Here is a 57,671-nt window from a genome sequence, read left to right as displayed (position 1 = left end):
TCGCCACATGGGCGACCTCCTCGTCCAGGATCGTCCGCAGAATGTCGGCCGAGACGGTATCGCCGGCCTGCTCCAGACGGTCGATCATGCCGGGCGTGACGTCCAGGCCGCGCGCCTCCAGCACCCGGGGCACCAGCGCCATGCGCACCATGACGTCGTGGGCGGTCTTCTCCGCCATCTCCCAGAGGCCGTTGTGTGCGGGGAAATCGCCGTAGCCGTAGCCCAGATCGCCGAGGCGGTTCGCGACCATCCGGAAGTGCCGTGCCTCATCCGCGGCGACACGCAGCCAGTCGCCGTAGTAATCCGCCGGCATGCCCCGGAAACGGTAGGCGGCATCCAGGGCCAGGTTGATGGCGTTGAATTCGATGTGTGCCACCGCATGAAGCAATGCCGCGCGGCCGGCGGCACTGCCCAGCCGCCGTCTCGGCACGTCGGCCGGCGAAACCAGCTGCGGGCGTGGCGGCCTTCCCGGCGCGGCGATGGGCCCCGGCGTGCTGTCATCCGGCGGCGCCAGCCGCCCACCTTCCCAGTCGGCGTGAAGCACCTTCGCCGCCTCGGCCTTCATTCCGGGATCAGACTCATCGAGGCACGCCCGCAGCCGGCGGGCCGTATCCGCAGACCGCGCCGTCATTCCGCCTCGCGCAACCCGATCACCAGGTCCATGACGTTCGTGCCCGTCGGCCCGGTCTCGATGAGATCACCGCTGCAGGAGAGAAAGCCGCCCGCGTCCGCCCGCCTCAGCGCCGTCTCGGCATCGGCCCCGTAAGCCGCACCCCGCCTGAGCGTGCCCCCGTCGACCAGGGCGCCGGCCGCCTCCGACGCGCCGTCCGCGCCGTCCGTGCCGCCGGCTAGCAGGCCTGTCCCGGCACTGCCGGCCAGCTCACAGGCCGCCGCTAGCGCGAGCGCCTGCATACGCCCGCCCCGGCCGGGATTCTCAGGCAATACCACGGTGGGCTCACCACCGCGCAGATGGACGCCGGGCGGCGCATCGCGCAGGCCCGCACCGATACGGTGACCGAGCGCGACCGCATCCCCTTCGAGGGGGTCGTCGGCATGATCGTGCACCGCGTAGCCGAGCCGGCGCGCCTCGGCGGCCGCCGCCTCCACCGCGTGGCGATTGGTCGCGACCAGATGGGTGTCGAGCCCGCCGAGTCCGGGGTCATCCGGCGTCGGCGACGGGTCAGCCACCGGCATGAGCTCGTCGTAGCCCTCGGGCAGCGCGCCGGCGTCGGACGCCGGCGCCGCGACGAAAGGACCGGAGCCGATCACCGCCGGGTCGTCCCCGGGGACATCGGAGATGATCAGCTGGCAGGCCGTTCGCCCGGCGAGTCGGACACCGAGCCGCCCCCCTTTTACCGTGGAGAAGCGCCGGCGGATCCGGTTCATGTCGCCGATGGCGAGCCCGCCCGCCAGCATGCGGCGGTTGAGGGCCGCAAGCTCCGCCTCGCCGGCGCCGCCGGGCAGGCGCTCCATCAGTGCCGAGGCACCGCCCGAGATCAGCACGAGGAAGCGGGCGTCCGCCGGCGCCTCCTCCAGCAGCGTCACCGCGGCGTCACCGGCGGCGAGGCTACGCGCATCCGGCACGGGATGGGCGGAACTGATCATGCGCAGCCCCGGCACACCGTCCAGCGCCGGATCTTCATAGCCTTCCCGGGTGATGACCAGCCCGCCGAGCAGGCGCTCACCGAGAACGTCCCTTGCACCCAGGGTCATGGCGGCGGCGGCCTTGCCGACCGCGATGAGGTGCCACTGGCCGGACAGCGGGTGGGCCCGCAGCCATTCGCGCACGGCGGGCCGGCCGGCGACGGCCCTGATACCGGCACGGTACATCGCCTCCAGGTCCCCGCATGCACTCATGTCCGCCCCCCGGCGGAGAGCCCGCGATCCAGGTCCGCCCTGATGTCGTCAACGTCCTCCAGGCCCACCGACATCCGCAGCAGGCCGTCGCCGATGCCCGCGACGTCCCGCTGGGCCTGGGTATTTCGGCCATGGGTGGTGGTCGCCGGGTGGGTGATGGTCGAGCGGGTATCGCCCAGGTTGGCGGTAATGGAAAGCAGCCGCGTGGCATCGACCACTCGCCACGCCGCCTCGCGTCCACCGACCACGTCGAACGAGACAATTCCGCCGAAACCCCGCTGTTGACGGGCGGCAAGCGCATGCTGGGAATGCCCGGGAAGCCCCGGATAGTACACGTGTGCCACCGCCGGGTGCGCGTCCAGCCACTCTGCAACCGCCTGGGCGGCCTCGCAGTGCGCGCGCATGCGGACCGCCAGTGTTTCCAGGCCCTTCAGGAAGACCCAGGCGTTGAACGGGCTCATCGACGGCCCGGCAGTGCGCAGGAACCCGTGCACCTTGCGGCCGACCCGTTCGGAATCGCCGACGACCGCGCCGCCCACACAGCGGCCCTGGCCATCGAGATACTTGGTCGCCGAGTGCACGACGATGTCCGCCCCCAGGTCGAGCGGTCGCTGGAGCGCCGGTGTACAGAAGCAGTTGTCCACCACCAGAACGGCGTGATTGGCGTGGGCGATCTCCGCCACGGCGGGGATGTCGGCAAGCTCCGTGAGCGGGTTGGAGGGCGTCTCCAGGAAGAACATCCGCGTGTTGGACTGGACCGCGGCGGCCCAGGCCTCAGTATCCGCGAGGGGGACGAAGGTGGTCTCGATGCCGAACCGCGCCAGGTGGTTGGTAAGCAGCGAGACGGTGGAGCCGAACAGGCTGTCCGAGGCGACGATGTGATCCCCGCTGTCCAGCAGCGACATGACCGTGGACAGGATGGCCGCCATGCCGGAGGCCGTGCCACGCGCGCACTCGCCGCCCTCCATCGCCGCGAGGCGGCGCTCGAAGGTTCGGACGGTGGGGTTGGTGAAGCGCGAATAGATATTGCCGGGCTCACGCTCGGCGAACTTCTCGGCGGCCTCCGCCGCGCTGGAGAACACGAAACTCGAGGTCGGGAAAATCGCCTCGGCGTGCTCCTGCTCGGGAGTCCGGTCGTGACCGGCGCGAACGCCCAGGGTGGCAAGCCCCCAGGCGTCGGTGTCGCTGTCGCTCATAGCGCCCTCTTCAACTGGATTTCGACGGGGCGGGCGGAGGGAGACGAGCGAACCAGGCCGCTGCTCCACGCTTTAGCCGTATTTGCTGACCGGTCTCCGAAGAAGGCCGGCACGCGGCGCCCGCAAGCTGGGGATCAAATCGGCGCCCCAATCCGCGGCCACAGTGGCGGCGGATTGACGTGACGTTATGTCCCGGCCCCGGGCATGTCAATCCGCGTTGCCGAGGACCCGGTCCAGGTTGGCGGCCGCGCCCTGGCCCTCGGTGGCCGCCTTGGCCTCGTCCGAGCGCGCGTTCTCGAGGTCCTGGAGATAGCCCTCGGTGACGTCACCCGTGACGTAGCGGCCGTCGAAGCAGGAGCAGTCGAAGCCCGTAAGCGCGGGATTGCCCTCGCGCACGGCGGTCGCGAGGTCTTCCAGATCCTGGTAGATCACCCCGTCCGCCCCGATCACCCGCGCGATCTCGTCCTCGTCGCGGTTATGGGCAAGGAGCTCGTGGGCGGCCGGCATATCGATGCCATAGACGTTCGGGTAGCGCACCGGCGGCGCCGCGGAGGCAAAATAGACCTTGTTCGCGCCGACCTCGCGGGTCATCTGGATGATCTGCTGGCTGGTCGTGCCGCGCACCACCGAGTCGTCCACGAGCAGGACGTTCTTGCCGTGAAACTCCAGTTCGATGGGGTTCAGCTTCTGGCGCACGGACTTCTGGCGCACCGCCTGGCCCGGCATGATGAACGTCCGGCCGATGTAACGGTTCTTGATGAAGCCCTCGCGGTAGGTCAGGCCGAGCTCATTGGCCATATCCAGCGCTGCCGTGCGGCTGGTGTCCGGCACCGGGATGACCACGTCGATGTCATGATCGGGCCACTCGCGCATGATCTTGTGGGCAAGCATCCGCCCCATGCGCAGACGCGACTTGTACACCGAGACGTCGTCGATGATCGAATCCGGGCGCGCCAGGTAGACGTACTCGAAGATGCACGGGTTGAGCTGCGGGTTCTCCGCGCACTGCCGACTGTGGAGCTGCCCTTCGAGGTCGATGAACACCGCCTCGCCGGGGGCGACGTCACGTACCCGCTCGAAGCCCAGCACGCTCAGGGCGACGCTCTCGGAGGCGATCATGTACTCCGTGCCCGCCTCCGTCTCCCGGCGACCGAAGCACAACGGCCGGATGCCGTAGGGATCGCGGAACCCGAGCACGCCGTAGCCATTGATCATCGCCACTGCGGCGAAGCCGCCGCGGCAACGGCGCTGGATGCCCGCGACGGCGTCGAAGATCTCGTCCGGCCCGATGCGCAGCTTGCGCATCTCGCCGAGCTCGTGGGCGAAGACGTTGAGCAGGATCTCCGAGTCGGAGTTGGTGTTGATGTGGCGCAGATCCTGGAGATAGAGATCGCGCTTGATCTCCTCGGCGTTGGTGAGGTTGCCGTTATGGGCAAGGCTGATCCCGTAGGGGGAATTCACGTAGAACGGCTGCGCCTCCGCCGAGCTCGAACACCCCGCGGTGGGATAGCGCACGTGCCCGATGCCCACGTTGCCCTGGAGCTGGAGCATGTGCCGGGTCCGGAAGACGTCGCGCACCAGGCCATTGCTCTTGCGCAGGAACAGACGTCCCTGGTCATAGGTCATGATGCCCGCGGCGTCCTGGCCCCGGTGCTGGAGCACGGTCAGGCCGTCGTAGAGCGCCTGGTTGACCGGGCCGCAGCCGACCATGCCGATCACACCGCACATTGTTTCCTACCTCCGATTACTCGATGACACCGCCGTCCGCACCGGCCGCCAGCCCCTCCGTGGAGCGGCGGACCAGCGTTGGACGCCGGCAGAACTCGTCCCAGTAGCGCGACAGCCGCTCGCCCCGCTCGCCGGCGCCGGTCCCGGGGACCCGCAGCCGGAAGTCCTCCAGCCAGCCCTCGACGCCGAGCGAACACACCCGCGGCGTCATCCAGGCCGCAATCACGGAGCGCTGCCACCAGCCCTCCCGTGGCAGTGTCGTCAGTCCGGCAGCGAGGATGAGCGCAGCGATGATCACCGCCCCGCGGGCGGCGCCGAAGACCGCCCCCAGGGTGCGGTCCGTGCCGCTCAGACCGGTGCGCCCGACAAGCTGGCGGGCAAGGTGGTTGAGGAGCCCGCCGGCGAGCAGGACCGCCACGAACAGCGCGCCGAAGGCCACGGCCATGCGCACCGTCGGCGAGGCGATCAGTCCATCCAGCCATACCGCCACCGGCGCGGTGAACCGCACCGCCGCCCAGATTGCCGCAATCCAGGTGACGATGGAGAGACACTCGCGCACGAACCCGCGCACGAGGCTGATGATCACCGATATGGCGATCACCGACAGGAAAACAATATCGAGCCAGCTCAAGTTGACGGCACCGGATCAGCGACGGTGAGTCGGGCGCGCACAGGCTAGCGGGAGACCACGAGCACGGGCAAACCCTCCTTCCCGGAGAGTTCCTTCGCGAGGCTGTCGGCACGTTCCCGGGACGCCACGGGGCCGACACGCACCCGGAATATCGCATTACCGTCGGCCTCCGCCTCGGCGACGTAGACATCGTAACCCTTACTGCGCAGGCGGTCGCGTACCGCGACCGCGTTGGCGCGCTCGCTGAACCCACCCACCTGCACGGCCCAGCCCCCCTCCTGCGGGGCCGCGGACTCGGCCGGGGCCCCGTCGGCGGCAGGCTCCGGGCTGGACGGAGTCTGATCCGCCGCCGTAGCGGACGCCGACGGCTGCGTCTCCGCGGAGCCGGTGGCACCGGTATCCGTCTCCCCGGCGCCGGCTCCGTCGTTCGCCGGCATCTCCGGCTCCGGCACGGCCTCCTGGTCCGCACCGGGATCCGGCGCGTCTGCGACGCCCTTGTCCGGCAAGCCCGCGTCCGGCGCTTCCTCGCCGGCCGGCGGCACGTCCATGGGCACGTCGATCCGCCGCTCCTTCACGGGCCCTTCCAGCAGCATGGGCAGGAAGATCACCACGAGGGCGACGATGATGGTGGCTCCGGCCAGACGGTGCTTGAGTCGCGTATCCACGCCATCCCCCAAGATCAAGATGCAGTCCCAGGCATCACCGCGGTGCGGGCCGGCACCGCTTGCTCCGCCCTATGGTAGCAGCCTCCGGTGCGCACGGAGCACGTCCTCCGCCACACGGAACGAGCCGAAGGCGATGACCCGGTCGCCGGGCCCCAGGCTGCCGTCGAGCTCCCGCATCAGCGTATCCACCGGCGCACAGCGTCCGACGCGGCCACCGGCCTCGCGGATCAGGGCGATGAGGTCCTCACTGCGCCGCGCCGACGGATCGTCCAGTGCGAGCACGTGCCAGACGTCGACCGCGTCGTGTAGCGCCGCGACGACACCCCCCGCATCCTTGCGGGACATGATCGCGAACACGGCATGGGTACGGCCCGGGCCGGCTCCCGCGCGCAACCGCTCGCCCAGAGCACGGGCGCCGTCGTGATTATGGGCAACATCCACGTACCACGGCACCGCCCGCTCCAGGCGCTGGAACCGGGCCGGCGCCGTGGCGGCGCCGAGCACGGCCGCCGCGGTGGCGGTATCCGGCAGCCAGCCGTCACCGAGCCGGCGCAGCGCAGCGACGGCCGCCGCCGGGTTCGCGAGCAGCGCCGCCGGCATGCAGTCCGGCCGCGGGATGGCGTCAAGCGCGCCGGAGGCGTCCTCGTAACGCCAGTGGTCGGCGCCCGGAGTGGCCGTCACGGCACGGAAGGTCTCTCCGATGCGCTCCACCGGGCAGTCCTGCGCCGCGGCGGCGGCCAGCACGCTCGTCGGCGGGTCCGGGTCGGCGAGCACGAGCGGCGTGCCCGGTCGGAGGATGCCCGCCTTCTCGGTGCCGATCGCCTCGCGGTCTTCGCCGAGCCACTCCGTGTGATCTAGGCCCACGCTGGTGATCACCGCTACCGTCGGGGCCAGGACGTTGGTCGCATCCAGGCGCCCGCCGAGGCCGACTTCGAGGACCCACAGGTCACAGCCCGCCTCGCGGAAGCACCATAGCGCCGCCAGGGTCGCGAACTCGAAGTAGCTCAGGGTGACCTCGCCGCGTGCGCGGTCTATCGCATCAAAGGCGGCCAGCAGGCGGTCATCCGATACCGGCTCGCCGTCGATGGCGATACGCTCGTTGAACGCCAGCAGGTGGGGCGAGGTATACGCCCCCGTGCTGTGCCCCGCCGCGCCGGCCAGCGCCGTGACGGCCGCCACGGTGCTGCCCTTGCCGTTGGTCCCGGCGACGGTGACCACGGGCACCGGCGGCCGGTTGAGGCCCATGCGTGCCGCCACCTCGCCGATACGCTCGAGTCCCGGATCGATCGCCCGGGGATGCAGTGTCTCCAGCCATGCAAGCCAGTCGTCGACCCGTTGGAAGCGCAACGTCAGCTCAGCCCTCGATCGCGGCCTGGGGCTGGACCGCCGGTGCCGCCCGTCCGTTGAGCATGGCGATGATACGGGCCAGGCGCTCGCGCATATCACGGCGGTCGATGATGGCATCCACCACGCCGTGCTCCAGCAGGAACTCGGAGCGCTGGAAGCCCTCCGGCAGGGTCTCACGCACCGTCTGCTCGATGACCCGCGGCCCCGCAAAGCCGATGAGGGCCTTGGGCTCGGCGACGTTGACGTCTCCCAGCATGGCAAAGCTCGCGGACACCCCACCGGTGGTCGGGTCGGTGAGCACGGAGATGAACGGCACCCCGGCCTCGCGCAGGCGCGCCAGCACGGCACTGGTCTTGGCCATCTGCATTAGCGAGAACAGCGCCTCCTGCATCCGCGCGCCGCCACTGGCGGTAAAGCACACCAGCGCACTGCGCGACTCGAGCGCAGCGTTGGCGGCGCGCACGAACCGCTCGCCCACCACGGAGCCCATGGAGCCGCCCATGAACGAGAACTCGAAGGCCGCGGCCACCACCGGCACCTCGTGAACGGTGCCGGACATGGCGATCAGCGCATCCTTCTCGCCGGTGTTCTTCTGTGCCTGGACCAGGCGGTCCTTGTACTTCTTGCTGTCGCGAAAACGCAGGATGTCCACCGGCGTCACGTCCGTGCCGATCTCGCTGCCGGAGTCCTCGTCGAGGAACCACTCCAGCCGCCGGCGGGCGCCGATGCGCATATGGTGGCCGCACTTCGGGCAGACCTCGAGGTGGCGCTCGAGCTCCGGGCGGTACAGCACCGCGGTACACTCCTCGCACTTCGTCCACAGCCCCTCGGGAATGCTGCGCGTGCGGCTCCCCCCCGCTTCGGTACGGATACGCGAAGGCATCAGTTTCTCGAACCAGCTCATCGAAATCTCCTCAAGCCGTCGCCTGGCTCCGGACGTCCATGGCCTCGCGCATGCCCCGCACGAGGTCTGCCACCGCCTTGCGACCGGCGGCCGGATCGTCGGCATGCTCGCCGACCAGGCGGACGATGGCACTGCCGACCACGACCGCATCCGAGACGGCAGCGACCCGCGCCGCGGTCGCGGCGTCGCGGATGCCGAAACCGACACCCACCGGCAGTGCGGTGAGGCCCCGGATCGTGTCCACGTGTTCGGCGACATCGTCCACGTCCAGGGTGTCGGCCCCGGTCACGCCCTTGAGCGAGACGTAGTAGACGTAGCCCCGCGCCACGTCGCAGATCGCGGTGATCCGCTCCCGGCGGGTAGTCGGCGCGATCAGCCAGATCGGGGCCAGGCCGGCCTTGCCGAGCACGTCAACGAGGTCGTGACTCTCCTCCGGCGGCAGGTCGACGCAGAGCACACCATCCACACCCGCGTCCCGCGCCTCCGCGGCAAAGGTCTCGTAACCGAGCTGCTCGATGGGATTGAGATACCCCATAAGCACCACCGGGGTGTGCGCGTCCCGTTCCCGGAACCGGCGCACGGCGGCCAGTACGTCGCGCACCGTCGTACCGTGTGCCAGCGCCCGCTCACAGGCAGCCTGGATCACGGGGCCATCCGCCATCGGGTCGGAGAACGGCATCCCAACCTCGATGAGATCCGCGCCGGCATCCACCAGCGTGTGCATCAGCGCAGCGGTCTCCGCCGGCGCCGGATCGCCGCCGGTGATGTAGGGAATCAGGAGCTTGCGCCCGGCCTCCCGCGCGCTCGTGAAACACTGCTCGATACGGCTCATAGCTCCATCCCCTGCAGCGCCGCCACGGTGTTGATGTCCTTGTCGCCGCGGCCGGAGAGGTTCACCACGATGTGCCGGTCGCGCTCCATGCCGGCGGCGAGCTCGCGGGCATACGCGAGTGCGTGGGCCGTCTCCAGCGCCGGCATGATGCCCTCGGTGCGGGTCACCTCGTGGAAGGCATCGATCGCCTGCCCGTCCGTGGCGGAGACGTACTCGGCGCGGCCGGTATCCCGCAGCCACGAATGCTCCGGCCCGACACCCGGGTAGTCCAGGCCGGCGGAGACGGAGTGAGTGCCGAGGATCTGGCCGTCCTCGGTCTCCATGAGATACGTGCGGTTGCCGTGGAGCACGCCCGGCCGGCCGGCCGACAGCGGCGCCGCATGGCGACCCGTGTCGACGCCCTCGCCGCCGGCCTCGACGCCGACGATGCGCACATCGGAATCGCCCAGGAACGGATGAAACAGCCCGATGGCGTTGGACCCACCGCCAACGCAGGCCACCAGTGCGTCCGGCAGCCGGCCCACACGCTCGAGCATCTGCTCCCGGGTCTCGCGCCCGATCACCGACTGGAAATCCCGCACCATGAGCGGATACGGATGCGGCCCGGCCACGGTGCCGATGATGTAGAACGTATCGTCGACGTTCGCGGCCCAGTCCCTGAACGCCTCGTTGAGCGCGTCCTTGAGCGTACGCGAACCGGATTCCACCGGTACCACGCGCGCGCCCAGCAAACGCATTCGGTAAACGTTCACGGACTGGCGGCGCACGTCCTCGGCCCCCATGTAGACGACGCACTCCAGCCCCAGGCGGGCGGCCACCGTCGCCGACGCAACGCCGTGCTGGCCCGCGCCCGTCTCCGCAACGATCCGGCGCTTGCCCATACGCGCGGCGAGCAGCGCCTGGCCCATGGTGTTGTTGATCTTGTGAGCACCCGTGTGATTGAGGTCCTCGCGCTTGAACCAGATCCGCGCGCCGCCGATCCGGTCACTCCACCGCTCGGCCAGGTACAGCGGCGACGGGCGCCCCACGTAGTCACGCAGGTCGCGGTGGAGCTCCTCCTGGAAGGAGGGGTCCTCGCGGTAACGCAGATAGGCCTCGGTGAGCTCCTCGAGCGGGGCCATGAGCAGTTCCGGCACGAAACGGCCGCCGAAACGGCCGAAGTGCCCGGTGCTGTCCGGGAATCCCGCGTAATCAGCGGCGCGCTCACCCGCCTTATTGGTATCGGACACGTTCAACCTCTCTGACGAATGCCTCGATGCGGGCGTGATCCTTGATGCCGGGCGCGCTCTCCACGCCGCTGCTGACGTCCACCGCCCACGGCTGCGTGCGCTCGATGGCCTCGGCGACATTACCGGGGTGCAGGCCACCGGCGAGCACCAGCGGCCTGCCGATGTCACCGGGATAAAGCCCCCAGTCGAACGCGGTACCGGTCCCGCCGGCACCGCCCAGGGCGTGACTGTCCAGGAGAAAGCCGCTGGCGGCGGGATGCCGCGCGGCCTGCGACACGGGATCGGGCTCGCCTTCGGCCATCGCCAGCGCCTTGATGTAGCGCCGCCCGTATCCCTCGCAGTCCACCGCCGGCTCCCGGCCGTGAAACTGGAGCATATCCACCGGCACCGTCTCCAGCACCCGCTCGATATCCGCCCTGGCTGCGTCCAGGAAGAGCGCGACGACGGTGACGAACGGCGGGAGCACCCGGCAGATCGCCGCAGCCGTCTCCGCGCCCACTGCACGCGGGCTGGGCGGATAGAACACCAGACCGATCGCGTCGGCGCCGCTCGCGGCGGCTGCCGCCGCGTCCTCCGCACGGGTGATGCCACAAACCTTGACGCGTGTACGCACTATCCGGCCGCCGTGACGGGACCCGCCCGACATCAGTATGGGAAAGCCTTGAATGTTAACCCGCGGCGAACGGATCACGCAAAAGCGGGCAGCACCCCCAGCGGTGGCAGCGCGTACACCTGCGGATAGCGGACCCCCACCAGGTAAAGCCCGCCCGCCGGCGCTGTCATACCCCCGCAGCGCCGGTCCCGCGCGGCCAGCACCTCCGCCGCCCAGTCTGGCGGACGATCGCCGCTGCCGACCGCCATGAGCACGCCGGCGATATTGCGGACCATGTGGTGAAGAAACGCATTCGCCTCGATGTCCACGTAGACGAAGCCATCCCCGCCGGAGACCGTCAGCTCATGGATCCGGCGCACCGGGTGCTTCGCCTGGCAGGCGACGGCACGAAACGAGGTGAAATCGTGCTCGCCCACCAGGTGCGCCGCGGCCAAGCGCATCGGTTCGATAGACAGCGCCCGCCAGGTCCAGGAGACACGATCGCGGAGCAGCACCGGGCGCAGCGGGTCCGTGCGAATGACGTAGCGGTAACGCCTGGCCCGCGCCGAGAAACGCGCGTGGAAATCCTGCGCGACCGGGCGCATCCAGCGCACCCCGATCGCGGCGGGCAGGTTGGACGTCACCCCGCGGACCCAGGCGCGTTCCGGGCGTGGCACCGGCGGGTCGAGGTGAACCACCTGGTGGGTGGCATGTACCCCGGCATCCGTCCGCCCGGCACAGGTCACGGTAACCGGCGCGTCCGCGACCCGCGCCAGCGCCGCCTCCAGATCCGCCTGAACCGAGGGTGCGTGGTCTTGCCGCTGCCAACCGCTGTACGCGCTACCGTCGTATTCGATCCCCAGTGCGATCCGCAATGCCATCCTCCGCCTGATTGCCGCCGCCATCGGGGTGCGCGACGCCACACCGCCCGCCGCCCCGGCTCACCCCAGCCACAGCGCCGCGGCGACCGCGCATGCTACCAGCCAGTCCCGTGCGGGTGGCGGTGACATCGACGGCAGCGTCAGCTCCGGCAGCGGCTCGTTCTCTGCGCGCTTCAGGGCGTAATCAAGCGGGCCGGCAACCGCCGCGGCAATACGCCGCCAGCGCGAGCCGCCGCCGCGGGGCGGGCGCCATGCGCCGAGCACGGCGAGACGGTCGAACACCAGGACCAGCCGCACGGCGAAGCGCTGCACGGGCAGCCCGATCCGTGCCAGTGGTGCCACGAGCCAGAGCAGGGCCGCCGCGGTCCGCTCGCGTGCGAGCCCGCCCAGGAGCCTGCGCGCCCCCAGCGCCATGACCAGAAGGATCGCCGCCCGCCGCGCCCCCTCCGAGAGGGCTGCCGCATCCGGCAGCCAGTGGAATGTCGCAGTCGAGAACCAGCCGTAGAAAACGGCAATGGAGAGGAGCAGCCAGCGCAATCGCCGCGCCGAATGAAGGACGCCGGCAAGCGGCCCGGCCGGATCCGAGCCGGCCATGAACACGACAACCAGGCCGACCACGACGGCCGCCCAGTCACCGGCCGTCATGCCCGCCGCCAGCGCGACGAGCACGACGATTCGTACCGACGGATGCAGGTTCAACCCGCGCCGTCAGCCACCGGAGGCGCGCAGGGAGCGGGCCTGCTCGCGCTGCGCGTCGTCGCCCTCCGCCATGACCTCATCGAGCAGGGCCTCCGCGCCTTCGGCGTCCCCCATCTCGATGTAGGCGCGGGCCAGGTCCAGTTTGGTCGCGACCTCGTCCTCCGGCTCCGCGTCCCAATCGTCGTTGTCGCCGAAATCGAATCCACCGCCGATATCGCCGTCATCCACGGACGCCGTATCGGCCCCGGTCGCGGGGGCGTCGTCACCGGCCTGATAACCTTCGTCGCCGCCGAAGTCGAGATCCCCGAGCTCCAGGTCCTCGGCCTCGAAACCGGGGGAGTCCGGCTCGCCCGGCCCCCGCTCTGCCGACGCCGCGGGCGTCCCTTCCTCCGCGGGTCCGTCCGGCGGTGTCGGGAGCTCGAACTCCAGGCCCGGGTCATCGTCAGATGGGGCGGGCACCTCGCTGTCCGACGCCTCGTCCCCGTTCCCGGACGGGGCCAACGAGCCGTCGAACTCCAGCGGTTCCAGGCTGTCCTCCACCGGATACTGACCTTCCCGGGTCGGGTCGGTGCTCGTGAAGGCGTCATCGCCGGCCTGAGTACCGCCCTCCCCCGGATCGAGATCGAATTCCAGCTCCGTACCACCCGCCGGCTCCGGTGCGGCCTGCCCGTCGTCGGCCACCGTCACGCCGGAATCCCCGCCCCCCGTCGAGGCTTCTTCCACACCAGCGGCGGTGCCCGCCGCGTGCGCATACGCCTGCCTCAACGCCTCGCTGGCGCTCTGCTCGCGATCACCGTTACCGGCCACCGGCCCGTCCTCAGCCGCCGACGTGGCCGGAGCCTGTGCCGCGGCCCCCTGCTCGCTTCCGGCAAACAGCGGATTGTCCGGCGCCACGTCCGCGGCCAGCGCGCAGACACGCCGCCATTCGGCGGAGTCCGTATCCTGTATCCGTGCCCGGAGCGCATGGGCCTCGGACTCGAAAGCGGGGCGGTCATCACGGCGCGCCAGCACCTCGAGCAGCTTGACGCGAAGCTGGGTGTTGTCCGGGTCGTCGTCCAGCGCCTTGTCCAGGACCTCCTGGGCGCTGTCGTAGCGGCCGTAGGCGATGAAGAAGTCGGCCTGCTCAGCCGGATCGCCCTCCTCCTCGATGATCTCCGGACCCTCGTTCCTGATGGTGGCGCGCTGGCTGCGGCGGCGCTCCGCCGCCGCCTGCGCCAGGCTGCGCTCGGTCTCGCCCTCGCTGCGGCGGCGACGCATTACCAGCAGCAGCAGCACGAGCAGGAGGACCAGTCCGCCCGCCCCCGCCAGCAGGAGACGGTTCGCAAGCAGCGTATCCAGCGTCCGCTCCACCAGCCCGGTGACACTCGCCGTCTGTGCCGGTACCTCGTTGCCGTCCTGCGCGCCGGCACCCTTGTCGTTGCCGGCCACGCCGCCCCCGGTGTCCGCCTTGTCCCCGGCGTTTCCAGTGTTTCCGGTGTCACCGCCGGCCGCCTCCCGGGCGGCGGAATCCGCCGCCGTCTCGACGGCCGCCTGCCCGGAGGCGTCCCCGTTACCGGCGGGCACGGCACCATCGGCCTCGACGTTGATCGCGCTCTCGAGCCGCGCAAGACGCTGATTCAGCGAATCCAGCTCCTCGGATAGATCCTCGTTCTCCGCGCGGAGGCTAGCCCGGCTTTCCCGGGCGGCCGCCAGCTCGTTCTGCAGGCGCCGGATGTTCTCGGGGCTTGCCGCGAGATCCGCGCTGGCGAGATCCGCCGTGGCCACGCCGGTACCCGTCGGGGCGACCACGCGGAGCTCGCCGCCGGCGCTACCCGGCGACGCCTTCCCGGACTGCCCCTCGGTGGCTGCCTTGTCCCCGGACTCCGGCGCCTTCCCGGACTGAGCGTCATCCTCGCCCGCAGAGGCGGCGGAATCCGGCGCGGATGCCGTCTCCCCGGACGTCGTCTTCGCCGCGTTGCCGTTCCGCCAGGCTGCCATCTGGCGATTGAACTCCCGGCGCGCCTCGGCACGCGAGAGCGCGGTGATGGCCCCCGTCTCCGGAACCTCGAGCACCGCACCGCGGCGCAGACTGTTGATGTTGCCGTTGACGAAGGCCTGCGGGTTCGCCTCGCGCAGAGCGATCATGGTCTGATAGACCCCCGCGCCCTCGGGACGCACGGACTGCGCGACGCTCCAGAGCGTATCGCCGGCACCGACCGGCCCATAGGAGCCCGGTGCCGTGCCGGATGCGGGCGCCACCGCTGAAGACGGTGCGGGCTCCGCCTCCGTTTCCGCCGCGCCGCCGGGCTGCGTCGTCGCCGGTTCGGCGCTCGTCCCCCCGGAGCTGGCGTAGACGGGCGGATCCAGCAACACGGTAAACTCGCGCACCAGACTGCCCCGCGGCCACTCGACGGTGACCACGAAATCGAGGAACGGCTCCTGGATCGGCCGCTGGCTGGTGACGGCGATATAAGGCTGACCGTCGTCGCCGTCGCGGACCTCGAAATTCAGACGGGTGAGATAGAAGGGCCTGGGGACCCCGGCACGTTCGAACTGCTTCTGGCTGGCGAGCCGGACCTCGACCTGATCCGCGTTCGCGGTATCCATGGAAAGCAGCGGAATCCGGGCATTGAATCGCTCGTTGAGGGCCGACCCCGCCTCGATGCGGCCCAGCCCGATCGCCGAGATATTCGCGGAGACCCCCGTCAGCGCAACGAACGTCGCGATCGCGATTCTACGTCGCATAATGTCCCTTGTTGTTGTCACAGCACCCCGGCTCTCCCGCCGGCCCCCGAACGCTGCCCGCTGACCCGGGCCCCCGTCGTGCGCGGCAGCCCCCTCGGTGGGCGCGCATCGGGTGATGCGAATGCACACGGACGTTGGTCCCGGTTTTATCGACTGACCGCGATGGCGTCAACCGCAGACGTCACATCACGAGCCCTCCGCACCGCAGCCTGCACGGCACGGAGGGGCCCGGCTAGCCTTCCAGCACGATACGGAGCATCCGCCGCAGCGGCTCCGCCGCGCCCCACAGGAGCTGGTCACCGACCGTGAACGCGGACAGGTACTCGCCGCCCATCGCGAGCTTGCGCAGCCGCCCGACCGGCGTGCGCAACGTCCCGGAGACCGCCGCCGGCGTCAGCCCGTGCTTGCTCGCCTCCGGCTCGTTGGGCACGACGCTGGCCCACTCGTTGTCCTCCGCGATCATGGACTCGATCTCGTCCAGCGGGGCGTCACGCGTGAGCTTCACCGTCAGTGCCTGGGCGTGGGAGCGCATCGCACCGATGCGCACGCAGATCCCGTCGATCGGAATGGGATTGTCGCTGCGACCGAGGATCTTGTTGGTCTCGACCTGCGCCTTCCACTCCTCCTTGCTCTGACCGGAGGGCATCGGCTTGTCGATCCAGGGGATCAGGCTGCCCGCCAGCGGCACGCCGAAGTGCTCCGCCGGGTAGCCGTCGCCGGCCAGCGCATCGTTGACGCGCCGGTCAATGTCCAGGATCGCGCTCGCGGGATCCGCCAGCGCCTCGCCGGCGGCGTCGCGGAGGTAACCCATCTGGGTGACCAGCTCGCGCATGTTCTGGGCACCGGCACCGGAGGCGGCCTGGTAGGTCATGGGGCTGATCCACTCCACCAGGCCGCTGCGGAACAGCCCGGCCATACCCATGAGCATGAGGCTGACCGTGCAGTTGCCGCCGACGAAGGTGCGTGTCCCCTCGTCCAGCCCCTTCCGGATGACGTCGAGGTTCACTGGGTCCAGGACGATGATGCTGTCGTCGGCCATGCGCAGTGTCGACGCCGCGTCGATCCAGTAGCCCTGCCAGCCGGCGTTACGGAGCTTCTCGTAGACCTCGCCGGTGTAGTCGCCGCCCTGGGTGGTCACGATGGCGTCCATCGCCTTCAGCGCGTCGATATCCCGCGCATCGCCCAGCGGCGCCGACCCCTTGCCTACGTCCGGGCCCGGCTGGCCCGCCTGGGAGGTGGAGAAGAACACCGGCTCTGGGATGTCGGCGAAGTCGCCCTCGGCGCGCATGCGCTCCATGAGTACGGAGCCGACCATGCCCCGCCAGCCGACGAAACCGATTCGTTTCATGTCTACCTCTTCTGAATGGCTTGTCACTGGGGCGGCGCGGGCCCGAAGGCGCGCCGCCGGACGCCCCCATGATACACGTCTGCCCCGGGGCGTCGCCGCCGGGCCGGCTCAGGCCCCGGCGCGCAGGGCCGCAACCACGGCATCGCCCATGGCGGCGGTGCCCACGGCCCGGCCGCCGTCGGTGTGGATGTCCGGGGTGCGCAGCCCCTGATCGAGCACCTGCCCGACCGCGGTCTCCACACGGGCCGCCAGCTCGCCCTCGCCGAGGCTGTAGCGCAGCAGCATCGCCAGCGAGAGGATCGTCGCCAGCGGGTTGGCACGGTCCTGGCCGGCGATGTCCGGCGCGGAGCCGTGTACCGGCTCATAAAGCCCCCGGGAATGCTCGTCCAGCGAGGCGGACGGCAGCATGCCGATGGAGCCGGTGAGCATCGCCGCACAGTCGGAGAGGATGTCGCCGAACATGTTGCCGGTGACCACCACGTCGAACTGCTTGGGGGCGCGCACGAGCTGCATGGCGGCGTTGTCCACGTACATGTGGTCCAGGGCCACGCCGGGATAGTCCGTGGCCACGCCGTTGACCACCTCGCGCCAGAGCTCGCTGACCTCGAGCACGTTCGCCTTGTCCACCGAGGTGAGCCGGCCCTGGCGCTTGGCGGCGATGTCGAATGCGACCCGCGCGATGCGCCCGATCTCGTCCTCGCCGTATACCAGGGTGTTGTAGCCCCGGCGCTGCCCGGGCTCGCCCTCGATGCCCCGGGGCTCGCCGAAGTAGATGCCTCCGGTGAGCTCGCGCACGATCATGATGTCGAGCCCGGAGACCACCTCCGGACGGAGCGCGGAGGCACCGGCGAGCTGCGGGTAGAGGATCGCCGGGCGCAGGTTCGCGAACAGCCCCAGCTCCGAGCGGATGGCGAGCAGGCCGCGCTCCGGGCGCAGGGCACGCTCGATGCCGTCCCACCGGGGGCCACCCACCGCGCCGAGGAGCACGGCATCCGCCGAGCGCGCGAGCGAGAGCGTCTCCGCCGGCAGCGGGCTGCCGCTGGCGTCGGTGGCGGCACCGCCGATGAGCCCGCGTTCCAGCTCAACCGCCAGGCCGAAGTCGTCGCGGAGCACCGCGAGCACCTTCTCCGCTTCAGCCACAATCTCGGGGCCGATACCGTCGCCGGGGAGTACGAGGATCCTGCTGGTCATGGTCGCTCCTGTCGTCGGGTTGGCCGGCGGCTCACGCGCCGGACCGGGTGAACAGCCACGGCGCCTCCCTGGCGCGCCGGGCCTCGTAGGCCCGGATCTCGTCGGCGTGCTCCAGGGTAAGGCCGATCTCGTCGAGGCCGTTGAGCAGCGCGTGCCGCCGGAAGGCATCGATATCGAAGCCGAACCCCTCGCCGGACGGCGTGGTCACCGTCTGCGACGGCAGGTCGACCGTGAGCCGGTAGCCCGGCTCCGCCGCCGTCTCCTCGAACAGCTTCTGCACCGTTTCCTCAGGGAGAACAACCGGGAGGATGCCATTCTTCGTGCAGTTATTGAAGAAGATGTCCGCGAAGCTCGGCGCGATGACCACCCGGAAGCCGTAGTCGAACAGCGCCCAGGGGGCGTGCTCCCGGGAACTGCCGCAGCCGAAATTGCGCCGCGCCAGCAGGATGCTCGCGCCCTCGTAGCGCGGCTGGTTGAGCACGAAGTCCGGATTCAGCGGGCGCTGGCTGTGGTCCTGACCCGGCTCGCCGTGGTCGAGATAGCGCCATTCGTCGAACAGGTTCGGTCCGAAGCCCGTGCGCTTGATGGACTTCAGGAACTGCTTCGGGATGATGGCGTCGGTGTCCACGTTCGCGCGGTCCAGGGGCGCGACGATCCCGTCGATCTGCTTGAGCGGCTCCATGATCAGAGGCTCCTCACGTCGGTGAATCGGCCGGCAATGGCGGCGGCGGCGGCCATGGCGGGGCTGACCAGGTGCGTACGTCCGCCCTGCCCCTGACGGCCCTCGAAGTTTCGATTGGAGGTGGCGGCGCAGCGCTCACCGGGCTCGAGGCGGTCGGCGTTCATGGCCAGGCACATGGAGCAGCCCGGCTCACGCCACTCGAAGCCGGCCTCCACGAACACCCGGTCGAGGCCCTCGGCCTCGGCCTGCTGCTTCACCAACCCGGAGCCCGGCACTACCATCGCCAGGGTGATGCCGTCGGCGACCCGGTGCCCGCGCACCACGTCCGCGGCGGCGCGCAGGTCCTCGATGCGGGAGTTCGTGCACGAGCCGATAAAGATCTTGTCCGGGCGGATGTCGCCGATCGGCATGCCCGCCTCCAGTCCCATGTATGCCAGCGCCCGCGCGATACCCTCACGGCGGGTCTCGTCCGCCTCCTCCGCCGGGTCCGGCACACGGCCGTCCACCGGTGCGACCATCTCCGGCGAGGTGCCCCAGCTGACCTGCGGGCGGATGTCCGCCGCATCGATGGTGACAACACGGTCGAACTCCGCGTCCGGGTCCGTGTGCAGGGTCCGCCAGTAGGCAACCGCCTGATCCCAGAGATCCCCCTGGGGCGCGAACGGCCGGCCGCGCATGTATTCGATGGTGGCGTCGTCCACCGCGACCATGCCGCAGCGCGCACCGGCCTCGATGGACATGTTGCACACCGTCATGCGCCCCTCGACGGACAGCGAGCGGATGGTATCGCCGCCGAATTCGATCGCGTAGCCCGTGCCGCCGGCGGTGCCGATCCGGCCGATGACGTGCAGGACGATGTCCTTCGCCGTCACCCCGGGCGGCAGTGTGCCGTTCACCTCGACCAGCATCCGCCGGCTCTTCGCCTGAATGAGCGTCTGCGTGGCCAGCGCATGCTCCACCTCGGAGGTACCGATGCCGAACGCAAGCGCCCCGAGCGCCCCGTGGGTGGACGTGTGGGAGTCGCCGCAAACGACCGTCATGCCGGGCTGCGTGGCGCCCTGCTCGGGGCCGATGACATGGACGATGCCCTGGCGCGGGTCGTTCATGGCGAACTCGGTAATCCCGTACGCCGCACAGTTCTCGTCCAGGGTGTCCACCTGCAACCGCGAGACCGGGTCGGCGATCCCCCCGCGGCGGTCCGTGGTGGGCACATTATGGTCCGCCACCGCGAGATTGGCGTCGGTGCGCCACGGCCGGCGCCCGGCCATTCGCAGGCCCTCGAAGGCCTGCGGCGAGGTGACCTCGTGAACGAGCTGCCGGTCGATATAGAGCAACGCCGTGCCGTCCTCGTTCTCGCGCACTACGTGGGCGTCCCAGAGCTTGTCATAGAGCGTTCGGCCCGCCATGAGCAGTTCTCCCCAGATTCCGGATGCGGCGCCCCCGGGGCGCCAGGACTTAGTCAGCGGGATTGAGTCTAGTGGCCGACAAATAATAAAATCAATTCATCATTTTTATTATTTGGATTCCATATTGGAATGGATATGGACACCCAGAACCTTGCTGCCTTCGTCACCGCCGCCGAATATGGCTCGTTCTCCCGCGCTGCCGAGGCCTTGGAGCTCACTCAACCCGCGGTGAGCAAGCGCATCTCCGGTCTGGAGGACCGCATCGGCGCCCGCCTGTTCGACCGGGTCGGCCGCCGCGTCGCCCTCACCGAGGCCGGGGAGACCCTCCTTCCCCGGGCCCGGGCCCTACTGGTGATGGTCGACGACACCCGCCGGGCGCTGGACAGTCTCAGCCATGACGTCACCGGGCGGCTCACACTGGCGACGAGCCACCACGTCGGGCTGCACCGGCTGCCGGCGGTGTTGCGGGCATTCACCCGCCACTACCCCGCCGCCGGTCTGGACCTGCGCTTTCTGGACTCCGAGCAGGCGTACCAGGGGGTGCTCGACGGCGCGCTGGAGCTCGCGGTGGTCACCCTGGCCCCGACTCCGGACCCGGCGCTGTCCGTCGTCCCGGTCTGGGTGGACGACCTGCGCTTCGTCTGCGGCCCGGAGCATCCACTCGCCGGCGCCGGGCGCATCGATCTCGCCACGCTGGGGCGCCATGAGGGCGTGCTCCCCGGCAGCCGCACCTTCACCCGCGGCCTGATCGAGGAGCGCTTCGCCCGCGCCGGGGTGACACCGACGATCGCACTGGCAACGAACTACCTGGAGACGCTGAAGATGATGGCGAGCATCGGCCTGGGCTGGAGCGTGCTGCCGGAGACGCTGCTGGACGGGACCCTGCACGTCATTGACGTCGACGAGCCCCCGATCCGGCGGCCCCTCGGCTATCTCTATCACCGCAGCCGCACGCTCTCCAACGCCGCGCGCGCGATGATCGCCGAGCTGGAAACGGTGCGTACCGCCGACACGCGCACTTAGCACCACGTCGGTGGACGCCGGCCGACGCGGCACGATTTCCCTGCGTTGGGGGCGCCCGTTGCAGTAAGGTAACGGGCCGGCCCCGGGCGAGGCCCGGGTCATTAAACGCCGCGGTAACCCCGTCGGCCGCAACAGGAGGTGGAGAATGTCACGCAGCGCCATCGGCGGCGTTGCCCGGGGCCCGGTCCTCGCCAGCGACGAGGGGCTAAGCTTCTGGGGCGGCGTCGATCCCGCAACAGGGACCATCATAGACGCCCATCACCCGCTGTGTGGCGAGAGCGTCGCGGGCACCGTGCTCGCGCTGCCGACGAGCCGGGGGTCGTGCACCGGCAGCGGGGTGCTCCTGGAGCTGATCCGGAACGGCCACGCGCCGGCGGCGCTGGTCTTCCGCGAGCCGGAGGGCGTGCTCACCCTCGGGGCGCTGGTCTCGCGCCATGTCTTCGACGCCACCATCCCCGTGCTGCAGCTCGACGGCGATGACTTCGTCACGCTGGCCGCGGCGGAACATGCCGTCATCGACGGAGCCCGCGTAGAGGCCCCCGGACTTGCGCTAACCCTCCCGACGGTGGATCCGGACTCCGTGGCGCTCTCTCCGGACGACCGCGCCATGCTCGACGGCCGCGACGGCACCGCCGTGCAGGTGGCGATGCGCATCGTACGCGACATCGCCGCCATCGACGGTGCCAGACGCCTCATCGATGTCAGCCAGGTGCACATCGACGGCTGCATCTACGCCAGTCCGGCCATCCTCCGGTTCGCCGAGGTCTTCGCGGGGATGCAGGCGCGGGTACGCGTGCCCACGACCACGAACGCAATCTCGGTCGACCACGCGCACTGGCGCGAACAGGGTGTGCCGGAGGCCTTCGGCGACCCGGCCAGCCGGCTCGCGGACGCCTACGTGCAGATGGGGGCACGGGCGAGCTTCACCTGCGCGCCGTACCTCCTGGACAGCGCGCCCAAGGCCCACGACGTCATCGCATGGGCGGAATCCAACGCGGTGATCTACGCCAACAGCGTGCTGGGCGCCCGCACCGCCAAGCACCCCGACTTCCTCGACCTGTGCATCGCGCTGACCGGCCGGGCACCGGATTATGACGTCTATCTCGATGAGAACCGCGCCGCGCGGCGGGTACTCGAGATAGACACGCCCGCGGGCTGCGACGACGCCCTGTGGCCGATGCTGGGCTATCTCGCGGGGCTACATGCGCCGGATCGCATCCCGCTGCTGAGGGGGCTTGCAAGCCTGTCCCCGGGCGAGGACGACCTCAAGGCCCTGTGCGCGGCCTTCGGCACGACCTCGGCGGCGCCGATGCTCCACGTCGAGGGCGTGACCCCGGAAGCGGGGCATGTCTCCGCGGACGCGGACACGGTAAGACTCACCCGGGAGGACCTCGCACGGGCCTGGCGGCAGCTCAATGCCGGCCCGGTCGGGATCGATCTGGTCGCCTTCGGCAGTCCCCACTTTTCCCTCGGCGAGTGCCGTGCCCTGGCCGCGGAAATGGCAGGCCAGCACTGTGCCGGGGGCGTGACCGCCATCGTCACGCTGGGGCACGACACCCTCGCCGCCGCCCGCGCCGAGGGCCTGGTCGACCAGCTGGAGGAGGCCGGCGTGCGCATCTACGCCGACATCTGCTGGTGCTCGATCTCCGAGCCGGTATTCCCGCCGGAGGCACGGACCCTGATGACAAACTCCGGGAAGTACGCCCACTACGCCCCCGGGCTCAGCGGCCGTTCCGTGCGTTTCGGCAGCCTCGCGGACTGCGCCCTCGCCGCGCGCACGGGCCGCGCGCCGGACACCCCGCCGGCCTGGCTGGGGTAGGCGGGGCGCTATTCCGGCGGGGCCGCCGGCGGGATCACCGGCGTGTCGGTGTGCACGTCGGCGTTCTGGGCGCGGTGGCGGAGGTAGTGGTCCATCAGGGTCAGCGCCGTCATCGCCTCCGCGATCGGGGTGGCGCGCACACCGACGCAGGGGTCGTGGCGGCCGGTGGTCACGACCTCGTCCGGCGCACCGGTCACGTCCACGGATCGGCCCGGCACACGGATGCTCGAGGTCGGCTTGAGGGCGATGCGGGCGACGATGTCCTGGCCGGTGGAGATCCCGCCGAGCACGCCGCCGGCGTTGTTCGACAGGAAGCCGGCGGGCGTGATCTCGTCGCGGTGCTCGGAGCCGCGCTGGGTCACCGCCTCGAAGCCGGCCCCGAACTCCACGCCCTTGACCGCGTTGATGCCCATCAGCGCCCGCGCCAGTTCGGCGTCGAGACGGTCGAAGACCGGTTCGCCAAGCCCCACCGGCAGCCCCTCGGCCACCACCGTCACGGCGGCACCGGCGGAGTCGCCGTCGCGGCGGAGCTGGTCCATGTAGGCCTCGAGCTCCGGCACACGGTCCGGGTCCGCGCAGAAGAACGGGTTCGTCTCCACGGCGGGCCAGTCCACCAGGCCCAGCTCGAAGGGCCCGAGCGCGCTCAGGTAGCCGCGTACGGACACCCCCAGGTGCTCCGCGAGGTAGCGCCGGGCGATGGCGCCGGCGGCCACGCGCATCGCCGTCTCCCGCGCCGACGAGCGCCCGCCGCCGCGGTAATCGCGGATGCCGTACTTCTGATGATAGGTGTAATCCGCATGGCCGGGCCGGAAGCTGTCCTTGATGCGCCCGTAGTCCCGGGAACGCTGGTCGGCGTTCTCGATCAGCAGCCCAATGGGCGTGCCGATGGTCACCCCCTCGAACACCCCGGAGAGGATGCGCACGCGGTCTGGCTCGCGGCGCTGGGAGGTATAGCGCGAGCGCCCCGGCGCACGGCGGTCGAGGTCGTGCTGGAGGTCCGCCTCGGTGATCGCCAGCCCCGGCGGGCAGCCGTCGACGATCGCGCCCAGGGCCTCGCCGTGGGACTCGCCGAAGGTGGTGACGGTAAACAGTTTTCCGAAGGTATTCCCGGACATACGCGTCAGACCGAAGATTCAGGGTTGAGATGGCCGGCGGCCAGCGCCGCGCGCAGTGCGGCCGCCGTGACCACGAACACGCCCACGCCGCCGCGCTCGAAGGCGAGCCAGGTGAGCGGAAGATCCGGATACGCCGCCTCCATCGCCGGGGCGCTGTGCCCGACCTCGCAGACCAGCACGCCGTCGTCGGTGAGCCGTGCGGTGGCCTCCACGAGCAGGCGGTGGACATAGTCGAGGCCATCCTCCCCCGCCGCCAGCGCCATGCGCGGCTCGTGGCGGTACTCCTCCGGCAGCGCGTCCATCGCGGGTGCGTCCACGTACGGCGGGTTGGCCACGATCACGTCGTAGGCCGGCTCCGCAGGAGGCCCGGCGAGAAGATCGGAGGCGCGCACGTGCACCCGCTCGCGCACGCCATGACGGTCCGCGTTGATGCGGGCCACCGCGAGGGCGTCCTCGGAGATATCCAGCGCGTCCACCTCGCAGCCCGGCAGGGCCAGGGCGCAGGCGATGGCGATGCAGCCGCTGCCCGTGCCCACGTCCGCGATGCGGGTGACCTCGTCGGGATCCGCCCAGGGCTGGAAGCCCGCCTCGATCAGCTCCGCCACCGGGGAGCGCGGGATCAGCACGCGCTCATCGACATAGAACGCCAGCCCCGCGAACCAGGCCTCGTGGGTGATGTAGGGCAACGGCAGGCGCTGCTCGACGCGCTGGTGGACCCGGGCGACGATCGCCGCCTTCTCCTCACCGGTCAGGCGGCAGCCGAGGTAGGCGTCGTGGGTGTCCGGCGGCAGGTGCAGCGTGTGCAGCACCAGCGCGGCCGCCTCGTCGATGGCGTTGTCCGTGCCGTGGCCGTAGCACACGCCCGCCGCCTCGAAGCGCGAGGCGCCCCAGCGCACGAAATCGGCGATGGTCTCCAGCTCCGGCGGGACACGGTTGGCGTCGCTCATGATCGGCTCCTGCTCTCGCGAGCGGGGATACTAACCCGAGCGGTGCCCCGCTGTCCGCTCCGGGCTTCCGCCGCCGCGCCGATCCGCGGATAATGCCCGTCCCCGAGCCAGCCGGAAGCGAGCGCGATGAGCCGAGACCAGCCCGCGGGCGCGATGGACCGCGTGAAATCCCTCGCCCTCTATCCCCTGCCGCACCACGCGGTATCGCGGCTGGTCGGCCGGGTCACGCGGATGCGCACCCGCTGGGTGCGGGACGTGTTGATCCGCACCTTCGTGCGCGCCTTCGGCGTGGACCTCACCGACGCCGAGGGCGATGTCCCCGGCGACTGGCCGGACTTCAACGCATTCTTCACCCGCGCCCTGCGCCCCGGGACCCGGCCGCTGCCGGACGACGGCGCCGCCATCGCCTCGCCGGTGGACGGCACCGTCAGCGAGGCCGGGCACATCGCCGCCGGCGAGCTGATCCAGGCCAAGGGCCAGCGCTTCGGGCTGCGCGCGCTCCTCGGCGGCGACGCCGAGCTCGCGGAGCGCTTCCGCGATGGCGCCTGGGCCACGCTCTACCTCTCACCGCGGGACTACCACCGCGTCCACATGCCCGGGGACGGCCGCCCGAGCGCCATGATCCACGTACCCGGGCGGCTGTTCAGCGTCGCCCCGCACACGGTCCGCGCGGTCCCCGGTCTGTTCGCGCGCAACGAGCGCGTGGTGTGCCTGTTCGACGGCGCGGATGGCCCCTTCGCCGTGATCCTTGTCGGCGCGATCTGCGTCGCCAGCATCGAGACCGTCTGGCACGGCGTGGTGACGCCGCCGGCGGGCCGGCGCGTGCGCGCCTGGCACTACCGCAACGCCGCCCTGCTGGAACGCGGTGCGGAGATGGGCCGGTTCAACATGGGCTCCACCGCGATCCTGCTCTACCCGCGCGGCCGCGTGGACTGGGCGACGGATCTCCGGCCCGGCCGGCACCTGCGCATGGGCGAGGCCATCGGCCGGCACCTCTAACGGGCCGCGGTCAGGCCCGCTCCACCGGGAAGGCGATGACCCCGTCGATCCGCGTGGCTCCCAGGGCGACCATGAACAGCCGGTCGAGCCCCAGGGCCACACCGGCACAGTCGGGCAGCCCCGCCTCCAGCGCGGCGAGCAGGCGCTCGTCGATCAGCGGCACGGGCTGCCCGGCCGCCACACGGTGCTCGCGATCCGCCTCGAACCGGCGACGCTGCTCCGCGGCATTGGTGAGTTCGTGGAAGCCGTTGGCGATCTCCAGGCCGTCGATGAAAAGCTCGAAGCGCTCGGCCACCCGTGGATCGCGCGGAGACAGCCGGGCGAGCGCGGCCTGTGAGGCGGGAAAGTCGGTGACGAAGTCGAAGGCGTCCTGCCCCAGCACTGGGGCGATGCGGGCACCGAAGAGCAGATCGAGGCCGTCGTCGCGGTCGAGCCCCGCGACCGTCGTGCCGGGAACGGCGGCGGCGACGCACTCGCGTACCTCGTCGGCAGCCGCGGTGAGCGGGTCCAGGCCCAGGTGCGTGCGGAACAGTGCCGCGTAGGCGTGCCGGCGCACGGGGCGGGGGCCCGCGATCCGCGCGGCCAGCTCCGCCACCTCCGCCATCAGGTCCTCGTGGTCGAGGCCCGGGCGGTACCACTCCAGCAGGGTGAACTCGGGATTGTGCCGGGCGCCACGCTCGCCGGCACGGAAGGCGCGTGCGACCTGGTAGATCGCGCCCATGCCGGCGGCGAGCAGCCGTTTCATGGCGTATTCGGGGGAGGTCTGCAGCCAGAGGCGGCCGGAGGGCGGCGCCCCGGGGCCGTCGTAGTTCACCCCGAGGCCGTCGAGGTGTACGTCCGTGACCCCGGCGGCGGCAAGGCTCGGGGTCTCGACCTCGACCACGCCGCGCTCCGCGAAGAAGGCGCGGACGTCGGCGAGCAGCGCGGCCCGGCGACGCAGCGTCTCCGGGCTCGCGCTCGGGCGCCAGTCAGTGGCGTCGGTCACTCCTTGGCGCGGGAGATATAGGCGCCATTACGGGTGTCCACCTTGAGGACCTCGCCCTCCTCGATGAACAGCGGCACCTGGACCACCGCGCCGGTCTCCAGGGTGGCGGGCTTGCTGCCGCCGCTGGAGGTGTCGCCGCGCAGGCCGGGATCCGTCTGCACCACCTTGAGCTGGACGTGCGGCGGCGCCTCCACGGACAGCGGCTCACCGTTGTAGAGGGTGATGTTGCACACGTCCTGCTCCTTGAGCCACTTGGCGGCGTCGCCCACGGCAGCCTCGTTCGCCGCGTGCTGCTCGAAGGTCTCCGGGTCCATGAAGTACCAGAACTCGCCGTCGGAGTAGAGATACTGCATCTCCGTCTCCATGACGTCGGCGGCCTCGACGGTGTCCCCGGACTTGAAGGTGCGGTCGATGACCTTGCCGGTCTTGAGGTTGCGGACCTTCACACGGTTGAAGGCCTGGCCCTTGCCCGGCTTGACGAATTCGTTGTCGACGATGGCATAGGGATCGCCGTCGAGCATGATCTTGAGGCCGGACTTGAACTGGTTGGTGCTGAAGCTCGCCATGGATTACCCCGGATTGACGGCCCCCGAGCGGGGGCGGTGATTCACTCCCGCGGGTGCGCTACCATCGCCCCGCGAACAACGCCGCGAATGCTAACGGAAAAGCGCCGACTATAGAACATGGTGAACGCCCAGGCCGCCTCCACCACCACCCGGAGCGAACCGCCGGCGTGGCAACGCGCCCTCGCGGACGCGATCCGCGACCCACGGGAGCTGCTGGACACGCTGGCACTACCGCACACGCTGCTCGACGGCGCCCGCACCGGTGCGGCGCTGTTCCCGCTGCGCGTGCCGCGGGGCTACGCCGCGCGCATGCGCCGCGGCGACCCGGACGACCCGCTGCTTCGCCAGGTCCTGCCGGTGGCCGCGGAGGCGCGGTCCACACCGGGATTTGTCGACGACCCGGTGGGCGACCTCGACGTCGTGCGCCCCGGCGGCATCCTGCACAAGTACCGCGGCCGGGCGCTGATCGTCGCCACCGGCGCGTGCGCTGTGAACTGCCGCTACTGCTTCCGCCGCGCGTTCCCCTACAGTGAGCACCAGGCCGCACCACACCAGTGGCGTGAGGCGCTGGACACCCTCCGCGGCGACCCGTCGATCGAGGAGGTCATCCTGAGCGGCGGCGACCCGCTGAGCCTCTCCGACCGCCGCCTCGCCGCCCTCGCCGAGGGCCTCGCCGGGATCGGTCATGTGCGGCGGCTGCGCGTACATACCCGGTTACCGGTGGTGCTGCCCGAGCGTGTCGACGATGGTCTGCTGGACTGGCTCGCCGGGACCCGCCTGGCCCCGGTGATGGTCATCCACGCCAACCACCCCGCGGAGCTCGACGGCGACGTGGCCGCGGCCCTCGCGCGCCTGCGGGAAAACGGCGTCACGCTGCTCAACCAGACGGTGCTGCTGCGCGGGGTCAATGACGCGGTGGCGACGCTCGCAGCGCTCTCCGAGCGGCTGTTCGAGCAGGGGGTGATGCCGTACTACCTGCACCTGCTCGATCCGGTGCGCGGCGCCGGCCACTTCGATGTGGACGAGCGGGAGGCCGCCGGCCTGATGCGCGGGCTCGCCGATCGCCTGCCCGGCTACCTGGTACCCCGGCTCGTCCGCGAGGTTCCCGGGCGCAGCGCCAAGACCCACATTGCCTGGGACACGGCCCCGCCGTAAGGCGAACGATTCGACATACCGCGAAACCGCCGGTTGTCGCGATGGCGCAACTCGCCCACTATAGCCTCCCGGGGCCGCCTCCGGCGGGGCGCACCGCTCTCCGGGGCGGCGGCAGCGCTCCGCCGCAGCAGCCACGGCAAAGGAATCCGTGACGATAACAGCCGAGAGCTCATGCCCAGCGACCACACACTGCGCCTGCTGATCGCCGAGGACTCCCTCAACGACGCCGAACGTCTCGTCAGCGTCCTGCGCAATGTCGGCTACGCCGTGCGCCCGACCCGTACCGACGACGGCGAGGCATTGCAGGCGGCGCTGCACGGCCAGGCTCAGGATATCCTGATCTGCGCCCCGGGACTGACGGACCTGCCGCTGGACGAGGCGCTGCGGGTCATACAGCAGTCGGGGCACGACCTGGGGGTGCTCGTACTCACCGAGGCGGAGGATCCGGAGCTGCGCCGCGAGGTGATGGCCATGGGGGTGGCCGACCTCGTGACCAAGGCCGATCCCGACCATTTCCGGTACGTGGTGGACCGCGAGTTCGCGGCGCTGCAGGCGCGTCGTGCCCAGCGCCGGCTGGAGGCCGCGCTCAGCGAGAGCGAGCGCCGCTGCGAGAATCTGCTGGAGAGCTCCCGCGACGCCATCGCGTACGTCCACGACGGCATGCACATCTACGCCAATCACGCCTACGCCGAGCGCTTCGGCCTGGACGACCGCGAGGAGGTGGAGGGCATGCCCCTGCTCGACCTCATCGCACCGACCGAGCAGGCGGACTTCCGTGAGCGCTTCCGGGCCTATGCCCGCGACGGCGAGACCTCCGCGGAGATCGCCACGCGGCTGCGCGACGCCAACGGTGAGGAACGCGACGCCCACGTCGTGCTGACCGAGGGCAGCTGGGACGGCGAGCATGCCACCCAGATCCTCATCCGGGGCCAGCAGCAGAATGACGACGCCCTGGCCGAGCGCCTGGAGCATCTCTCGCGCCAGGACATGCTCACCGGCCTGCTCAACCGCAACCACTTCCTCACCCATTTGGGCAAGCGGCTCACCAGCAACCATGCCGAGGAGGCCGGCACCCAGCACGGCCTGCTCTATCTGCGCATCGACCGCAGCGATACCATTCAGCACAACCTCGGCATCGGCGCCCTCGACCAGGTGATAGCGGACACCGCGGACTGCCTCGAGGCCCAGCTCCCGGAGGGGGCCGCCCCCGCGCGTTACGCGGACACCGCCTTCGTCGCACTGCTCCCCGGCGCCAACGTCCACGACGCCCTCGCCGTCGCCGAATCCGTGCGCGAGGCCGCCTCACGTCAGACCAGCGATGTCGACGGCCATACCGTGAACAAGACGGTGAGCGTGGGCATCGCCATGATCGGCGACAACGTCGCGACCGCGGAGCAGGCGGTCAACCTCGCCGCCGAGGCCATGGACCAGGCCGCCCGCGAGGGCGGCGACCGCGTCCACCTCCACCAGGGCGCCGCCGAGGCCGGCGACGATACCAGCGCCCTCGGTCCGCGGCTGGAAAAGGCCTTGTCCGACGGCCTGATCGAGTGCCTCTACCAGCCGGTGGTCGGACTGGGGGACGATGCCCCGGCGCGTTACCAACTCCATTACCGCCTCAGCGACGACGACGGCCTGGTCGACCAGGCCACGCTGAGCAAGGCGGCCGCCGAGGCCGGACTGGCGACGGCGCTGGACCGCTACATCCTCGACGCCGGCCTCCGCGCCCTCGCCGGGCAGGGCGGAGACGGGCCGAGCCTGTTCGTCCCGGTGTGCGCCGACAGCCTCGCGGACGCCGGCTTCGAGACCCTGGTCGCCGCCGCCCTGGACGAGCATGGCCTGCGCCCGCGGCAGCTGATCATCGAGCTACGCGAGTCCGTCGCGATCACGCAGTTCATGCAGATCGGGCGGATCGCCGAGGCCTTCTCGCGCGCCGGTATCGGCCTGTGCCTGACCGAGTTCGGCACCGGCCTGGACTCCTTCCGCATCCTCTACAACCTGCCGGTGGGCTTCGTACGCCTCGATCCGGTGCTGCTGGAGGATCTCTACGCCGGGCGCGGCGCGGACGACCACCTCAACAAGCTCGCCAGCGCCGCCCACGAGGCGGAATGCCTGATCATCGCCGAGGGCCTGACCGAGGCAGTGCATATCGCCCGCCTCTGGCAGCTCAACATCGACCTCATGCAGGGCGAGTTCCTTCAGGGCCCCGCCCCGGCCATGGACTACGACTTCGCGGGTATGGTCATCTGACGCCCGGCACGCTGCCTAGGCGGCACCGGCCTCCTGGAGCGCCCGGATGCGCACCTCGATAGGCGGATGCGACATGAACAGCCGCCGCAGCCCCGGGCCGCGACCGCCGTTGATCCCGAAAGCCTCGAGCTGATCCGGCATCTCCCCGGCATGCCCCCCCTGCAGCCGGCGTAGCGCCGCAATCATCGACTCACGTCCGGCGAGCCTCGCGCCGCCCGCGTCCGCACGGAACTCGCGCTGGCGCGAGAACCACATCACGATCATCGATGCGAGGATGCCGAACAGGATCTCCGCGGCGATCACCGCGATCCAGTAGCCCATCCCGTAGCCGCGTTCGTTGCGGAAGACCACGCGGTCCACGAACTGGCCGACGATCCGCGAGAGCACGATCACGAAGGTGTTCAGCACGCCCTGCAGCAGGGCCAGTGTCACCATGTCGCCGTTGGCCACGTGGCTGACCTCGTGGCCGAGCACCGCCGACGCCTCCTCCCGACGCATGCCGCGGAGCAGGCCCGCACTGACGGCAACCAGCGCGTCGTCACGGCGCATGCCGGTGGCGAAGGCGTTCATCTCCGCACCGTCGTAGATCCCCACCTCCGGCATGCCGATGCCGGCGGCACGGGCGTGGGTACGCACGGTGTCCACCAGCCACGCCTCGGTCTCGTTGGCCGGCTGGCTGATGACGCGTACCCCCATGAAGGTCCGCGCCATCCACTTCGAGCTCGCCAGCGAGATGAACGCCCCGCCCATCCCGAAGATGGCGGCAAGCACCAGCAGGCCACCGGTGTTGAGGACCACGCCCTGGCGGGCGAGCATCGGCTCGAGGACGTTGAGCACCGTACCCAGGAGGACGAGCACGGCCAGATTGGTCGCGAGAAAAAGCCCGATCCGCTTCATAGACGCCCACTCCCTGTCGGCATGGCGACGAAACCGAATTGCGCCTGGCCCCCTCCCGCCCGGAGGCGCCCTTTACCAGCGCGGGGCGGTCCTCCCCGCCGAAGGTTCAACGGCGCGCGGGACGAATGGCCGGATCAGGATATGGGGACACGGCGGGGCGGTTTCATCCCATCCGTCGGTCACTCGGCGGCGCCCAGCGCATCGACCCGCTGCAGCCCCCTCGGCAGCGCCTGGCCGCGCCGGCCGCGGGCACCCTCGTAGGCCACGAGGTCCCCCGGGCGCAGGGTCAGGGTGCGCTTGCCGGCGGTGACCACCAGGCCCCGCCCCTGCGGAAGCACCGCCATCGCGGCCACCCGCTCCGAACCGTCGGCGAGGCGCTCCCGCGGGATCCCGACGAGCTTGTTGCCCTTGCCCTTGGCGAGCTCCGGCAGCTCGGCGAGCGGGAAGACCAGCAGACGGCCCGCGGTGGTCGCCACCGCGAGACGGTCGCTCGCCGGGTCGTGGGCCGCCACCGGGGTCAGGACGCGCGCCCCGCCGGGTACGGTGAGCAGCGCCTTGCCCGAGCGGTTCTTGGCGAACAGGCTGGAGAGTTCGGTGACGAAGCCGTAGCCGTGGTCCGTGGCGAGCACCCAGCGCCCCTCGGGGTCGCCGGCGACCACGTGCTCGAAGTGGGCCCCGCCCTGGGGCGAGAGCCGCCCGGTGAGCGGCTCGCCCTGCCCGCGCGCAGAGGGCAGCGTATGCGCCGGCAGCGAATAGCTGCGGCCGCTGTCGTCGAGAAAGGCGACGAGCTGATTGGTTCGTCCGGGAGCGGCGTCACGGAAGCCGTCCCCGGCCTTGTACGACAGCCGCTCCGGGTCGACGTCGTGGCCCTTGGCCGCGCGTACCCAGCCCTTCTGCGAGAGGACCACGGTCACCGGCTCGCTGGGCACCAGCTCGGTCTCGGAAAGCGCCCGCGCGGAAGCGCGTTCCACCAGTGGTGAGCGGCGATCGTCGCCGTACTTGTCGGCATCCTCGCGCAACTCCTCCTGGATCAGGGCCGTCAGCCGGGCCGGCGAGTCCAGGGTCTCGCGGAGATCGTCGCGCTCGCGCTCCAGCTCCCCCTGCTCGGTGCGGATCTTCATCTCCTCCAGGCGCGCGAGGTGGCGCAGGCGCAGCTCCAGGATCGCCTCGGCCTGGCGCTCGGAGAGCCCGAAGCGCTCCATCAGCACCGGCTTGGGCTCGTCCTCCTCGCGGATGATCGCGATCACCTCGTCGATGTTGAGGTAGGCGATCAGGTAGCCCTCCAGCAGGTGCAGCCGGGACTCGACCTTGTCGAGCCGCCAGCGCAGCCGTCGGGTGACGGTGTCCCGCCGGAAGGTCAGCCACTCGGAGAGGATCTCGCGGAGGTCGCGCACCCGCGGACGGCCGTCCAGGCCGATGACATTGAGATTGACCCGGTAGGTCTTCTCCAGGTCGGTGGTCGCGAACAGGTGCTGCATCAGCTCGTCCGCGTCCACGCGGGCGGAACGCGGCGTGACCACCAGCCGGGTCGGGTTCTCGTGGTCGGATTCGTCACGCAGGTCCTCGACCATCGGCAGCTTCTTCGCCTGCATCTGTGCGGCGATCTGCTCCAGCACGCGGCTGCCGGAGACCTGGTAGGGCAGCGCGGTTATCACTACGTCGCGCCCCTCCCTCTCCCAGCGCGCACGCATGCGCAGGCCGCCGGAGCCGGTCTCGTAGATCCTGCGGATGTCCGCCGGCGGGGTGACGATCTCCGCCTCCGTGGGCATGTCCGGCCCGGGGATGTGCTTGCACAGCGCGGCCACGGAAGCGTCCGGCTCGTCCAGCAGGTGTATGCAGGCCGCCGTAATCTCGCGCAGGTTGTGGGGCGGAATGTCCGTGGCCATGCCCACGGCGATGCCGGTGCCGCCGTTGAGCAGGACGTTCGGCACCCGCGCCGGCAGCACCACCGGCTCGTCCAGGGTGCCGTCGAAGTTCGGCTGCCACTCCACCGTCCCCTGGCCCAGCTCGGCGAGCAGAAGCTGGGCGTAGGGCGCGAGCCGCGCCTCGGTGTAGCGCATGGCCGCGAACGACTTCGGGTCGTCCGCCGAGCCCCAGTTACCCTGGCCATCCACCAGCGGATAGCGATAGGAAAAGGGCTGGGCCATGAGCACCATGGCCTCGTAGCACGCGGCGTCGCCGTGAGGGTGGTACTTGCCGAGGACGTCGCCGACGGTGCGGGCCGACTTCTTGTACTTCGCCGCCGCCGACAGCCCGAGTTCGGACATGGCGTAGACGATGCGGCGCTGCACGGGCTTCATCCCGTCGCCGATGTGCGGCAGGGCCCGGTCGAGTATCACGTACATGGCGTAGTCGAGGTACGCCTTCTCGGTGAACTCGTGCAGCGGGCGGCTCTCGAAGTCGGAGTACGTCTGGATGTCGGTCATCGGCGTTCCGTCGGTGATTCAGTCGGGATGTCGCGGCAAAGCTGCCACGGCGGGTGCACTATCGCAGGCTGCGGAAAGCGGGGGAGCGAAACCCGGCCCCGGACACACTGTGAATACCTCGCTGTACGCTCGTGTGCGGCCATCCCTGGCCGCCCACGGTCCGGGGCCGGCCATCCCTCCCCCATCGTTCACCGCACTCGGGGTAAAACCAGGGGCTCCGCCATATCGCCATTGCGCTCGCGCCATGCGCGGCGGGCCGCCGCGGCACGTTTGCCGAGCAGCATGCCCATGAGCCGGTCCGTGTCCTCCGGCGCGTCCACGGTGAGCTGCACGAGCCGCCGGGTGTCCGGCGCCATGGTGGTCTCGCGGAGCTGCATCGGATTCATCTCGCCGAGGCCCTTGAAGCGGGTGGTCGTGACCTTGCCCCGCTTGCCCTCGGCCTCGATGCGGTCGTAGATGCCCTGGCGCTCGGACTCGTCGAGCGCGTAGTGGGTCTCCTTGCCCACATCCACGCGGTAGAGCGGCGGCATCGCCATGAACACATGGCCGGCGCGCACCAGCGCCGGGAAGTGGCGCAGGAACAGCGCGCACAGGAGCGTGGCGATGTGGGCCCCGTCCGGGTCGGCGTCGGCGAGCACGCAGACCTTGCCGTAGCGCAGCCGGGAGAGGTCGTCGGAGCCCGGCTCGATGCCGAGCGCCACGGCGATGTCGTGCACCTCCTGCGAGCCCATCACCTCCGCCGGATCGACCTCCCAGGTGTTGAGGATCTTGCCGCGCAGGGGCATCACCGCCTGAAACTCGCGGTCACGGGCCTGCTTGGCGGAGCCGCCGGCCGAGTCGCCCTCCACCAGGAAGAGTTCCGTGCGTGAGGTGTCCTGGCTGGTGCAGTCGGCGAGCTTGCCCGGCAGCGCCGGCCCGCTGGTGACCTTCTTGCGGGTGACCTTGCGCGCGGCGCGCTGGCGGCGCTGGGCACTGGCGATCACCAGCTCGACGATCCCCTCCGCGGCGGCCACGTGCTGGTTGAGCCAGAGGCTGAAGGCGTCCTTGACCACGCCGGAGACGAAGGTGGCGCACTCCCGCGACGACAGCCGCTCCTTGGTCTGCCCTGAGAACTGCGGGTCCTCGAGCTTCACCGAGAGCACGAAGGCCAGCCGCTCGAAGATGTCCTCCGGGGCGATCCGCACCCCCCGCGGCAGGAGGTTGCGGAACTCACAGAACTCGCGCACCGCCTCGGTCAGGCCGCTACGCAGGCCGTTCACGTGGGTGCCGCCCTGGGCGGTGGGGATGAGGTTAACGTAGCTCTCCTGGACGACCTCGCCGTCCTCCGGCAGCCAGGCCACCGCCCATTCCACGGCCTCGCGCTCACCGTTCACCCGCCCGGTGAACGGCGACTCGGGGATGAACGGGGTGTCCTGCAGCGCGCCGCGCAGATAGTCCACGAGGCCGTCCTCGTAGTACCAGACGGTTGACTCGCCGCTCGCCTCCTCCTCCAGGCGCACGGTGAGCCCCGGGCACAGCACCGCCTTGGCACGCAGGACGTGCTTGAGTCGCGGCACGGAGAAGCGCGCCGAGTCGAAGTAGCTCGCATCAGGCCAGAAGTGCAGCTCGGTGCCGGTGTTGCGGCGGCCCACCTCGCCGACGACCTGGAGGTCCTCGACCTTCTCGCCGTGGGCGAAGGCCATGCGGTAGCGCTTGCCGTCGCGCCGGATCTCCACCTCCAGGCGCAGCGACAGCGCGTTCACCACCGAGACGCCGACACCGTGCAGGCCGCCGGAGAACTGGTAGCTCTTGGAGGAGAACTTGCCGCCGGCGTGGAGCTTGCTGAGGATCACCTCGACGCCGGGCAGTCCCTGCTGCGGGTGGGTATCCACGGGCATGCCCCGGCCGTCGTCGCGTACGGACAGCGAGCCATCACGGTAGAGGGTGACCACGATCTCCCGGGCGTGGCCGGCAATCGCCTCGTCCACACTGTTGTCGATAACCTCGGCGGCGAGGTGGTTGGGCCGGCTGGTATCAGTATACATCCCCGGCCGGCGCCGCACCGGGTCCAACCCCGTTAGCACCTCGATGGAAGCGGCATCGTATGTCGTCGCCATGCGTAATCGTGTCCCTCTCGTCGGCCCTGAGGCGTGCCGCGGCAGTGTAACGCAACGCAACACCCGGCGGTGTGTGCGTTACACTACGTCCTGTCCACCCCCTCCTGCCAAGGGGACGCACACCGCAGCAGCGCGCCGGAGCCATGACCGACGACAGCGACAACACCAACACGGCGGACGCCGACGGCCACACCCCGGATTTCGAGACCGCACTGGCGGAGCTCGAGGAGCTGGTCGCGCGCATGGAACGCGGCGACCTCAGCCTGGAAGACTCCCTGAGCGCGTTCGAGCGCGGCGTCGGCCTGACCCGGGTCTGCCAGAAGGCGCTGACCGAGGCGGAGCAGAAGGTCGAGGTACTGCTCGGCGACAGCGACGACGACAGCGCCGGCCTCGCGCCCTTCGACGAGGGGGAAGGCGATGGCGATTGAACAGCGCCTCTCCGAGTGCCGCGAGCGCGTGGAAGCGGCCCTCGAGCACGCCCTGCCCCCCGCGGGTCTGGCGCCCGCACGGCTGCACGAGGCGATGCGCTACGCCGTGCTCGGCAACGGCAAGCGCCTGCGCCCCCTGCTGGTCTACCTCGGCGGGGAGGCTCTGGACGCCCCCGCCGCCGCCCTTGATGCCGCCGCCTGCGCGGTGGAATGCATCCACTGCTACTCGCTGGTCCATGACGACCTGCCCGCCATGGACGACGACGACCTGCGCCGCGGCCGCCCCACCTGCCACCGAGCCTACGACGACGCCACCGCCATCCTGGTCGGCGACGCCCTGCAGGCCCTGGCGTTCCGGCTCGTTGCCCGGACCCCGGGGGTCGGCGCCGAGGCCCGAGTCGCCATGCTCGACACCCTGGCAACCGCCGCCGGCTCGCGGGGGCTGTGTGGCGGCCAGGCCATGGACCTCGCCGCCGTCGGCCACGCGGTCACGGAGGCCGAGCTCGAGGCGATGCACATCCACAAGACGGGGGCCCTGATCCGCGCGAGCGTGCGCCTCGGCGCCCTCTGCGGCGAGGCACCGGATGCCCCGGAGCTGGAGCAGCTCGATCACTATGCCAAGTGCATCGGCCTCGCCTTCCAGGTCCAGGACGACATCCTCGACGTGGACGGCGACGCGGACGTGCTCGGCAAGGCGAGCGGCGCCGACGCCCGCCTGGACAAGCCCACCTACCCGGCTCTGCTCGGCCTCTCGGAGGCGCGGGCCTTCGCCGCGCAGCTGCGCGACGACGCCCTCGCCAGCCTGGAGCCGCTGGGGGAACGGGCCGAGGGCCTGCGCGAGATCGCCAACTACGTGATCGAACGGGATCACTGAGGCAAGATCGTCCAGCTTTCGGACGCTTTCCTCAATCCCACGGGCACGGACGCCGGGCTAGCCTCATCGATGAGATCACGGTGCCCACAGAGGCACGCCCGTACCCAGGAGGAGGGAACGCCATGACCTACCAGATCGTGATGCCGCGGGTGATGGAGATCGGCGGCGGCGCGAGCGGCTCGCTCGCCTCGGTGCTCGAACGTCTGGGCCTGTCCCGGCCGCTGATCGTCACCGACGCGTTCATGAACACCCGCGGGCCGGTTCCCGGCCTCGTCACCCAGCTCAGGGAGGCCGGGATCACCGCCGGCGTATTCGCCGACACCGTGCCCGACCCGACCACCGCCTCCATCGACGCCGGCGTCGAGGCCCTGCGCCAGGACCGTTACGACTGTGTCATCGGCGTCGGCGGCGGCAGCCCGCTGGATTCCGCCAAGGCCATCGCCTACCTCGGCACCTTCGGCGGCACGATGCGCGACTACAAGGCGCCGCGCCAGAATGACGGGCCCGCCCTGCCGGTGATCGCCGTCCCGACGACCGCGGGCACCGGCTCGGAGGTCACGCGCTTCACCGTGATCACCGACAGCGAGAGCGGCGAGAAGATGCTCTGCGGCGGTACCGCCTTCTGCCCGACCGCGGCCCTGGTGGACTTCGAGCTCACCCTGAGCATGCCCTTCCGCCTGACCGCGGATACCGGCCTCGACACCCTCACCCACTGCATCGAGGCCTACGTCTCGCGCCGCCGCAACCCGATCTCCGACGCCCAGGCCATCGCCGGCATGCGCGCGGTCGCCGACAACCTCCGCACCGCCTGCTTCGAGCCGGACAACCGTGAGGCCCGAGAGGCGATGATGCGTGCGGCGACCCAAGGCGGGATGGCCTTCTCCAACGCCTCCGTCGCCCTCGTCCACGGCATGAGCCGGCCCCTCGGCGCGTTCTTCCACGTGCCCCACGGGCTGTCCAACGCCATGCTGCTGCCGCGGATCACCGAGTACTCCGCCGAGGGCGAGGCGCTGCCGCGCTACGCGGACTGCGCCCGGGCGATGGCCGTCACCGCTCCGGACGCGGACGACGAGACCGCCGTCGCCGCCCTGCTCGATGCCCTGCGCGCGCTCAACCGCGACCTGCAGGTCCCCACCCCGGCGGACTACGGTATCGACCGGGCCGAATACGAGGGCGTCCTGGAGACCATGGCGGAGCAGGCACTGGCGTCCGGCTCGCCGGGCAACAACCCCCGCGTGCCGGACGTGCCGACCCTCAAGCAGCTCTACATGGACTGCTACGAGTAGTCCCGCGACACGACGGGCCGCCCGGCGGCCCGTCGCCCCTCAGCCGTAGCGCATCGCCCGGTAGCGCGTAGGCGAGACCCCGACCACCTTCCGGAACAGCCGCGAGAAGTAGTAGGCGTCCTCGTAACCGAGCTCGAAGGCGATCTGCTGCACGCTCCGCGTGGATATGTCGAGCAGATAGCAGGCCCGTTCCATCTTCATGTGGATGAAGTTCTGTATCGGCGGCATCCCGGTCAGGCGCTTATACTGACGGGCGAAGGTATAGCGCGAGAGGTTCACGCTCGCCGCCAGCGTGTCCAGGTCCAGGTGGTGGTGGAGGTTCGCCTGCATCAGCGCGTGCACGTGATCGAGGTCGAAGCCGCCCGCCTGACGGGTCGCCGAGCGTGGCGAGACCACCGCCAGGTAGCTCAGCATCGCCCGCAGGTGGTTCGCCGCGTGCACGAACACCGGCGGGGAGTAGCCGCTGCGACGAACCCCCAGCAGGGTCTCGAAATCGGCGAGGAGCTTCGGCGAGCGCCCGAGCCGGGCCACCGGCCGCTCGCGCTCGAAGCCGATCGCCGCCCAGAAGTCGCCGGTGCGCGTGCCATCGAAATGCACCCAGTACAGCGTCCAGGGGTCGTCGCCGGACGCGGCGTAGGCGTGGAGGACGTCGCGGGGCAGCAGCATCACGTCCCCGGCCGCCACCGGCCACTCATGGCCGTCCACGCTGAGGGTGCCGGCCCCGTCACAGCAGTAGAGCACCAGGTGGTCAACATGGCTGTCGCGGCGCACGGCGTGGCCGGCCGCGCGGGGATAGTAGCCCATGGCGTGGGGATAGAGCTCTCGGGTGAGCGGGTTCCCCGCCAGGTGATCGCGCAGGAACGTGGGCACGAAGAAACGCACCCCCTCCGGCGGCAACGGCCAGTCAGAGGGCCCCGTCACCGCTGCCCCCCTTCCGCCACCGGGACGATTTTGCCGCCTTGTTGGTGTAGGCTTGCCGCCCGTGCCCCAAGCGAACGGATGCCGGAGCGATGAGCCGTCCCTGCGCGTTTTTCCGAGAGTTCCTCCGCCGCCCGGGCGAGGTGGCGTCCATGATCCCGAGCTCGCGCTTCCTGGAGGCGGGCCTGGTCGGGGCCGCCGACCTCGCCAGTGCCGCGACCGTGGTGGAGCTCGGGCCCGGTTCCGGCGGCACCACCACGGCCCTGCTCGCGGGCATGGCGGCGGATGCGCGGCTGCTCGCCGTCGAGATCAATCCACACCTGCATCGCCTCCTCGCCGGTATCGATGACGACCGCCTCGTCGCCCACTGCGGCAGCGCGACGGCGCTCGACGACGCCCTGCGGGAGAACGGCCTGCCGGCGCCGGACGTGGTCGTCTCCGGGATCCCCTTCTCCCGCATGCCCGCCGATGACGGCCGGGCCGTGATCGAGGCCGTTCGCGGCGCCCTCGCCCCCGGCGGGCGGTTCGTCGCCTACCAGCTCAGCGACCGCGTCGCGCGGCTCGCCACCCCGGTTTTCGGCGCCCCGCGCATCGCGCGCTGGGAATGGCGCAACATCCCGCCGCTACGGCTGTACGTGTGGGACCGCCCGGCGGGTTGAACCGCCCCTGGGCAAGATCGTCCATTACCCCGTTCGTTTCGTCAATTCGCCCCTCCCGGACACGGCGCCAGACTGAACGTCCGGTTAACCGCGAGGAGGAGCGATCATGACCGAGACCACCATTCATCACTTCATCAACGGGGCGCTTCGCAGCGACGAGGGCGAGCGCCGTGCGCCGGTCTACAACCCCGCCACGGGCGAGCGTACCGCGGAGGTCGCGCTGGCAAGCGAGGCGCAGGTCCGCGAGGCCATCGACGCCGCCGAGGCAGCCCAGGCCGGTTGGGCCGCCACCCCACCGCTGCGCCGCGCACGGGTGATGTTCCGCTTCAAGCAGCTCATCGAGGAGAATGACGACCGCCTCGCCGAGTTGATCACCCGGGAGCACGGCAAGGTGTTCTCCGACGCCAAGGGCGAGGTCATCCGCGGCCTGGAGGTGGTGGAGTTCGCCTGCGGCATCCCCCACCTGCTCAAGGGCGAGCACTCCAGCAACGTCGGCACGGACGTGGACTCCTGGTCCATGCAGCAGCCGGTGGGCGTGTGCGCCGGTATCACGCCGTTCAACTTCCCGGCCATGGTCCCGATGTGGATGTTCCCGGTGGCGCTGGCCTGCGGCAATGCCTTCGTGCTCAAGCCCTCCGAGAAGGACCCGTCGGTGGCCCTGCTGCTCGCGGAGCTGCTGCGTGAGGCCGGGCTGCCGGACGGCGTGTTCAACGTCGTCAACGGCGACAAGACCGCCGTGGACACCCTGCTCACCGACGAGCGCGTGCGCGCGATCAGCTTCGTCGGCTCCACGCCCATCGCCCAGTACATCTACGAGACGGGCGCCGCCAACGGCAAGCGCGTGCAGGCCCTCGGCGGCGCCAAGAACCACATGGTGGTGATGCCCGACGCGGACCTCGACCAGGCGGTGGATGCCCTCATGGGCGCCGCCTACGGCTCCGCGGGCGAGCGCTGCATGGCGGTCTCCGTGGCCGTGCCCGTGGGCGAGGAGACCGCCGACCGGCTGGTCCAGCGACTGCGCGAGCGCACCGAGGGCCTGAAGGTCGGCAACGGCCTGGACCGCGACAACGAGCCGGACATGGGTCCGCTGGTGACCCGCGAGCACCTGGAAAAGGTGCAGGGCTACGTCGATGTGGGCGTCTCCGAGGGCGCGGAGCTGGTCGTCGACGGACGCAACCACACCGTCGCCGGCCACGAGAACGGCTTCTTCCTCGGCGGCTGCCTGTTCGACCGGGTGACCCCGGAGATGCGCATCTATCGCGAGGAGATCTTCGGCCCGGTGCTCTCGGTGGTCCGCGCCGCGGACTTCGACGAGGCCGTGGATCTGATCAACGCCCACGAGTTCGGCAACGGCACCGCGGTGTTCACCCGCGACGGCGACGCGGCCCGCACCTTCGCCCAGCGCATCCAGGTGGGCATGGTCGGCATCAACGTGCCGATCCCCGTGCCGATGGCCTTCCACAGCTTCGGCGGCTGGAAGCGCTCGCGCTTCGGCGTGCTCCACGCCCACGGCCCGGAGGCGGTGCGTTTCTACACCGAGATGAAGACGGTCACCGCGCGCTGGCCCAAGGGCGTGCGCGAGACCAACACGAACCATTTCAGCATGCCTACCATGTAACCACGTCCGGCACGCCGCCGGATCCCGGCCCGGCCGCCCTGCGCCGGGCCGGGCAGTTTGGAGGCCGCCCCCTGCCCATCGCGCGTCACGCCACCGCCGCATCCGCGAACGGGACCGTCCGGGCCAGGACCCGTCAGCGGTCCGTGCCGTCCGGTTACGCGGTTACCACACGGTTGCGGCCGTCCCGTTTGGCGGCATAGAGCGCCGCATCGACCCGCTGCATCACGGCCTCCAGCGACTCCCCGGGCGCGCACTCCGCGACCCCGATGCTCACCGTAATCCGAACGTGGGTGCCGGCCACCGGCACGGTGAGGTCCGCCAGCGCGGCACGCAGCGTCTCCGCCCGCTCGGCCGCGCCTGCCGCACTGCAGTCGCCGAGCAGAACGATGAACTCCTCACCGCCCCAACGGCAGACCGTGTCCGCCTCACGGATGTGGCGGCGCACCGTGTCCACCACGCTGCGAATGACCTGGTCCCCCGCCTGGTGGCCGTGGGTGTCGTTGATCGCCTTGAACCGGTCGATGTCCACGCTCAGCACCGACACCGCCTCGCCCCGGCGGCGTGCGCTGCGCACCACCTGGTCGAAGACCATGCCGAAGACCTGGCGGCTCGCCGCCCCGGTGAGCGGATCGGTGGTCGCCATCTCCTCGAGACGGCGCTGATAGCCGCGCACGGTGATATAACCAAGCGTGAGCACCAGCACCGTGATCGCCAGCGAGATGGCCAGATTGACCGCCAGCGTGCGCTGGATCCGCGCCTCCGCGGCCGCATTGCTCTGCTCCACGACCAGGATCCAGTCCATCTGCGGCACCAGCCGGGTGTTGACGTAGACCGTCTCGGCGGCCCCCCGGTCGAAGCGGAACGAGGTGCTGGGACTCGTCAGGATCCGGGTGGCATAGGCCCCGAGCCCCTCGCGGTCGTGGATGTTCGGGGCCACATCGAAGGCACTGCCGTGCAGGGTCACGTCGCCCTCACGGTCGATGAAATAGATGCGGCGGCCGTAACGCCGCTGGTAATTCTCGATGAGATCGGCGACGGCGTTCACCGACAGGCCCACGCCGATGGCACCAAGATAATCACCGTCGTAGTCGAGCACACGGTAGTTCACGAAGATGCTCACCCGCCCGGGATTGGCCGTATCGGCATCCACGTTGATCTCGTAGCGATCGTGCATGTTGCGGACGCGGAAGTACCAGGCGTCCTGCGGGTCTTCCGGGCGGACGGTCTTGAGCACGCCGCGGGGGTGGTAGTAACGCCGGCTGCGCTCGGAGACGAAGAACGCGGTGATGGTGTCGTACTTCTTGCGCACCTCGCTGAGGTAGCGGGTCATCCGCTGGACGTTGTGCTCGCCGCCGATGGCCCAGTCGCGCACGAAGGTGTCATGGGCCATGAACGAGGAGATCAGCACCGAACGCAGGAGATCGCGCTGGATCTCGGAGTAGATGTTGTCGCTGGTCAGCGGCAGCGTCTCCTCGGCGACACGCTCGGCCAGCGAATCATGGGCGACGTAGTAGCTGATCAGGCTGGTGGCCACCAGTCCCGTCGCCACCAGCAGCGCGAGTGCCACCGCGAAGTAGATCTTTCTGCGCCGCATCCGGCCCGTTCCCCCCTCTGGTCGACGCGATCACCGTCCCACCGCGCCGCCGCCCCCGGCCGCGCTTATCTGGCAGGCGCGCCGAAGGTTACCACGCCCGGCTCCCCGGCGCTCCCGCCCTGCTCCACCGCCGCCAGCGGGTCCTCTCCCCCGTCCGTGGCGGCCCCGTCGGCGCGCAGGCCATGGAAATCGAACAGGTCGGTATCGGCCAGCTGGGAGGGCTGCACGTTCTGCATCGCGCGCAGCATGCTCGTGAGCCGTTTCGGGTCCTCCGCCTCCCACTGCCTCAGCATCGCCTTCACCGCCTGGCGCTTTAGGTTGGGCTGGGAGCCGCAGAGGCTGCAGGGGATGATCGGGAAGCCCTTGAGCTCGCTGTAACGCTCCGCGTAGGACTCGGGTACATGGGCCAGCGGCCGGATCACCACGTGACGGCCGTCATTGCTCTTGAGCTTCGGGGCCATCGCCGCCAGCCGCCCGCCATAGAACATATTCAGGAACAGCGTCTCGAGCATGTCGTCGCGGTGATGGCCAAGTGCGATCTTGGTCGCGCCGAGCTCCGAGGCGGTGCCGTAGAGGATGCCCCGGCGCAGCCGCGAGCACAGGCTGCACATGGTCTGGCCCTCGGGGATCACCCGCTTCACCGTACTGTAGGTATCACGCTCGACGATGCGGTAATCCACGCCGAGGCCGTCGAGATATGCCGGGAGCACGTGCTCGGGGAAGCCCGGCTGCTTCTGGTCGAGGTTCACCGCCACCAACTCGAAGCGCACCGGGGCCCGGCGCTGGAGCAGCCGCAGGACCTCCAGCAGGGTATAGGAGTCCTTGCCGCCGGAGAGGCAGACCATCACCCGGTCACCGTCCTCGATCATGCCGTACTCGCGGATCGCCTTGCCCGTGAGGTAGGTCAGGCGCCGCTCCAGGGTCTTGAGATTCATGGCCAACGTGTCAGATTCCGTTGTGTCGTTGACCGGCACGGGCACCGTTCAGTGGCGCCAGAACGCCGGCGTGAAGAGCACCATCAGGGTGAACACCTCGAGGCGGCCGAGCAACATGGCAAAGATGCCGAGCCACTTCACCATCTCCGGCATGCCCTTGAAGTTGCTCGCCACCTCTCCCAGGCCGGGACCGACCAGGTTGATGGTCGCCATCACCGCGCCGAACGCGCTCTCGAGGTCGAGCCCTGCCGCCATCATCAGGCCGGTGAGCACCAGTGAGGACAGCACGTAGAGGGTGTAGAAGCCCCACACGGAGTTCATCACGTTCTCGGCGACGGGCTTGCCGCCGAGCTTCACCGGCTGGGTGGCCCGGGGATGGATGAGCCGGAAGGTCTCCCGCGTACCCTGCTTGTAGAGCAGCACGATGCGGATGACCTTCATCCCGCCGGCGGTGGAACCTGCGCAGCCGCCGATGAAGCCCACCGCCGCGATCACCAGGGGGATGTAGACCGGCCAGTCGTTGAAGCCGGTGGTGGTGAAGCCGGTGGTGGTGATCACCGAGATCACCTGAAGTAGTGCGTGCCGCAGCGCCTCCCCGCCATTCGGGATCGCGCCCGTGACCACCAGGGTAACCGCGATCACCAGCGTCGCCACCGCAACGATGCCCAGGTACGCCCGTGTCTCCGTGTCCTGGAGGTAGCGCCGGGGGCTGCGGTAGCGCCACACGAAGAAGTGCAGCGCGAAGTTGATGCCGCCCAGCAGCATGAACACGTTCGCGACCATCTCGACGGCGACGCTGTCGTAATAGGCCAGACTCGCATCGTGGGTCGAATAGCCGCCGGTGGCGATGGTGCTGAAGGCATGGGCCACGGCGTCGAACGCCGACATGCCCGCGAGCCAGTAGCACACGGCACAGGCCACGGTGAGCCAGAGATAGACGTACCAGAGGGTGCGCGCGGTGTGCATGATCCGCGGGCTGATCTTGTCGTCCTTCATCGGCCCGGGCGTCTCGGCACGGTAGAGCGCCATACCGCCGACGCCGAGCATGGGGATGAGGGCGACGGCGAGCACGATCACACCCAGGCCGCCGAGCCACTGGAGCTGCTGGCGGTGGTAGAGCACCGACGGCGGCATGTTGTCCAGCCCGGTCATCACCGTCGCCCCGGTGGTGGTGAACCCGGAAACCGCCTCGAAGATCGCGTCGGTGAAGCCGAGGTGGGGGCCGAGCATGAACGGGATGGCGCCGAAGACGCCGAGCACGCTCCAGAACAGGGCCACCACCAGGAAGCCGTCCCGCGTGCGCAGCTCGCCGCGGTCGCCGCGCACCGGCAGCCACAGTGCCACGCCGGTCATGGCGGTGAGCGCGAAGGTCAGCAGGAAGATCACGACCTGCCCGTCACCGGCGATCAGCGCAACCATCGCCGGCGGCAGCGCGGTCACGCTGAACATCATGAGCAGCAGTCCGATCAGCTGCTGTATGGCTGCCCACTTCATCTCGACGCCGTCACACCCTGATTACCGGACGGGGGGCATTCTCGCTGCTGGCGGCCGTCATTGCCAGCGGTAAAGGAGATGACAACCTTCCGTCATGCCCCTGCCATGCGCCTGCGTCACCCTCGGCGGCAGTCACAACAGCGGGACACAGCGAGGTCCGAGATGGCCGCAACTACCCTGTCACGACGCGAGACCGGCCGCTTCACCGTGGACTGGGCGGACACCCCGGAGGCGGTCGAGGCCTGCCAGCGGCTGCGCTACCGCGTGTTCGCCGAGGAGCTCGGCGCCTCCGTGCACGCCGCCACCCCGGGGCTGGAGACGGACCGCTACGACCGCTGGTGCCGGCACCTGATGGTCCGCGACAATGCCAGCGGCGAGGTCGTCGCCTGCAGCCGCCTGCTCGACGACCACACCGCCAGGATGGCCGGCGGGTTCTACTCCGAGGCGGAGTTCGACATGGGCTTCGTCGGCGACCTGCCCGGACGCATCATGGAGCTGGGGCGTACCTGCGTCGACCCGGCATACCGCCGGGGCGCGAGTATCGCCACGCTCTGGTCCGGGCTCGCCGGCCACATCGTGGACGCCGGCTACGACTACCTTATCGGCTGCGCGAGCATCCCCGCCGGCGACGGCGGCCTCGCCACGGAGGCCCTGATGCGGCGCCTGCGCAGCCGCCACATGGCCCCCGAGCCCATGCGTGTACGCCCCCGGCACGGGATGCCGGCGCTGCCCGAGGGCGACCCCGTCACCATGGCGACGCGGGTGCCGCCGCTGCTCAAGGCCTACCTCTCACTCGGCGCGCGGATCTGCGGCGAGCCCTGCTGGGACCCGGATTTCCGGGTGGCGGACGTGTTCATCATCGTCGACACGCAGGCACTGTCCGCACGCTACGTGCGCCGTTTCCTCGGCATCGACGGCACCGCCATTCCCCACGCGGCCAGCGCCTGAGCGCGCTGCCCGCGCCGGCGGGGATATGCTATAACGCGGGGCTTTCGGAGCACGATGCCGGAGCCCCTATGGACCGACGGGTCGGGCGCGTCCTAGAGCGCGCCGGAGACATCATCCTCGGCAAGGATCACTCGATCCGACTGTCCCTCGCCTGCCTGCTGGCGGGCGGACACCTGCTCATCGAGGATCTTCCCGGCGTGGGCAAGACCACCCTCGCCCACGTCCTCGCCCGGCTGCTCGGACTGGAGATGCAGCGGGTGCAGTTCACCAGCGACCTGCTCCCCGCCGACATGCTCGGCGCCTCCATCTACGATCGCGAGGTCCGCGGTTTCCACTTCCACCCCGGACCCGTTTTCACCCAGCTGCTGCTCGCCGACGAAATCAACCGCGCCACCCCGAAGACCCAGAGCGCGCTGCTCGAGGCAATGGAGGAGCACCAGGTCACCGTGGACGGCACCACCCATGCGCTGCCGGCCCCGTTTTTCGTCATCGCCACCCAGAATCCGGCGGACCAGACCGGCACCTACCCGCTGCCGGAATCGCAGCTCGACCGCTTCCTCATGAGCCTGGCCCTGGGTTATCCGGACCACGCGGCCGAGCGCGAGCTGCTGCTGGGCGCGGACCGGCGGCGGCTGATCGACGCCGAGCCGCCGGTCCTCGGCGACGGCGATCTGGACAGCCTGCGAGCGGCCGTCCACCGGGTCCATGTCGCCGGCGCCCTGGTGGACTACGTCCAGGCACTGCTGCGCGCGACCCGGTACGGCGACCGCCCCGGCGGGCTCTCGCCCCGGGCGGGGCTCGCACTCATGCAGGCCGCCCGGGCCTGGGCGTTCACGGGTGGGGACACCGCGGTGCTGCCGGAGCACGTCCAGGCGGTCTTCCCCCAGGTCGCCGCTCACCGCCTCCAGCACCCCGGCGAGGGACTGGCCGCGGCCCGCGAGCGCTGCGGCGCGCTGCTGGCGGACGTACCGATCCCGTGATCGACCTGCCGCTGTGGGTCCGGGGCTGGCTGCGACGCCGCCACGGGGACACCCGCGCCCGGGTGACGCTCCACTACCGCCGGGTCTACATCCTGCCCACGGCCCAGGGCTGGTTCTTCGCCGCCCTCGTGGTGATCATGTGGCTGGCCGCAACCAACTACCGTCTGAACCTCGGCTTCGCCCTGACCTACCTGCTCGTCGGTATCGGCGTGGCCGCCATGCACCGCAGCTACCGCAATCTCGCGGGCCTGACCCTGGAGCCGGGCAACCCGGGCCCGCTCTTCGCCGGCGGCACCGCACGCTTCCCGGTCACCCTGATCAACGACACCCCGCGGGGACGAGTCGCTATCGTGCTCGACGCCGGCGACGGAGGCGTCGCCGAAGACGTCGGGTCCCACAACCAGACCGTCGTCGGCGTGCCCCGGCCGGCACCCCGCCGCGGCCGCCTGACCGCCGGACGAATCCGCGTGACGACCCGCCATCCCGGCGGCCTGTTCCAGGCCTGGAGCTGGATCGAGCCGGACCGCGCCGCCGTGATCTATCCGCTGCCGGAGGCGCATCCGCCGCCGCTGCCCGCCGGGAGAACCGGCGACGGCGGGGCGGCCAGCGACACCTCGGAAGAGGACTACGCAGGCCTGCGCCGCTACCGCACCGGCGACCCGCTGCCGCGCATCGCGTGGAAGGCGAGCGAGTCCGTCGGCGAGCTCCACACCAAGGTGTTCTCCGGTACCCGCGGTGTGCAGCGCCGGCTCGCCTGGGGCGACGCCCCCGGACTCGCCCCTGAGGCCCGGATCGCGCGGCTCGCCGCCTGGATCGAGATGGCCCACGCACGGGGTGAGGCCTACACGCTGATCCTGCCCGGCTGCTCCCTCGGCCCCGGCCACGGTGAGCGCCACCGCCACGACTGCCTGACCGCACTGGCGCTGCTACCGTTATGAGCACAATCAGCGCCGTCGACCGCCGCACCCTGTTCTGGGCGATAGCCTTGATCGCCGGTGTCCTCGTCCCGCACCTGTTCGCCCTGCCGCCGGCGATATCCACGGCCATCGCCGCATTGCTCGGCTGGCGGCTGTGGATCGGTGTGCGCGGCTATCATCTGCCACGCCGGCTCACCCGTGTGGCCCTGACCGCCGCCGCCCTGGCCCTGGTCGCAGCGCAGTTCGCCACTGTCGTCGGGCCGGAGGCGGGCGTCGCACTACTCACCCTGATGGGGGCACTGAAGACACTGGAGATGCGTGGACGCCGCGATCTACGCATCGTCGCCTACCTCGCGGTGTTCCTTGCACTGACGGCCTTCCTCGATGACGAGTCGCTGCCCATGGGCGCCTATCTCCTGGCGACCGCCTGGGCGGCCACCGCGCTGCTCATTGCCGCCGGACGGGCGACGGGCGCCGGAATCGTCCGGGCGGACCTGCGTACCGCCGGTGCACTCACCGGGCAGGCGGTGCCGGTCATGCTGATCCTGTTCGCGCTCTTTCCACGCCTGCCGGGACCGTTATGGGCCCTTCCCGACGACGGCGGCACCGGGGTCACGGGCATCTCCGATACGATCCGCCCCGGCGACCTCAGCCGGCTCAGCCGCTCCGATGAGGTGGCCTTCCGGGTCCGCTTCCCCGACGGCCCGCCCCCACCGCCCGGGCAGCGCTACTGGCGGGGACCGGTGTTCGCCGCCTACGACGGTGTTACCTGGCGCCGGGGCGAGCGCCCGCCGCGCACGGTCTCCGTGAGCCGCGACGGGCCGATCCGCACCCAGGTGGTCACCCTCGAGCCCCACCGGCAGCGCTGGCTCTACGCCCTCGACCTGCCCGGCGGGGTCAGTGCAGACGTACAGCGCACGCCGGCGCTGGAATACCTCGCTGACGAGCCCGTCGCCTCACTGCGCCGCTACCGGGCTCGCTCCTTCGCCCCCGGACGCGTAGAGCCGGACCTGCCCGCCCGGGTGCGCCGGCGCTACACGCGGCTGCCCCCGGACGCGCATCCACGCGCCCGCGCCCTCGCCCGGCGCCTGCGCGACGGGGCGTCGGGCACTGCCGCGTTCGTCGACGCCGCGCTGGCATGGCTGCGCGAGCGCCCGTTCGTGTACACGCTGAGCCCGGGCCGCCTCGACGGTGATCGCATCGACCGTTTCCTGTTCGATACCCGTCGTGGTTTCTGCGAGCACTTCGCCAGTGCCTTCGCCGTGCTGATGCGTGCCGGCGGGGTGCCGGCCCGGCTGGTGGCCGGGTACCTGGGCGGCGGGCGTCCGGACGGGGCGGATTACCTGGTGGTCCGCCAGTCCGACGCCCATGCCTGGGTGGAGGTATGGCTGCCCGGTGACGGCTGGCAGCGCGTCGATCCGACCGTGGCCGTCGCCCCGGCCAGGGCCAGTGACGGGCTGGCGGCGTCGGTCCCGGCGGACGATCCGGTACCGCTCATGGCGCGCGGCGGCGATGGCGGTGTGCTGCGCGCGATGCGACTGGCTTGGGAGCAGGTCGACGTGATGTGGAACCGCTGGGTGCTGACCTACGGCCCGCGGGCCCAGCAGGGACTGTGGCAGCGCCTCGGCCTGACCCGGCCGTTGACCGTAGGGCTCGGCGTACTGGGGGCCCTTGGCGCCGTTGCGGCCGTCTATGCGCTCTGGGGCCTGCATCGCCGACGGGCGGCGGAGGATCCGCTATCGCGGGCCTGGCGCCGTATCCGCGCCCGTCTCCTGCGCGCGGGCATCCCCCTGGAAGCGGGGGACGGTCCGCATACGGTGGCACGGCGGGCCGATGACGCCGATGAGGCGCTGGGTGCCGTGGTCGCCGCACTCGCGCGCGACTACGTCCGGCTTCGCTACCGCGAACGCGGCGACACCGCCGAGCGTGCCGCGTTCATCCGCCGGGCCCGGCGCTTTCGCGCACGTCCTCTTCGAGGGCGGCGATGATCGCCGGGTCCGCAGCGAGCGTCTCCAGGGTGATGCCGTCAAGCAGAGTATAGAGCTGGCCGGATAGCTCCGACCACAGGTCGTGGGTGAGGCACTGGGCCGCTGCGTCGTCGTCGGCGGCGCCATCGCCACCGGCCGGATCCACGGCGCTAACCACCGCCGCGACGCTGATTCCGGAGGCCGGCCGTGCCAGCCGGTAACCGCCCCCCGGGCCGCGCACACCGGTCACCAGGCGCGCACGGCGCAGCGCGGCAAAGAGCTGCTCGAGGTAGGAAAGCGAAATGCCCTGCTCCGCGCCAAGCTCCGCCAGGCTCGTCCGCCCGCCGGGCTCGCGCAGGGCGAGCACCGTCATCGCCGTGACCGCATAGCGTGCCTTGGAGGTCAGCCGCACCGCCGGCTCCGGTCAGACGCTCCAGCGCCGTGCCAGCGGCCGGTACGCCGGGGGTTCGCCGAGCACCGGCATGAACGAGTGGCCCTCACCCAGACAGTACCGCAGCCAGCGGTTCAGGAACCGGTTCACCTCCCAACGCCAGGCCATGCTGCCCGTCTCGGGCCCGCGACAGTCGCGGCGGAAGCCGCTCAGGCACGAGTCCGGCAGGACTTCCGCGACTCGGGCATCGTGGTAGATGCGGACCCGCAGATCCGGCGTCACCTCGGCGGTATCCCCGCGATGGAAGTGATGGGTCAGCACCACGCTCGTGGTGTAGGCGCAGCGCTCGACCACCCGTAGATGCAGATCGGGGGTGCCGGGCACGCGGGAGACCACGCAGTCGCCATTGCGGTCCGGTTCCGGGAGGAGCCGGCGCATGTAGATGTAGTTGTTCTCATAGAGCTCCATCAGCGCGGCGAAGCTGCGCTCGCCACGGGAAGCCGGAACGGTTTGCGGGGTCTCGATCATCATGTCGCGGATAGTATCACAGCGCCCCAGCGTGCATGTCCCACCGGAGGCCGGCTCCCCCGGCGTCACCCGGGTCGGTGCCGACCGTTGCCGTCCGTCGTCGGCATACGACCACACCGGCGGGCGCTGGGCACCCCGCACCCCGAAGCACCCCGGAGGCCGTACCACTGCCGCACCGTAAGGCGCCTTCGATCAGCTCGCCCTATAGGTTAAGTGGAAAGCCACGCCGTTTTTTAATAAAGTCGCCGGCGCAGCTGCCGGTTATGGATGATCGTGGTCGCGATCTCCTCGATGGACATCGCGGTGGTGTCGGCCATCGGCAGCTTCTCGCGCTCGAACAGGCCCTCGGCCCGGGCGACCTCGTACTGACACTGGCGCAGCGAGGCGTAACGGCTGTCCGGACGGCGCTCCGAGCGGATCCGCGAGAGACGGTCCGGACGGATGGTCAGCGCGTAGAGCTTGCGTCGGTGCGGGCGGATGATGGAGGGTAAGCGCCCGCCGAGGAGGTCCTCCTCCGTGAGCGGGTAGTTGGCGGCATAGATGCCGTACTGCAGCGCGAGGTAGATGCAGGTGGGCGTCTTGCCCGAACGCGAGACGCCGACGAGGATGACATCGGCCTGATCGTAGTGACGCACCACCGCCCCGTCGTCGTGCGAGAGCGCGTAGTTCATGGCGTCGATGCGCACATCATAGCGCTGATTGTCGATCATGCCGTGGGAACGCCCGATGGTATGGCTGGAACGCTCACCGAGCTCCTGCTCCATGGGGGCGATGAAGGTGTCGAAGAAGTCGAAGACCAGCGCATCGACGTGCTGCAGGCGCTCGCGGATCTCCGGGGCGATGACGGTGCTGAACACAATGGAACGCAGGCCGTTGACGCGATTGGCCTCCTCGACACGCCGAACCGCCTGGTCGGCGCGCTCGGGGCTGTCCGTGAACGGCAGCGTAATATGATCGAACTCGTCGTTGAATTGCGTAAGCAGGCTGTGGCCGAGTGTCTCGGCGGTAATGCCGGTTCGGTCGGAGATGAAGAATACGGCGCGTTTTCCTGCCATCCTCGCCTCGCGGGGGTTGGTTGATCGTGCGCGATCACCTTAAACGCGCCGTGGCGCCGGCGGAAGCCCGCGGGGCCCGCCACCGCGGCGTCGGCGTCCCGTACGCAGCCGGTCTGACAATCTGGGAGGCATTACATTGACCGAATACGTTGTCTGGTTCGAGTCCCTGGGCATGCAAGACGTCGACCGCGTCGGCGGCAAGAACGCATCCCTCGGGGAGATGATCAGCCATCTCGCCGCCGCCGGCGTCCAGGTGCCGGGAGGCTTCGCCACCACTGCCGGCGCGTACTGGAAATTCCTTGATGACAGCGGTCTGCGCTCGCGCATCAACGACGAGCTGGAAGGCCTCGACGTCGACGACGTCGAGCAGCTCATGGCCGTGGGCGCGCGGATCCGCAAGATGATCGTGGAGACGCCCTTCCCCGCCGAGCTCGAGGAACAGATCACCGCCGCCTACCGCGACCTCGAGAAACGCGTGGGCAAGTCGGATATGGCGGTCGCCGTGCGCTCCTCCGCCACCGCCGAGGACCTGCCGGACGCCTCCTTCGCCGGCCAGCAGGAGACCTTCCTCAACGTGCGCGGGCTCGACAACGTCCTCCTCGCGATCAAGGACGTCTTTGCTTCGCTGTTCAATGACCGCGCGATCTCCTACCGCGTCCACCAGGGCTTCGAGCACGAGCAGGTCGCCCTGTCGGCGGGCATCCAGGAGATGGTGCGCTCCGACGTCGGCGCCGCCGGCGTGATGTTCACCATGGACACCGAGTCCGGCTTCCGCGACGTGGTGTTCATCACCTCGTCCTACGGCCTCGGCGAGACCGTGGTCCAGGGTGCGGTGAACCCGGACGAATTCTACGTGCACAAGTCCACGCTGGAGGCCGGCCGCCCGGCGATCCTGCGCCGCATCCTCGGCGGCAAGGCCATCAAGATGGTCTACAGCGGCGAGACCGGTCACGGCAAGAGCGTGCACACCGTCGAGGTCGCTGAGGGCGAGCGCAACCGCTACTCCCTCACCGACGCCGACGTCGAGGACCTCGCCCGCCAGGCGCTGATCATCGAGAAGCACTACGGCCGGCCCATGGACATCGAGTGGGGCAAGGACGGCGAGACCGGCCGGCTATACATCCTCCAGGCCCGCCCGGAGACGGTGAAGAGCCGCGACGGCGGCCAGGTGCTGCAGCGCTATCAGCTCAAGGAGCGCGGCCGCGTGGTCGCCACCGGCCGCGCCATCGGCCAGCGCATCGGCGCCGGTCGCGCCCGGGTCGTCGACAGTATCGACGACATGCACAGCGTCGCCCCCGGCGACGTCCTCGTCACCGACATGACCGACCCCGACTGGGAGCCGATCATGAAACGCGCCGCGGCGATCGTGACCAATCGCGGCGGACGGACCTGCCACGCAGCGATCATCGCCCGCGAGCTCGGCATCCCGGCGGTGGTCGGTGCCGGCGATGCCACCGAGCGCATCACCGACGCCCAGGACGTCACGGTATCCTGCGCCGAGGGCGATACCGGCTATATCTACGAGGGCCGCAAGGACTTCGAGATCAAGGAGATCAGCCTGGAGAACATGCCTGATCTGCCGTTCAAGATCATGATGAACGTCGGCAACCCGGACCGCGCCTTCGACTTCGCCCACCTGCCCAACGCGGGCATCGGCCTGGCGCGGCTGGAGTTCATCATCAACCGCATGATCGGCATCCACCCGCGGGCGCTGCTGGAGTTCGACCAGCAGAGCGCGGACATGCAGGCGGTGATCCGCAACCAGATGGCCGGCTACGACGACCCGGTGCAGTTCTACGTGGACAAGCTCGCGGAGGGCATCTCCACGCTGGCCGCGGCGTTCTGGGACAAGCCGGTGATCGTGCGCATGTCGGACTTCAAGTCCAACGAGTACGCCAACCTCATCGCCGGCACGCAGTACGAGCCGGACGAGGAGAACCCGATGATCGGGTTCCGCGGCGCCTCGCGCTACATTTCGGACACCTTCCGGGCCTGCTTCGAGCTGGAGTGCCGCGCACTCAAGAAGGTGCGCGACGAGATGGGACTGACCAACGTCTGGATCATGATCCCGTTCGTGCGCACCGTCGACGAGGGCCAGCAGGTGGCGGACCTGCTCGCCGAGAACGGTCTCAGGAAGGGCGAGAACGGCCTCAAGCTCATCATGATGTGCGAGGTGCCCTCCAACGCCGTGCTCGCCGATGAGTTCCTCGAGATCTTCGACGGCTACTCCATCGGCTCCAACGATCTCACCCAGCTCACGCTGGGCCTGGACCGCGATTCCAGCCTCGTAGCCGAGCGCTTCGACGAGCGCGACCCGGCGGTCAAGGCGATGCTCCACATGGCCATCCAGGCCGCCCGGCGCAAGGGCAAGTACGTGGGCATCTGCGGCCAGGGCCCGTCGGACCATCCGGACCTCGCCCGCTGGCTGATGGACGAGGGCATCGAGAGTGTCTCCCTCAACCCGGACTCGGTGGTGGAGACGTGGCTGTTCCTGGCCGGCAAGGAAGCCCCGACAGGCTGACCCGCCCCTGGCGACAGACCGCGCCGGCCCTTCCGGGGCCGGCGCGCGCCTTATCTCCGTTCCACGGGCCGTATCGAGCCGAACCCACCCGCCGCACAGGCGTATCCGCGACACGCCCGGACTCGATGCCCTGATCGTGCGCATGATCGAGTAGCCTGCTTATAATCACACCCGCCGGCCGCCCCCGCGCGACCGGCATCCGATCGACCGGCATCCGGAGCCACCCATGGACGCTGCCACCACAACCGCCACCGCCCCGGAGCGGACGCACACCGTCCGCCTCACCGGAATGAGCTGGGCCCATTTCCTCAACGACGGCGCGGCCAACTACCTGCCCGGCGTGCTGCCGGCGATCCTGGTATCGCTGAATCTCTCCGTCGCCCTCGCCGGGACGATCATGGCCGCCCTGTTGATGGGCCAGGCGCTGCAGCCGCTGGTGGGGCTGCTCGCCGACCGCCTCGGCGGCCGGGTCATGATCGCGCTGGGACTCGCGGGCTCGTCGCTCGGCGGCGCACTGGTTGGGCTGACCACCAGCTTCTGGACCCTGGTCGCCGTACTGGTCCTGATCGGCATCTCCAACTCGTTCTTCCATCCCCAGGCGCTGGCCGGTGTGCGCCGCCTCGGCGGCGACCGGCCGGGCACCGCAATGTCGGTATTCCTGGTCGGCGGCGAGGTTGGCCGCGGCGTGTGGCCGGCGATCGCGAGCTGGGTCGTCGTGGAGTGGGGTCTGGGCTATCTGTGGGTGCTCGCGCTGCCCGCCCTGCTCACCCTGCCTTTCCTCTTCGGCCTGGCGCCGCACCTGCCTCCGCGCACACCGGACGCCACGCCGATCCAATGGCGTCGTCACATCGGGCCACTGTCACGGCTGGTGGCGTTCTCGGCGCTGCGCTCGCTCGTGATCCTGTCCGTGGTGACCTACGTGCCGTTGATGTGGACCGGTGCAGGCGGCTCGCTCACCACCGGCGCCAGCTTCATCACCGTCATGCTGGTGATCGGGGTCATCGGCAACGTCAGCGGCGGACGGCTTTCGGACCGGGTCGGGCGCCGGCCGCTGCTGATCGGCGCGATGACCGTGTCGGTGGCCATGCTCGCCGCCTTCCTGCTCGCGGACGGCGTGTGGCTCTGGATCGCCCTCGGCGTGCTCGGCATCTGCCTGTTCGCCACCCTGCCGCTGGGTATCCTCATCGCCCAGGACATCCTGCCGGAGAACCGCTCCCTGGGATCGGGACTGGCACTGGGGCTGTCGAACGGCCTGGCGGCGCTGGGCGTCATGGCCCTGGGCCCGGCGGCCGCCGCCTGGGGGCCGGCGGCGCCGCTGTGGATCGCGCTGGCCGGCGGTGCGGTCACCGTGCCCCTGGCAACGGGTCTGCCGGAGCACACGCGCCAGGCCGCCTGACGGGTAACGGCGCCGCGTCGCGGGTACGTACACATCACCGGTAATCGCCGGCCGCCTTCGGGTAGCCGGCCCACCGCTGCGGGCACCCGCGCAGGCCGTGCACCACGCTCCCCCTTCACCGGGCCGTGACACCAGGCGCACGGGCCACGATGATGGGGCCTCAGGGGTCAATCGGAGCCAGTTCTATGCCGCCGGGGCGCCTGCGTCACGGCCTCGCCGCCGTGCTCCTGTGCATAGCCACCGTCAGCAGCGCCGTCGAGACGTTCGCCGTCGACGTCGGCCGCGCGGCCGTGGGCGGCGCCGTCGTCCACGGGGCACGGCTGAGCCACGGGTTGGCCGGCGGCACCCTGACCGTGATCATCGACCGCCTCGACCTGCCCGGGGACCGGCCACCGCTCACGGATGTCCGGATCGACTGTCCGGCAGCGCGGCTGGATGCAGGCCGCCTCACCTGTCCCGGCGCCCGGCTGGGCGCCACCTGGGCACCGGTCGGCACTGTCACGGCCGACGCGGCGGTCACCTGGCGCCGGGACGCCGGCACGCTGGACGTCACCCTGCCCTCGCTCCCGGTCGGCGGCTCCGGCCTTCGGGTCGCGGCACACTACGGGCCGGGCGGCTGGCGGGTGAACGCCCAGGGCAACGGCCTGGCACCGGGCGCCATTCTCGCCCTCGCCGGCGATGCGGTTCGTGGCTGGCAGGCCGGCGGCGGCACCGTCTCGGTCAACGCGACCTTCTCCGGCGACGCCGCCGGTGTACTGCGCACCGCCGGCGAGATCGTGCTGGACGGGCTGTCCGGCGGCAGCGCGAGCGGCCTGCAGGCCGCCGAGGGCGTGGCGGGCCGCCTGTCCTGGGCGGCACGCGGCGGCGACGGCGACTGGTTCGGCCAGACGGAGGCGGCGCTCGACGGCGGGCAGGTCTACAGCGACCCGGTCTTCGTGGACCTCGCCGCCCACCCACTGACCCTGCGAACCGACC

General features: G+C 70.4%; 49 protein-coding genes (2 of these 49 only partly in view). 17 read left to right on the top strand and 32 right to left on the bottom strand.

The window, feature by feature from the left end:
- From ACEZHJ_RS05140 to leuC, 18 genes are all read right to left on the bottom strand, one after another.
- A protein-coding gene (locus ACEZHJ_RS05140) for a ferritin-like domain-containing protein (protein ID WP_156831109.1) crosses the window boundary here: on the bottom strand, positions 1-631 show its 5' portion. 200 nt of this gene lie to the left of the window's left edge; 631 of the gene's 831 nt are visible here — the first part of the coding sequence; it begins with the start codon at positions 629-631; its stop codon lies beyond the left edge, outside the window.
- Positions 628-1,857, bottom strand: a complete 1,230-nt coding sequence (locus tag ACEZHJ_RS05135) for a glycerate kinase (RefSeq protein ID WP_040409168.1) — start codon at positions 1,855-1,857, stop codon at positions 628-630. Before ACEZHJ_RS05135 ends, ACEZHJ_RS05140 begins: the two co-directional genes overlap by 4 nt.
- Positions 1,854-3,053 carry an O-succinylhomoserine sulfhydrylase gene (locus tag ACEZHJ_RS05130; protein ID WP_018716946.1) on the bottom strand — a complete coding sequence of 400 codons (1,200 nt, stop codon included), beginning with the start codon at positions 3,051-3,053 and terminating at the stop codon, positions 1,854-1,856. Before ACEZHJ_RS05130 ends, ACEZHJ_RS05135 begins: the two co-directional genes overlap by 4 nt.
- Positions 3,054-3,260: 207 nt before the next feature.
- Positions 3,261-4,781 carry an amidophosphoribosyltransferase gene (gene purF, locus ACEZHJ_RS05125; RefSeq protein ID WP_018716947.1) on the bottom strand — a complete coding sequence of 507 codons (1,521 nt, stop codon included), beginning with the start codon at positions 4,779-4,781 and terminating at the stop codon, positions 3,261-3,263.
- 16 nt (positions 4,782-4,797) lie between these two features.
- Entirely contained in the window at positions 4,798-5,412 is a 615-nt protein-coding gene (locus ACEZHJ_RS05120) for a CvpA family protein (protein WP_018716948.1), read from the bottom strand.
- Between the two features lie 44 nt (positions 5,413-5,456).
- Positions 5,457-6,077, bottom strand: coding sequence for an SPOR domain-containing protein (locus ACEZHJ_RS05115; protein WP_163138737.1), 621 nt, complete (start codon positions 6,075-6,077; stop codon positions 5,457-5,459).
- Between the two features lie 69 nt (positions 6,078-6,146).
- Complete coding sequence (locus ACEZHJ_RS05110; protein ID WP_163138738.1) at positions 6,147-7,424, bottom strand: folylpolyglutamate synthase/dihydrofolate synthase family protein; 1,278 nt, start codon at positions 7,422-7,424, stop codon at positions 6,147-6,149.
- A 7-nt stretch (positions 7,425-7,431) separates the two neighbouring features.
- Entirely contained in the window at positions 7,432-8,328 is an 897-nt protein-coding gene (gene accD, locus ACEZHJ_RS05105; protein ID WP_018716951.1) for an acetyl-CoA carboxylase, carboxyltransferase subunit beta, read from the bottom strand.
- A 10-nt stretch (positions 8,329-8,338) separates the two neighbouring features.
- Positions 8,339-9,160 (bottom strand): tryptophan synthase subunit alpha, encoded by an 822-nt coding sequence (trpA, locus tag ACEZHJ_RS05100; RefSeq protein ID WP_018716952.1) that lies wholly within the window; start codon positions 9,158-9,160, stop codon positions 8,339-8,341.
- A complete protein-coding gene (trpB, locus tag ACEZHJ_RS05095) occupies positions 9,157-10,395 on the bottom strand; it encodes a tryptophan synthase subunit beta (RefSeq protein ID WP_018716953.1) in 1,239 nt (412 codons plus the stop codon). Before trpB ends, trpA begins: the two co-directional genes overlap by 4 nt.
- Complete coding sequence (locus tag ACEZHJ_RS05090) at positions 10,373-11,002, bottom strand: phosphoribosylanthranilate isomerase (protein ID WP_018716954.1); 630 nt, start codon at positions 11,000-11,002, stop codon at positions 10,373-10,375. The genes trpB and ACEZHJ_RS05090 overlap by 23 nt, the downstream gene beginning before the upstream one ends.
- A gap of 74 nt (positions 11,003-11,076) precedes the next feature.
- Entirely contained in the window at positions 11,077-11,862 is a 786-nt protein-coding gene (gene truA, locus ACEZHJ_RS05085; RefSeq protein WP_205599696.1) for a tRNA pseudouridine(38-40) synthase TruA, read from the bottom strand.
- 60 nt (positions 11,863-11,922) lie between these two features.
- Positions 11,923-12,561 carry a hypothetical protein gene (locus ACEZHJ_RS05080; RefSeq protein WP_259201908.1) on the bottom strand — a complete coding sequence of 213 codons (639 nt, stop codon included), beginning with the start codon at positions 12,559-12,561 and terminating at the stop codon, positions 11,923-11,925.
- A 9-nt stretch (positions 12,562-12,570) separates the two neighbouring features.
- Positions 12,571-15,285, bottom strand: coding sequence for a FimV/HubP family polar landmark protein (locus tag ACEZHJ_RS05075; protein ID WP_163138741.1), 2,715 nt, complete (start codon positions 15,283-15,285; stop codon positions 12,571-12,573).
- Between the two features lie 232 nt (positions 15,286-15,517).
- Positions 15,518-16,633, bottom strand: coding sequence for an aspartate-semialdehyde dehydrogenase (gene asd / locus ACEZHJ_RS05070; RefSeq protein WP_163138742.1), 1,116 nt, complete (start codon positions 16,631-16,633; stop codon positions 15,518-15,520).
- A 108-nt stretch (positions 16,634-16,741) separates the two neighbouring features.
- Positions 16,742-17,824: a 3-isopropylmalate dehydrogenase gene (gene leuB, locus ACEZHJ_RS05065; protein WP_018716959.1), complete on the bottom strand. Its 1,083-nt coding sequence runs from the start codon at positions 17,822-17,824 to the stop codon at positions 16,742-16,744.
- 31 nt (positions 17,825-17,855) lie between these two features.
- Positions 17,856-18,506, bottom strand: a complete 651-nt coding sequence (leuD, locus tag ACEZHJ_RS05060) for a 3-isopropylmalate dehydratase small subunit (RefSeq protein WP_018716960.1) — start codon at positions 18,504-18,506, stop codon at positions 17,856-17,858.
- Positions 18,507-18,508: 2 nt separating this feature from the next.
- A complete protein-coding gene (gene leuC / locus ACEZHJ_RS05055; protein WP_018716961.1) occupies positions 18,509-19,912 on the bottom strand; it encodes a 3-isopropylmalate dehydratase large subunit in 1,404 nt (467 codons plus the stop codon).
- Between the two features lie 135 nt (positions 19,913-20,047).
- On the opposite strand from leuC, the gene ACEZHJ_RS05050 reads away from it, so the two are divergent.
- Together ACEZHJ_RS05050 and ACEZHJ_RS05045 are read left to right on the top strand one after the other, a co-directional pair.
- On the top strand, positions 20,048-20,935 hold the full coding sequence (locus tag ACEZHJ_RS05050; protein WP_163138743.1) for a LysR family transcriptional regulator: 888 nt from the start codon (positions 20,048-20,050) through the stop codon (positions 20,933-20,935).
- Positions 20,936-21,080: 145 nt separating this feature from the next.
- Positions 21,081-22,754: an aconitase X gene (locus tag ACEZHJ_RS05045; protein ID WP_163138744.1), complete on the top strand. Its 1,674-nt coding sequence runs from the start codon at positions 21,081-21,083 to the stop codon at positions 22,752-22,754.
- An 8-nt stretch (positions 22,755-22,762) separates the two neighbouring features.
- On the opposite strand, the gene aroC is transcribed toward ACEZHJ_RS05045, so the two are convergent.
- Both aroC and prmB read right to left on the bottom strand, forming a co-directional pair.
- A complete protein-coding gene (gene aroC / locus ACEZHJ_RS05040) occupies positions 22,763-23,869 on the bottom strand; it encodes a chorismate synthase (protein ID WP_163138745.1) in 1,107 nt (368 codons plus the stop codon).
- 5 nt (positions 23,870-23,874) lie between these two features.
- Positions 23,875-24,816 carry a 50S ribosomal protein L3 N(5)-glutamine methyltransferase gene (gene prmB / locus ACEZHJ_RS05035; protein WP_018716965.1) on the bottom strand — a complete coding sequence of 314 codons (942 nt, stop codon included), beginning with the start codon at positions 24,814-24,816 and terminating at the stop codon, positions 23,875-23,877.
- Positions 24,817-24,942: 126 nt separating this feature from the next.
- Here prmB and asd (ACEZHJ_RS05030) point away from each other — a divergent pair, with 126 nt between their 5' ends.
- Positions 24,943-25,815 (top strand): archaetidylserine decarboxylase, encoded by an 873-nt coding sequence (asd, locus tag ACEZHJ_RS05030; RefSeq protein ID WP_163138746.1) that lies wholly within the window; start codon positions 24,943-24,945, stop codon positions 25,813-25,815.
- Between the two features lie 10 nt (positions 25,816-25,825).
- Here the strand turns inward: asd (ACEZHJ_RS05030) and epmA are convergent, their stop codons facing one another.
- Positions 25,826-26,800 carry an EF-P lysine aminoacylase EpmA gene (epmA, locus tag ACEZHJ_RS05025; protein WP_163138747.1) on the bottom strand — a complete coding sequence of 325 codons (975 nt, stop codon included), beginning with the start codon at positions 26,798-26,800 and terminating at the stop codon, positions 25,826-25,828.
- Entirely contained in the window at positions 26,797-27,366 is a 570-nt protein-coding gene (gene efp, locus ACEZHJ_RS05020; RefSeq protein ID WP_018716968.1) for an elongation factor P, read from the bottom strand. Before efp ends, epmA begins: the two co-directional genes overlap by 4 nt.
- A gap of 117 nt (positions 27,367-27,483) precedes the next feature.
- On the opposite strand from efp, the gene epmB reads away from it, so the two are divergent.
- Complete coding sequence (gene epmB, locus ACEZHJ_RS05015; protein ID WP_163138748.1) at positions 27,484-28,521, top strand: EF-P beta-lysylation protein EpmB; 1,038 nt, start codon at positions 27,484-27,486, stop codon at positions 28,519-28,521.
- Positions 28,522-28,692: 171 nt separating this feature from the next.
- Positions 28,693-30,768 carry an EAL domain-containing protein gene (locus ACEZHJ_RS05010; protein WP_163138749.1) on the top strand — a complete coding sequence of 692 codons (2,076 nt, stop codon included), beginning with the start codon at positions 28,693-28,695 and terminating at the stop codon, positions 30,766-30,768.
- Between the two features lie 15 nt (positions 30,769-30,783).
- Here ACEZHJ_RS05010 and htpX read toward each other — a convergent pair whose 3' ends face one another.
- The 3 genes from htpX to parE all read right to left on the bottom strand — a co-directional run bounded on the left by htpX (position 30,784) and on the right by parE (position 36,187).
- On the bottom strand, positions 30,784-31,665 hold the full coding sequence (htpX, locus tag ACEZHJ_RS05005) for a protease HtpX (RefSeq protein ID WP_018716971.1): 882 nt from the start codon (positions 31,663-31,665) through the stop codon (positions 30,784-30,786).
- A 179-nt stretch (positions 31,666-31,844) separates the two neighbouring features.
- Positions 31,845-34,091 carry a DNA topoisomerase IV subunit A gene (gene parC / locus ACEZHJ_RS05000; RefSeq protein WP_018716972.1) on the bottom strand — a complete coding sequence of 749 codons (2,247 nt, stop codon included), beginning with the start codon at positions 34,089-34,091 and terminating at the stop codon, positions 31,845-31,847.
- Positions 34,092-34,279: 188 nt separating this feature from the next.
- Positions 34,280-36,187 carry a DNA topoisomerase IV subunit B gene (gene parE, locus ACEZHJ_RS04995; RefSeq protein WP_375036303.1) on the bottom strand — a complete coding sequence of 636 codons (1,908 nt, stop codon included), beginning with the start codon at positions 36,185-36,187 and terminating at the stop codon, positions 34,280-34,282.
- A 143-nt stretch (positions 36,188-36,330) separates the two neighbouring features.
- Here parE and ACEZHJ_RS04990 point away from each other — a divergent pair, with 143 nt between their 5' ends.
- From ACEZHJ_RS04990 to ACEZHJ_RS04980, 3 genes are all read left to right on the top strand, one after another.
- On the top strand, positions 36,331-36,615 hold the full coding sequence (locus ACEZHJ_RS04990; RefSeq protein ID WP_018716974.1) for an exodeoxyribonuclease VII small subunit: 285 nt from the start codon (positions 36,331-36,333) through the stop codon (positions 36,613-36,615).
- Positions 36,605-37,489 carry a (2E,6E)-farnesyl diphosphate synthase gene (ispA, locus tag ACEZHJ_RS04985; RefSeq protein ID WP_018716975.1) on the top strand — a complete coding sequence of 295 codons (885 nt, stop codon included), beginning with the start codon at positions 36,605-36,607 and terminating at the stop codon, positions 37,487-37,489. Before ACEZHJ_RS04990 ends, ispA begins: the two co-directional genes overlap by 11 nt.
- Positions 37,490-37,611: 122 nt before the next feature.
- Positions 37,612-38,775 (top strand): iron-containing alcohol dehydrogenase, encoded by a 1,164-nt coding sequence (locus ACEZHJ_RS04980; RefSeq protein WP_163138750.1) that lies wholly within the window; start codon positions 37,612-37,614, stop codon positions 38,773-38,775.
- A 39-nt stretch (positions 38,776-38,814) separates the two neighbouring features.
- Here the strand turns inward: ACEZHJ_RS04980 and ACEZHJ_RS04975 are convergent, their stop codons facing one another.
- Complete coding sequence (locus tag ACEZHJ_RS04975) at positions 38,815-39,696, bottom strand: AraC family transcriptional regulator (protein WP_026320907.1); 882 nt, start codon at positions 39,694-39,696, stop codon at positions 38,815-38,817.
- 149 nt (positions 39,697-39,845) lie between these two features.
- Here ACEZHJ_RS04975 and ACEZHJ_RS04970 point away from each other — a divergent pair, with 149 nt between their 5' ends.
- On the top strand, positions 39,846-40,352 hold the full coding sequence (locus ACEZHJ_RS04970) for a class I SAM-dependent methyltransferase (protein ID WP_375036302.1): 507 nt from the start codon (positions 39,846-39,848) through the stop codon (positions 40,350-40,352).
- A 106-nt stretch (positions 40,353-40,458) separates the two neighbouring features.
- The gene (locus ACEZHJ_RS04965) at positions 40,459-41,970 is read left to right on the top strand and encodes a CoA-acylating methylmalonate-semialdehyde dehydrogenase (protein ID WP_163138751.1); all 1,512 of its coding nucleotides are present in this window, start codon (positions 40,459-40,461) and stop codon (positions 41,968-41,970) included.
- A 154-nt stretch (positions 41,971-42,124) separates the two neighbouring features.
- On the opposite strand, the gene ACEZHJ_RS04960 is transcribed toward ACEZHJ_RS04965, so the two are convergent.
- From ACEZHJ_RS04960 to ACEZHJ_RS04950, 3 genes are all read right to left on the bottom strand, one after another.
- On the bottom strand, positions 42,125-43,564 hold the full coding sequence (locus ACEZHJ_RS04960; protein WP_018716980.1) for a sensor domain-containing diguanylate cyclase: 1,440 nt from the start codon (positions 43,562-43,564) through the stop codon (positions 42,125-42,127).
- A 65-nt stretch (positions 43,565-43,629) separates the two neighbouring features.
- Positions 43,630-44,538, bottom strand: coding sequence for a tRNA 2-thiocytidine(32) synthetase TtcA (gene ttcA / locus ACEZHJ_RS04955; protein WP_256379692.1), 909 nt, complete (start codon positions 44,536-44,538; stop codon positions 43,630-43,632).
- Between the two features lie 9 nt (positions 44,539-44,547).
- Complete coding sequence (locus ACEZHJ_RS04950) at positions 44,548-45,993, bottom strand: TrkH family potassium uptake protein (protein ID WP_018716982.1); 1,446 nt, start codon at positions 45,991-45,993, stop codon at positions 44,548-44,550.
- 162 nt (positions 45,994-46,155) lie between these two features.
- On the opposite strand from ACEZHJ_RS04950, the gene ACEZHJ_RS04945 reads away from it, so the two are divergent.
- The 4 genes from ACEZHJ_RS04945 to ACEZHJ_RS04930 all read left to right on the top strand — a co-directional run bounded on the left by ACEZHJ_RS04945 (position 46,156) and on the right by ACEZHJ_RS04930 (position 50,826).
- Positions 46,156-46,941 carry a GNAT family N-acetyltransferase gene (locus ACEZHJ_RS04945; protein WP_018716983.1) on the top strand — a complete coding sequence of 262 codons (786 nt, stop codon included), beginning with the start codon at positions 46,156-46,158 and terminating at the stop codon, positions 46,939-46,941.
- A gap of 68 nt (positions 46,942-47,009) precedes the next feature.
- Positions 47,010-47,921 (top strand): MoxR family ATPase, encoded by a 912-nt coding sequence (locus ACEZHJ_RS04940; protein ID WP_163138752.1) that lies wholly within the window; start codon positions 47,010-47,012, stop codon positions 47,919-47,921.
- Positions 47,918-48,859: a DUF58 domain-containing protein gene (locus ACEZHJ_RS04935; RefSeq protein ID WP_163138753.1), complete on the top strand. Its 942-nt coding sequence runs from the start codon at positions 47,918-47,920 to the stop codon at positions 48,857-48,859. Before ACEZHJ_RS04940 ends, ACEZHJ_RS04935 begins: the two co-directional genes overlap by 4 nt.
- On the top strand, positions 48,856-50,826 hold the full coding sequence (locus tag ACEZHJ_RS04930) for a transglutaminaseTgpA domain-containing protein (RefSeq protein WP_163138754.1): 1,971 nt from the start codon (positions 48,856-48,858) through the stop codon (positions 50,824-50,826). The genes ACEZHJ_RS04935 and ACEZHJ_RS04930 overlap by 4 nt, the downstream gene beginning before the upstream one ends.
- On the opposite strand, the gene ACEZHJ_RS04925 is transcribed toward ACEZHJ_RS04930, so the two are convergent.
- From ACEZHJ_RS04925 to ACEZHJ_RS04915, 3 genes are all read right to left on the bottom strand, one after another.
- Complete coding sequence (locus ACEZHJ_RS04925; RefSeq protein ID WP_018716987.1) at positions 50,774-51,217, bottom strand: Rrf2 family transcriptional regulator; 444 nt, start codon at positions 51,215-51,217, stop codon at positions 50,774-50,776. The two genes, ACEZHJ_RS04930 and ACEZHJ_RS04925, sit on opposite strands and share 53 nt — an antisense overlap.
- 12 nt (positions 51,218-51,229) lie before the next feature.
- Positions 51,230-51,727, bottom strand: coding sequence for a DUF1249 domain-containing protein (locus ACEZHJ_RS04920; protein WP_018716988.1), 498 nt, complete (start codon positions 51,725-51,727; stop codon positions 51,230-51,232).
- Positions 51,728-51,957: 230 nt separating this feature from the next.
- Positions 51,958-52,779 (bottom strand): pyruvate, water dikinase regulatory protein, encoded by an 822-nt coding sequence (locus tag ACEZHJ_RS04915; RefSeq protein WP_163138755.1) that lies wholly within the window; start codon positions 52,777-52,779, stop codon positions 51,958-51,960.
- Between the two features lie 136 nt (positions 52,780-52,915).
- On the opposite strand from ACEZHJ_RS04915, the gene ppsA reads away from it, so the two are divergent.
- From ppsA to ACEZHJ_RS04900, 3 genes are all read left to right on the top strand, one after another.
- Positions 52,916-55,300 carry a phosphoenolpyruvate synthase gene (gene ppsA / locus ACEZHJ_RS04910; protein ID WP_018716990.1) on the top strand — a complete coding sequence of 795 codons (2,385 nt, stop codon included), beginning with the start codon at positions 52,916-52,918 and terminating at the stop codon, positions 55,298-55,300.
- A 226-nt stretch (positions 55,301-55,526) separates the two neighbouring features.
- Positions 55,527-56,696 carry an MFS transporter gene (locus ACEZHJ_RS04905; protein ID WP_018716991.1) on the top strand — a complete coding sequence of 390 codons (1,170 nt, stop codon included), beginning with the start codon at positions 55,527-55,529 and terminating at the stop codon, positions 56,694-56,696.
- 185 nt (positions 56,697-56,881) lie between these two features.
- On the top strand, positions 56,882-57,671 hold the beginning of the coding sequence (locus ACEZHJ_RS04900) for a hypothetical protein (protein ID WP_375036301.1). It continues 1,256 nt past the right edge of the window; 790 of the gene's 2,046 nt are visible here — the first part of the coding sequence; the start codon lies at positions 56,882-56,884; its stop codon lies beyond the right edge, outside the window.

Origin of the sequence: Arhodomonas sp. KWT2, from assembly GCF_041949875.1 — a bacterium.
GTDB classification, from domain to species: domain Bacteria; phylum Pseudomonadota; class Gammaproteobacteria; order Nitrococcales; family Nitrococcaceae; genus Arhodomonas; species Arhodomonas aquaeolei.
This window is presented reverse-complemented; position numbering and strand designations above follow the sequence as displayed.

Coding starts and splice junctions, on each gene's coding strand:
- leuC (WP_018716961.1), bottom strand. CDS start 19,912: ATGGCGGGCCGAACGCTCTATGACAAGCTCTGGGACGCCCACGTAGTG.
- ispA (WP_018716975.1), top strand. CDS start 36,605: ATGGCGATTGAACAGCGCCTCTCCGAGTGCCGCGAGCGCGTGGAAGCG.
- efp (WP_018716968.1), bottom strand. CDS start 27,366: ATGGCGAGCTTCAGCACCAACCAGTTCAAGTCCGGCCTCAAGATCATG.
- purF (WP_018716947.1), bottom strand. CDS start 4,781: ATGTGCGGTGTGATCGGCATGGTCGGCTGCGGCCCGGTCAACCAGGCG.
- ACEZHJ_RS04990 (WP_018716974.1), top strand. CDS start 36,331: ATGACCGACGACAGCGACAACACCAACACGGCGGACGCCGACGGCCAC.
- ACEZHJ_RS04950 (WP_018716982.1), bottom strand. CDS start 45,993: ATGAAGTGGGCAGCCATACAGCAGCTGATCGGACTGCTGCTCATGATG.
- parC (WP_018716972.1), bottom strand. CDS start 34,091: ATGACCGACATCCAGACGTACTCCGACTTCGAGAGCCGCCCGCTGCAC.
- parE (WP_375036303.1), bottom strand. CDS start 36,187: ATGGCGACGACATACGATGCCGCTTCCATCGAGGTGCTAACGGGGTTG.
- ACEZHJ_RS04905 (WP_018716991.1), top strand. CDS start 55,527: ATGGACGCTGCCACCACAACCGCCACCGCCCCGGAGCGGACGCACACC.
- leuB (WP_018716959.1), bottom strand. CDS start 17,824: ATGACCAGCAGGATCCTCGTACTCCCCGGCGACGGTATCGGCCCCGAG.
- ACEZHJ_RS04960 (WP_018716980.1), bottom strand. CDS start 43,564: ATGCGGCGCAGAAAGATCTACTTCGCGGTGGCACTCGCGCTGCTGGTG.
- ACEZHJ_RS04980 (WP_163138750.1), top strand. CDS start 37,612: ATGACCTACCAGATCGTGATGCCGCGGGTGATGGAGATCGGCGGCGGC.
- ACEZHJ_RS05135 (WP_040409168.1), bottom strand. CDS start 1,857: ATGAGTGCATGCGGGGACCTGGAGGCGATGTACCGTGCCGGTATCAGG.
- ACEZHJ_RS05010 (WP_163138749.1), top strand. CDS start 28,693: ATGCCCAGCGACCACACACTGCGCCTGCTGATCGCCGAGGACTCCCTC.
- htpX (WP_018716971.1), bottom strand. CDS start 31,665: ATGAAGCGGATCGGGCTTTTTCTCGCGACCAATCTGGCCGTGCTCGTC.
- epmB (WP_163138748.1), top strand. CDS start 27,484: ATGGTGAACGCCCAGGCCGCCTCCACCACCACCCGGAGCGAACCGCCG.
- prmB (WP_018716965.1), bottom strand. CDS start 24,816: ATGAGCGACGCCAACCGTGTCCCGCCGGAGCTGGAGACCATCGCCGAT.
- ACEZHJ_RS05045 (WP_163138744.1), top strand. CDS start 21,081: ATGTCACGCAGCGCCATCGGCGGCGTTGCCCGGGGCCCGGTCCTCGCC.
- ACEZHJ_RS05050 (WP_163138743.1), top strand. CDS start 20,048: ATGGACACCCAGAACCTTGCTGCCTTCGTCACCGCCGCCGAATATGGC.
- ACEZHJ_RS04970 (WP_375036302.1), top strand. CDS start 39,846: ATGATCCCGAGCTCGCGCTTCCTGGAGGCGGGCCTGGTCGGGGCCGCC.
- asd (WP_163138746.1), top strand. CDS start 24,943: ATGAGCCGAGACCAGCCCGCGGGCGCGATGGACCGCGTGAAATCCCTC.
- ACEZHJ_RS04915 (WP_163138755.1), bottom strand. CDS start 52,779: ATGGCAGGAAAACGCGCCGTATTCTTCATCTCCGACCGAACCGGCATT.
- aroC (WP_163138745.1), bottom strand. CDS start 23,869: ATGTCCGGGAATACCTTCGGAAAACTGTTTACCGTCACCACCTTCGGC.
- ACEZHJ_RS04940 (WP_163138752.1), top strand. CDS start 47,010: ATGGACCGACGGGTCGGGCGCGTCCTAGAGCGCGCCGGAGACATCATC.
- ACEZHJ_RS05130 (WP_018716946.1), bottom strand. CDS start 3,053: ATGAGCGACAGCGACACCGACGCCTGGGGGCTTGCCACCCTGGGCGTT.
- ACEZHJ_RS04920 (WP_018716988.1), bottom strand. CDS start 51,727: ATGATGATCGAGACCCCGCAAACCGTTCCGGCTTCCCGTGGCGAGCGC.
- ACEZHJ_RS04945 (WP_018716983.1), top strand. CDS start 46,156: ATGGCCGCAACTACCCTGTCACGACGCGAGACCGGCCGCTTCACCGTG.
- accD (WP_018716951.1), bottom strand. CDS start 8,328: ATGAGCTGGTTCGAGAAACTGATGCCTTCGCGTATCCGTACCGAAGCG.
- ACEZHJ_RS04965 (WP_163138751.1), top strand. CDS start 40,459: ATGACCGAGACCACCATTCATCACTTCATCAACGGGGCGCTTCGCAGC.
- leuD (WP_018716960.1), bottom strand. CDS start 18,506: ATGGAGCCGCTCAAGCAGATCGACGGGATCGTCGCGCCCCTGGACCGC.
- ACEZHJ_RS05075 (WP_163138741.1), bottom strand. CDS start 15,285: ATGCGACGTAGAATCGCGATCGCGACGTTCGTTGCGCTGACGGGGGTC.
- asd (WP_163138742.1), bottom strand. CDS start 16,633: ATGAAACGAATCGGTTTCGTCGGCTGGCGGGGCATGGTCGGCTCCGTA.
- ACEZHJ_RS04930 (WP_163138754.1), top strand. CDS start 48,856: ATGAGCACAATCAGCGCCGTCGACCGCCGCACCCTGTTCTGGGCGATA.
- trpA (WP_018716952.1), bottom strand. CDS start 9,160: ATGAGCCGTATCGAGCAGTGTTTCACGAGCGCGCGGGAGGCCGGGCGC.
- truA (WP_205599696.1), bottom strand. CDS start 11,862: ATGGCATTGCGGATCGCACTGGGGATCGAATACGACGGTAGCGCGTAC.